The 57,671-nt window shown below is 26.3% G+C and carries 63 protein-coding genes and 5 pseudogenes (1 of these 68 running past the window's edge); 60 read left to right on the forward strand and 8 right to left on the reverse strand.

The window, feature by feature from the left end; all coding sequences use genetic code 11:
• Nucleotides 1-249: 249 nt before the first annotated feature.
• The 12 genes from NG918_RS14960 to NG918_RS15015 all read left to right on the forward strand — a co-directional run bounded on the left by NG918_RS14960 (nucleotide 250) and on the right by NG918_RS15015 (nucleotide 10,216).
• Nucleotides 250-471: a hypothetical protein gene (locus tag NG918_RS14960; protein ID WP_252226851.1), complete on the forward strand. Its 222-nt coding sequence runs from the start codon at nucleotides 250-252 to the stop codon at nucleotides 469-471.
• Between the two features lie 362 nt (nucleotides 472-833).
• Nucleotides 834-1,097: a DnaD domain protein gene (locus tag NG918_RS14965; protein ID WP_353735869.1), complete on the forward strand. Its 264-nt coding sequence runs from the start codon at nucleotides 834-836 to the stop codon at nucleotides 1,095-1,097.
• 54 nt (nucleotides 1,098-1,151) lie between these two features.
• Nucleotides 1,152-1,946 carry a dimethylarginine dimethylaminohydrolase family protein gene (locus tag NG918_RS14970; protein WP_252226855.1) on the forward strand — a complete coding sequence of 265 codons (795 nt, stop codon included), beginning with the start codon at nucleotides 1,152-1,154 and terminating at the stop codon, nucleotides 1,944-1,946.
• Between the two features lie 347 nt (nucleotides 1,947-2,293).
• Entirely contained in the window at nucleotides 2,294-3,112 is an 819-nt protein-coding gene (locus tag NG918_RS14975) for an MBL fold metallo-hydrolase (protein WP_252226857.1), read from the forward strand.
• A 194-nt stretch (nucleotides 3,113-3,306) separates the two neighbouring features.
• On the forward strand, nucleotides 3,307-4,104 hold the full coding sequence (locus NG918_RS14980) for a DUF4097 family beta strand repeat-containing protein (protein ID WP_252226859.1): 798 nt from the start codon (nucleotides 3,307-3,309) through the stop codon (nucleotides 4,102-4,104).
• A gap of 30 nt (nucleotides 4,105-4,134) precedes the next feature.
• Complete coding sequence (locus tag NG918_RS14985) at nucleotides 4,135-4,419, forward strand: hypothetical protein (RefSeq protein ID WP_252226861.1); 285 nt, start codon at nucleotides 4,135-4,137, stop codon at nucleotides 4,417-4,419.
• A 282-nt stretch (nucleotides 4,420-4,701) separates the two neighbouring features.
• Nucleotides 4,702-5,004, forward strand: coding sequence for a hypothetical protein (locus tag NG918_RS14990; protein ID WP_252213615.1), 303 nt, complete (start codon nucleotides 4,702-4,704; stop codon nucleotides 5,002-5,004).
• A gap of 132 nt (nucleotides 5,005-5,136) precedes the next feature.
• A complete protein-coding gene (locus NG918_RS14995) occupies nucleotides 5,137-5,547 on the forward strand; it encodes a peptide deformylase (RefSeq protein WP_252213613.1) in 411 nt (136 codons plus the stop codon).
• 67 nt (nucleotides 5,548-5,614) lie between these two features.
• Nucleotides 5,615-6,250, forward strand: coding sequence for a hypothetical protein (locus tag NG918_RS15000; protein WP_252213611.1), 636 nt, complete (start codon nucleotides 5,615-5,617; stop codon nucleotides 6,248-6,250).
• Nucleotides 6,251-6,491: 241 nt separating this feature from the next.
• A complete protein-coding gene (locus tag NG918_RS15005; protein ID WP_252213609.1) occupies nucleotides 6,492-7,385 on the forward strand; it encodes a DUF1266 domain-containing protein in 894 nt (297 codons plus the stop codon).
• A gap of 137 nt (nucleotides 7,386-7,522) precedes the next feature.
• Nucleotides 7,523-8,254, forward strand: coding sequence for a YwqG family protein (locus NG918_RS15010; RefSeq protein WP_252213607.1), 732 nt, complete (start codon nucleotides 7,523-7,525; stop codon nucleotides 8,252-8,254).
• Nucleotides 8,255-8,416: 162 nt separating this feature from the next.
• On the forward strand, nucleotides 8,417-10,216 hold the full coding sequence (locus NG918_RS15015; protein ID WP_252213605.1) for an AIPR family protein: 1,800 nt from the start codon (nucleotides 8,417-8,419) through the stop codon (nucleotides 10,214-10,216).
• Between the two features lie 450 nt (nucleotides 10,217-10,666).
• On the opposite strand, the pseudogene NG918_RS15020 reads toward NG918_RS15015, so the two are convergent.
• Nucleotides 10,667-10,782 (reverse strand): annotated as a pseudogene (locus NG918_RS15020) (winged helix-turn-helix transcriptional regulator); the annotation flags it as partial.
• A gap of 224 nt (nucleotides 10,783-11,006) precedes the next feature.
• On the opposite strand from NG918_RS15020, the pseudogene NG918_RS15025 reads away from it, so the two are divergent.
• Nucleotides 11,007-11,531, forward strand: a pseudogene (locus NG918_RS15025) (oxidoreductase).
• 361 nt (nucleotides 11,532-11,892) lie between these two features.
• Here the strand turns inward: NG918_RS15025 and NG918_RS15030 are convergent.
• A complete protein-coding gene (locus tag NG918_RS15030; protein WP_252213603.1) occupies nucleotides 11,893-12,570 on the reverse strand; it encodes a hypothetical protein in 678 nt (225 codons plus the stop codon).
• A 254-nt stretch (nucleotides 12,571-12,824) separates the two neighbouring features.
• Between NG918_RS15030 and NG918_RS15035 the strand changes: the two genes are divergently transcribed.
• On the forward strand, nucleotides 12,825-13,541 hold the full coding sequence (locus NG918_RS15035) for a hypothetical protein (RefSeq protein WP_252213601.1): 717 nt from the start codon (nucleotides 12,825-12,827) through the stop codon (nucleotides 13,539-13,541).
• Nucleotides 13,542-13,720: 179 nt separating this feature from the next.
• Here NG918_RS15035 and NG918_RS15040 read toward each other — a convergent pair whose 3' ends face one another.
• Nucleotides 13,721-14,962: a glycoside hydrolase family protein gene (locus tag NG918_RS15040; protein WP_252213599.1), complete on the reverse strand. Its 1,242-nt coding sequence runs from the start codon at nucleotides 14,960-14,962 to the stop codon at nucleotides 13,721-13,723.
• Nucleotides 14,963-15,119: 157 nt separating this feature from the next.
• On the opposite strand from NG918_RS15040, the gene NG918_RS15045 reads away from it, so the two are divergent.
• Together NG918_RS15045 and NG918_RS15050 are read left to right on the forward strand one after the other, a co-directional pair.
• A complete protein-coding gene (locus NG918_RS15045) occupies nucleotides 15,120-15,641 on the forward strand; it encodes a DUF6652 family protein (RefSeq protein ID WP_252213597.1) in 522 nt (173 codons plus the stop codon).
• 76 nt (nucleotides 15,642-15,717) lie between these two features.
• On the forward strand, nucleotides 15,718-16,032 hold the full coding sequence (locus NG918_RS15050) for a hypothetical protein (RefSeq protein WP_252226866.1): 315 nt from the start codon (nucleotides 15,718-15,720) through the stop codon (nucleotides 16,030-16,032).
• 639 nt (nucleotides 16,033-16,671) lie between these two features.
• Here NG918_RS15050 and NG918_RS15055 read toward each other — a convergent pair.
• Nucleotides 16,672-17,475 (reverse strand): CAP domain-containing protein, encoded by an 804-nt coding sequence (locus tag NG918_RS15055; protein WP_252226869.1) that lies wholly within the window; start codon nucleotides 17,473-17,475, stop codon nucleotides 16,672-16,674.
• Nucleotides 17,476-17,675: 200 nt separating this feature from the next.
• Here NG918_RS15055 and NG918_RS15060 point away from each other — a divergent pair, with 200 nt between their 5' ends.
• The 14 genes and pseudogenes from NG918_RS15060 to NG918_RS15125 all read left to right on the forward strand — a co-directional run bounded on the left by NG918_RS15060 (nucleotide 17,676) and on the right by NG918_RS15125 (nucleotide 29,054).
• Entirely contained in the window at nucleotides 17,676-17,837 is a 162-nt protein-coding gene (locus NG918_RS15060) for a hypothetical protein (protein WP_252226871.1), read from the forward strand.
• Nucleotides 17,838-17,871: 34 nt separating this feature from the next.
• Nucleotides 17,872-18,120 (forward strand): hypothetical protein, encoded by a 249-nt coding sequence (locus NG918_RS15065; RefSeq protein ID WP_252213589.1) that lies wholly within the window; start codon nucleotides 17,872-17,874, stop codon nucleotides 18,118-18,120.
• A 130-nt stretch (nucleotides 18,121-18,250) separates the two neighbouring features.
• Entirely contained in the window at nucleotides 18,251-18,775 is a 525-nt protein-coding gene (locus tag NG918_RS15070; RefSeq protein WP_252226873.1) for a hypothetical protein, read from the forward strand.
• A 58-nt stretch (nucleotides 18,776-18,833) separates the two neighbouring features.
• Entirely contained in the window at nucleotides 18,834-19,187 is a 354-nt protein-coding gene (locus NG918_RS15075; protein ID WP_252226875.1) for a DUF6547 family protein, read from the forward strand.
• A 103-nt stretch (nucleotides 19,188-19,290) separates the two neighbouring features.
• The gene (locus NG918_RS15080; RefSeq protein ID WP_252226877.1) at nucleotides 19,291-19,803 is read left to right on the forward strand and encodes an adenylate kinase; all 513 of its coding nucleotides are present in this window, start codon (nucleotides 19,291-19,293) and stop codon (nucleotides 19,801-19,803) included.
• A 208-nt stretch (nucleotides 19,804-20,011) separates the two neighbouring features.
• Entirely contained in the window at nucleotides 20,012-21,571 is a 1,560-nt protein-coding gene (locus tag NG918_RS15085; protein WP_434062232.1) for an AAA family ATPase, read from the forward strand.
• Between the two features lie 442 nt (nucleotides 21,572-22,013).
• Complete coding sequence (locus NG918_RS15090) at nucleotides 22,014-22,712, forward strand: class I SAM-dependent methyltransferase (protein WP_434062231.1); 699 nt, start codon at nucleotides 22,014-22,016, stop codon at nucleotides 22,710-22,712.
• A 26-nt stretch (nucleotides 22,713-22,738) separates the two neighbouring features.
• Nucleotides 22,739-22,906: pseudogene (locus tag NG918_RS15095) on the forward strand (GrpB family protein); the annotation flags it as partial.
• Between the two features lie 38 nt (nucleotides 22,907-22,944).
• On the forward strand, nucleotides 22,945-23,175 hold the full coding sequence (hepT, locus tag NG918_RS15100; protein ID WP_252213580.1) for a type VII toxin-antitoxin system HepT family RNase toxin: 231 nt from the start codon (nucleotides 22,945-22,947) through the stop codon (nucleotides 23,173-23,175).
• Between the two features lie 315 nt (nucleotides 23,176-23,490).
• On the forward strand, nucleotides 23,491-24,015 hold the full coding sequence (locus tag NG918_RS15105; protein WP_252213578.1) for an RNA polymerase sigma factor: 525 nt from the start codon (nucleotides 23,491-23,493) through the stop codon (nucleotides 24,013-24,015).
• An 11-nt stretch (nucleotides 24,016-24,026) separates the two neighbouring features.
• On the forward strand, nucleotides 24,027-24,452 hold the full coding sequence (locus NG918_RS15110) for a PadR family transcriptional regulator (protein WP_252213576.1): 426 nt from the start codon (nucleotides 24,027-24,029) through the stop codon (nucleotides 24,450-24,452).
• Nucleotides 24,453-24,551: 99 nt separating this feature from the next.
• The gene (locus tag NG918_RS15115; RefSeq protein ID WP_252213574.1) at nucleotides 24,552-25,847 is read left to right on the forward strand and encodes an FtsW/RodA/SpoVE family cell cycle protein; all 1,296 of its coding nucleotides are present in this window, start codon (nucleotides 24,552-24,554) and stop codon (nucleotides 25,845-25,847) included.
• 254 nt (nucleotides 25,848-26,101) lie between these two features.
• On the forward strand, nucleotides 26,102-26,731 hold the full coding sequence (locus tag NG918_RS15120) for a PilZ domain-containing protein (protein ID WP_252213572.1): 630 nt from the start codon (nucleotides 26,102-26,104) through the stop codon (nucleotides 26,729-26,731).
• Nucleotides 26,732-27,005: 274 nt separating this feature from the next.
• Nucleotides 27,006-29,054, forward strand: coding sequence for an N-acetylmuramoyl-L-alanine amidase (locus tag NG918_RS15125; RefSeq protein WP_252226881.1), 2,049 nt, complete (start codon nucleotides 27,006-27,008; stop codon nucleotides 29,052-29,054).
• 50 nt (nucleotides 29,055-29,104) lie between these two features.
• Here NG918_RS15125 and NG918_RS15130 read toward each other — a convergent pair whose 3' ends face one another.
• Nucleotides 29,105-30,343 carry a S41 family peptidase gene (locus tag NG918_RS15130; RefSeq protein ID WP_252213568.1) on the reverse strand — a complete coding sequence of 413 codons (1,239 nt, stop codon included), beginning with the start codon at nucleotides 30,341-30,343 and terminating at the stop codon, nucleotides 29,105-29,107.
• 267 nt (nucleotides 30,344-30,610) lie between these two features.
• Between NG918_RS15130 and NG918_RS15135 the strand changes: the two are divergent.
• A pseudogene (locus NG918_RS15135) lies at nucleotides 30,611-30,793 on the forward strand (DNA alkylation repair protein); the annotation flags it as partial.
• A gap of 14 nt (nucleotides 30,794-30,807) precedes the next feature.
• Nucleotides 30,808-31,692 (forward strand): potassium channel family protein, encoded by an 885-nt coding sequence (locus tag NG918_RS15140; RefSeq protein WP_252213566.1) that lies wholly within the window; start codon nucleotides 30,808-30,810, stop codon nucleotides 31,690-31,692.
• 147 nt (nucleotides 31,693-31,839) lie between these two features.
• On the opposite strand, the gene NG918_RS15145 is transcribed toward NG918_RS15140, so the two are convergent.
• The 3 genes from NG918_RS15145 to NG918_RS15155 form a co-directional block, all read right to left on the reverse strand.
• Entirely contained in the window at nucleotides 31,840-32,745 is a 906-nt protein-coding gene (locus NG918_RS15145; protein ID WP_252213564.1) for a carbohydrate ABC transporter permease, read from the reverse strand.
• A complete protein-coding gene (locus NG918_RS15150; RefSeq protein WP_252213562.1) occupies nucleotides 32,745-33,611 on the reverse strand; it encodes a carbohydrate ABC transporter permease in 867 nt (288 codons plus the stop codon). The genes NG918_RS15145 and NG918_RS15150 overlap by 1 nt, the downstream gene beginning before the upstream one ends.
• 229 nt (nucleotides 33,612-33,840) lie before the next feature.
• Nucleotides 33,841-35,133 (reverse strand): ABC transporter substrate-binding protein, encoded by a 1,293-nt coding sequence (locus NG918_RS15155; protein ID WP_252213560.1) that lies wholly within the window; start codon nucleotides 35,131-35,133, stop codon nucleotides 33,841-33,843.
• Between the two features lie 477 nt (nucleotides 35,134-35,610).
• Between NG918_RS15155 and NG918_RS15160 the strand changes: the two genes are divergently transcribed.
• The 28 genes and pseudogenes from NG918_RS15160 to NG918_RS15285 form a co-directional block, all read left to right on the forward strand.
• Nucleotides 35,611-37,380, forward strand: a complete 1,770-nt coding sequence (locus NG918_RS15160; protein WP_252226890.1) for a methyl-accepting chemotaxis protein — start codon at nucleotides 35,611-35,613, stop codon at nucleotides 37,378-37,380.
• Nucleotides 37,381-37,535: 155 nt separating this feature from the next.
• On the forward strand, nucleotides 37,536-39,092 hold the full coding sequence (locus NG918_RS15165) for a GxxExxY protein (RefSeq protein ID WP_252226892.1): 1,557 nt from the start codon (nucleotides 37,536-37,538) through the stop codon (nucleotides 39,090-39,092).
• An 87-nt stretch (nucleotides 39,093-39,179) separates the two neighbouring features.
• The gene (locus NG918_RS15170; protein WP_252226894.1) at nucleotides 39,180-40,055 is read left to right on the forward strand and encodes a LysR family transcriptional regulator; all 876 of its coding nucleotides are present in this window, start codon (nucleotides 39,180-39,182) and stop codon (nucleotides 40,053-40,055) included.
• Between the two features lie 125 nt (nucleotides 40,056-40,180).
• Nucleotides 40,181-41,191, forward strand: a complete 1,011-nt coding sequence (locus tag NG918_RS15175; protein WP_252226896.1) for a YeiH family protein — start codon at nucleotides 40,181-40,183, stop codon at nucleotides 41,189-41,191.
• Nucleotides 41,192-41,572: 381 nt separating this feature from the next.
• Nucleotides 41,573-42,781, forward strand: coding sequence for an NADP-dependent isocitrate dehydrogenase (locus NG918_RS15180; RefSeq protein ID WP_252213550.1), 1,209 nt, complete (start codon nucleotides 41,573-41,575; stop codon nucleotides 42,779-42,781).
• 87 nt (nucleotides 42,782-42,868) lie between these two features.
• Nucleotides 42,869-43,396, forward strand: coding sequence for an imm11 family protein (locus NG918_RS15185; protein WP_252214017.1), 528 nt, complete (start codon nucleotides 42,869-42,871; stop codon nucleotides 43,394-43,396).
• A 17-nt stretch (nucleotides 43,397-43,413) separates the two neighbouring features.
• A complete protein-coding gene (locus NG918_RS15190) occupies nucleotides 43,414-43,800 on the forward strand; it encodes a DUF4280 domain-containing protein (protein ID WP_252226898.1) in 387 nt (128 codons plus the stop codon).
• Between the two features lie 25 nt (nucleotides 43,801-43,825).
• On the forward strand, nucleotides 43,826-45,265 hold the full coding sequence (locus tag NG918_RS15195; RefSeq protein WP_252213546.1) for a late control protein D: 1,440 nt from the start codon (nucleotides 43,826-43,828) through the stop codon (nucleotides 45,263-45,265).
• Between the two features lie 80 nt (nucleotides 45,266-45,345).
• Complete coding sequence (locus NG918_RS15200) at nucleotides 45,346-46,710, forward strand: hypothetical protein (protein ID WP_252213544.1); 1,365 nt, start codon at nucleotides 45,346-45,348, stop codon at nucleotides 46,708-46,710.
• Nucleotides 46,711-46,722: 12 nt separating this feature from the next.
• The gene (locus tag NG918_RS15205; protein WP_252213542.1) at nucleotides 46,723-47,172 is read left to right on the forward strand and encodes an SUKH-3 domain-containing protein; all 450 of its coding nucleotides are present in this window, start codon (nucleotides 46,723-46,725) and stop codon (nucleotides 47,170-47,172) included.
• A 24-nt stretch (nucleotides 47,173-47,196) separates the two neighbouring features.
• A complete protein-coding gene (locus NG918_RS15210) occupies nucleotides 47,197-47,622 on the forward strand; it encodes a hypothetical protein (RefSeq protein ID WP_252213540.1) in 426 nt (141 codons plus the stop codon).
• Between the two features lie 65 nt (nucleotides 47,623-47,687).
• Nucleotides 47,688-48,116: an SUKH-3 domain-containing protein gene (locus NG918_RS15215; protein WP_353735870.1), complete on the forward strand. Its 429-nt coding sequence runs from the start codon at nucleotides 47,688-47,690 to the stop codon at nucleotides 48,114-48,116.
• Nucleotides 48,117-48,718: 602 nt separating this feature from the next.
• Nucleotides 48,719-50,008 (forward strand): hypothetical protein, encoded by a 1,290-nt coding sequence (locus NG918_RS15220; RefSeq protein WP_252226900.1) that lies wholly within the window; start codon nucleotides 48,719-48,721, stop codon nucleotides 50,006-50,008.
• A 12-nt stretch (nucleotides 50,009-50,020) separates the two neighbouring features.
• Nucleotides 50,021-50,266, forward strand: coding sequence for a hypothetical protein (locus tag NG918_RS15225; protein ID WP_252216850.1), 246 nt, complete (start codon nucleotides 50,021-50,023; stop codon nucleotides 50,264-50,266).
• Nucleotides 50,267-50,292: 26 nt separating this feature from the next.
• On the forward strand, nucleotides 50,293-50,592 hold the full coding sequence (locus NG918_RS15230; protein WP_353735871.1) for a DNA/RNA non-specific endonuclease: 300 nt from the start codon (nucleotides 50,293-50,295) through the stop codon (nucleotides 50,590-50,592).
• A 4-nt stretch (nucleotides 50,593-50,596) separates the two neighbouring features.
• Nucleotides 50,597-51,079 (forward strand): antitoxin YezG family protein, encoded by a 483-nt coding sequence (locus NG918_RS15235; protein WP_252216847.1) that lies wholly within the window; start codon nucleotides 50,597-50,599, stop codon nucleotides 51,077-51,079.
• A gap of 739 nt (nucleotides 51,080-51,818) precedes the next feature.
• Nucleotides 51,819-51,962 (forward strand): hypothetical protein, encoded by a 144-nt coding sequence (locus NG918_RS15240; protein ID WP_252216845.1) that lies wholly within the window; start codon nucleotides 51,819-51,821, stop codon nucleotides 51,960-51,962.
• 28 nt (nucleotides 51,963-51,990) lie between these two features.
• On the forward strand, nucleotides 51,991-52,767 hold the full coding sequence (locus tag NG918_RS15245) for a hypothetical protein (protein WP_252216842.1): 777 nt from the start codon (nucleotides 51,991-51,993) through the stop codon (nucleotides 52,765-52,767).
• An 11-nt stretch (nucleotides 52,768-52,778) separates the two neighbouring features.
• Nucleotides 52,779-53,372, forward strand: a complete 594-nt coding sequence (locus NG918_RS15250) for a pentapeptide repeat-containing protein (protein WP_252216839.1) — start codon at nucleotides 52,779-52,781, stop codon at nucleotides 53,370-53,372.
• 309 nt (nucleotides 53,373-53,681) lie between these two features.
• Nucleotides 53,682-54,446 (forward strand): hypothetical protein, encoded by a 765-nt coding sequence (locus tag NG918_RS15255; RefSeq protein ID WP_252216837.1) that lies wholly within the window; start codon nucleotides 53,682-53,684, stop codon nucleotides 54,444-54,446.
• Nucleotides 54,439-54,627 carry a hypothetical protein gene (locus NG918_RS15260; RefSeq protein ID WP_252216834.1) on the forward strand — a complete coding sequence of 63 codons (189 nt, stop codon included), beginning with the start codon at nucleotides 54,439-54,441 and terminating at the stop codon, nucleotides 54,625-54,627. The genes NG918_RS15255 and NG918_RS15260 overlap by 8 nt, the downstream gene beginning before the upstream one ends.
• Before the next feature lie 18 nt (nucleotides 54,628-54,645).
• A complete protein-coding gene (locus NG918_RS15265; RefSeq protein ID WP_252216832.1) occupies nucleotides 54,646-55,362 on the forward strand; it encodes a hypothetical protein in 717 nt (238 codons plus the stop codon).
• A 277-nt stretch (nucleotides 55,363-55,639) separates the two neighbouring features.
• A complete protein-coding gene (locus tag NG918_RS15270) occupies nucleotides 55,640-56,308 on the forward strand; it encodes a hypothetical protein (protein ID WP_252216817.1) in 669 nt (222 codons plus the stop codon).
• A gap of 228 nt (nucleotides 56,309-56,536) precedes the next feature.
• Nucleotides 56,537-56,758, forward strand: a pseudogene (locus tag NG918_RS17125) (hypothetical protein); the annotation flags it as partial.
• A gap of 92 nt (nucleotides 56,759-56,850) precedes the next feature.
• On the forward strand, nucleotides 56,851-57,066 hold the full coding sequence (locus NG918_RS15275) for a hypothetical protein (protein WP_252226901.1): 216 nt from the start codon (nucleotides 56,851-56,853) through the stop codon (nucleotides 57,064-57,066).
• A gap of 53 nt (nucleotides 57,067-57,119) precedes the next feature.
• Nucleotides 57,120-57,245 (forward strand): hypothetical protein, encoded by a 126-nt coding sequence (locus NG918_RS17025; RefSeq protein WP_286674018.1) that lies wholly within the window; start codon nucleotides 57,120-57,122, stop codon nucleotides 57,243-57,245.
• 39 nt (nucleotides 57,246-57,284) lie between these two features.
• Complete coding sequence (locus NG918_RS15280; RefSeq protein WP_252216811.1) at nucleotides 57,285-57,431, forward strand: hypothetical protein; 147 nt, start codon at nucleotides 57,285-57,287, stop codon at nucleotides 57,429-57,431.
• 11 nt (nucleotides 57,432-57,442) lie between these two features.
• Nucleotides 57,443-57,671, forward strand: the 5' portion of a protein-coding gene (locus NG918_RS15285) for a toxin-antitoxin system YwqK family antitoxin (RefSeq protein ID WP_252216808.1). Its footprint extends 206 nt past the window's final position; the window shows 229 of its 435 coding nt (coding positions 1-229); its start codon is at nucleotides 57,443-57,445; its stop codon lies off the right edge, out of view.

Genomic DNA, 57,671 nt, shown 5'->3' on the forward strand with positions numbered 1-57,671 from the left:
ACTTTATTATTAAGGAACATGTTGTTACAACAAAATATTAATTTGTCAACGGATTGTCAACGGATTTATATATGCATTAATAACTCATGTTGATATAGATGAAAAGAGTAACTTTTTAGTTGCTCTTTTTATAGAATGGTACCTATAGAGTGGACACTTAGAAAAAAGTATCTCCTCTATAGGTATTTTTTGTGTTCTTTACATGGAATGTTAATAATATCAATATCAATTATATTGGTATTATTGATATTGATAGCATTAAAACATAATTCTAAAAATTGTGAATTTAATCTTGAACTTAACATAAAGGGTTTTAAATTATTTTGGAATACGGGAGTTTATGTTGATGAATTTAATACATCTTTAGATGTTGTATTAGGTGGAGATTTAGCACTTATTATGGATTGGATAAGGCTTGGTATTTTATTACTAATAAGCATTTTATCTGGTATAAATATATTTAAGAAATAGTTGATAAATAAAAGTTAATTCTAGGGAGGCATTTGAAAATCCAAGAAGATAATCATTTATTGAAAGAATAAAGATAGTCTAGAAATAAGATTATTTTTTGCTTATATAATAAACGTTTTGAAGAAGATAAAACTTTAGATGAATTACGTGAAGTGGGAAATAAAGATAATAATTCATGTAGAATTGAAAATAATTATAAAAATAATAATGAGTCACATGTAATAGAAAATGGGGGAAATACTATTAGCAATGTGGTAAGTAATATAGACAGTCTTTAAGTTAATGCAGGAGAGTTACTTAAGTATTATGAAAGTATCACAGGAGTAAGTGGTGGACTTAACTTATGTTTTCTTAAGCTAGCTATTTCTAGTCATGGATATGATAATGTTAAGATGGCAATTAATAAGGCATTAGAGTTTACTAAGGAAAATATGAATTACATTAATGGCATACTAAAAAATTGGAGAAAAAAATGGTATCCAAGTAAATATGACAAGTTTAAAGGCAAGGATAAAAGAAGAGTTCATGATAAATTAAAAAGAAAAGGCACTAATTTGAAATTTGATAATTTTGAACCTAGGGAGTATGACTATGATGATTTGGAAAAGAAGCTATTAGGGTGGTAATGTAATTAATACCTGATGTTTTGGGTGTTAAGTATATAGAAGGAGAAATAAAATATGAATATAAACTTGAAAAATAGATATAACAAGCTACAAGAAGTAATATTGTGTTATCCAGTAAATTATAAGGTAGAAAAAAAGGAAATAAATAAAGAAATAATGTTTAAGCAGTACAATAACTTCATAAATATACTATCACAAGAGGGTATTGTAACTTATTTTTTAGATCCTAAGTATGGAATATCTCAAGTTTATACAAGGGATATAGCATTTGCTATAGATGAGATTTTATTTATAGGAAAAATGAAGGCTAAAAGTAGGACTGAAGAATATAAAGCCTTAGAAGAATTCTTTAAGGGGAATAATATAAAAGTAAAAAAGATAAATAATTTTATAGAAGGAGGAGATGTGGTGTTGCATGATAACACAGTATTTGTAGGACAAAGCAATGCAACATCAATAGAAGGGATAAATGAACTTGAGAAAATTTTAAAGGAAGAAAATAAAGATTATAAGGTTGTACCTATAAGATTTAATAAGGAGGAAATGCTGCATTTGGATTGTGTATTTAATGTAATATCACAAGATAGTTGTGTAATTAGTGATTATATATATGATATGGATATTATAGAAAAGAGTTTCAAGAAGTGTTATTATATAGAAAAAGAAGAAGCAAAGAATTTAGCAGCAAACTTTATAACAATAGGAAATAATACTGTAATTTCATCTAGCAAAAAACTATGTGAAATCCTTGCTAAAGATGGAATAAATGTGATTTATATAGATTACTCAGAAATAATAAAGGGAGGTGGAGCATTGACTTGCACAACACTTCCAATATCATCTAAATAAAACATGACGTTTGGACTATGAGAAAAGAAATTCAGTTGGAATTATATAAAAAATATTATAGTATTTAATTATACGTGACACTATTATTATATAAATAATTTAATGAAAGTAAAGGAAAGAAAATAATGAAAATATATTTAAAAATGCATCCAAAGAATCGAATTAACTCTGTGCACATAAAATGATGGGCGTTGTACAGAGAGAAAGATTCATCAAAAATAATGATATTGTAAATAAAGGAATATTTATTTTTAAACTTTTTTAAGTGCAGTATTGTTATTTTAATATAAAACTTTGTACATCGTTTTATCAAATAATATAATACGATTATCAAAGGAGAATTTTATATGTTAAGATTAGAAAAACCAATAATTACAATGGAAACAATAAAAGGAATGGAGGATATGTCTTATTTTACTCATTCACTTATATTTGACGATTTGCTTATTATTGCACAAAAAGAAACAAACTGTTTTGTTTTAAAAACTACTGAAGGATTAATTATTATAGATGCTATATGGCCATGTGAAGAGGCATTTGATGCAATTGTTTTTGCAATTAAAGATGTTGGTTGGAATCCAGAAGATATAAAAAAGTTGGTGTTAACTCATGGACATGTAGATCATACAGGCTGTGGAAAGTGGATTGTAAATGCATCTAATGCTAAAACATATCTATCAAAAATAGATGATATATTTTGGGAAGAAAAGCCAGCAAAAAAGAATAGACCTGAGACATGGAAGGACTATAAAATTGATGTTTATGTTAAGGATGGAGATAAAATTATTCTTGGAGATAAAATAATTTATGTTTATGATACTCCAGGACATACACCAGGTGGCCTTAGTTTTATATTTAATGTAACAGAAAATAATAAGACGTATCAAGCAGCTTTATGGGGAGGATCTAATCCACCTCAAAATATAGAAGGCATTGTGATTTACATGAAGTCATTAGATTACTTTATGGAACAAGCTGAAGATAAAAATGTAGAGATAGCACTTAGTAATCATACAGGACTAGATAATGGATTGGAACGTATTGCATATTCACAAAAAAGAATGAGTTATATGTCAAACATTTATTTAATTGGACAAAGTGGATTTCATAAATACTGTCAATTGTTTCGTAACTTATGCTATGAAAGATTGGAAATGATGAAATAGATTTTAGAAATAAAAGATAATTAACATATTTATTTTAAATATTACTGAAAAAAAATTTCAGTAATATTTTTTTATATTCTAAAACCCAAATATACAATTATTGAGCATTAAATTAAGTGAAAATTAATTATTATGGAAAAAATTATATAATATAATTAAGTAATAGGTAAATAAATTTTTAAGGGGTAATAATAATGAAAAAAATATTGATTTTAGCTATTGTAGGAATAGTATTAATTTCATCTGTAGGATGTAATACTAAAACTCAAACTACCATATCTAATAAAGAAAGTGAAACTTTAAATGAAAATAAAGTTATAGATGAAAAAATAAATCTTGATAATGCAACTGATATTAACGTAGAAATTTATGCAGCTCAGGTATCTATTAAGAGTTACGATGGGGAAGAAGTAAAGGTGACAGGTAAACTTTCTCAAAAAAGTGATGGTTTTGGCGTAAAAAGAACTGGTCATGAAATTCAAATAATTGAAAAAGAATATAAATCAAGTAGGTTGGATATGAATGGTGAAAAGAATATATCTAGATTAGATATTATGGTTCCTTCAAAATTTAAAGGGAATTTTAAATTCGATCAAGGAGCAGGAATATTAGATATAGAAGGAATAAAAGCTAAAAACATTGATATTAGCGGTGGCTCAGTAAAATCAAAATGTGAAGATATTAAATTTGATAAGTTAAATTTAGAGTCAGGAACTAGTGAATTTGATTTGAATTTAAAAGAAAAATGTGGAGATATTAAAATCAATGGAGGCGTGGGAAAACTAAAACTTAAAATGGCAGAAGTAGGTGGAAATCTTGAATATGAAGGGGGCGTTGGTGATATTGATATTATAATACCTAAAAATTCTCCAGTTAATATAGTAACAGAAAAAGGGGATGGACATTATAATATTAAGGCTCAAACATCAGGTGAGGAAAAGTATACTTTTGATTTATCAGTTGGAATAGGTTCAATAAATGTGGGAAATTAGATTTTTATAATAAAAAATGGGAGAAAAATTATGGTAATTTCATATGACTCAAACACACATTTTTTAATATTTGGACTTGTATACTTCATTATTCAAATTTTTATAATTTGTCTTATAATTATAAATAAAAAAAATAATAAGAAGGAAATAAAGAAAATAGTTCAAATATTAAATACATCATCTATTATCATTGCAATATTATTTGCTTTTGAAGCTATAGATGGTTTTAATAAAAAGTTAAAACTAATAGGTTTTATAATGATAATGTTTAGTGGATTTATGAAAGGAATTCTTAAAAAGTTAAAGATAAATTAATATAAAATATGAAGGGGAACATAGATAGATTTTATTTTTACACAAATCTATCTACAGTTCCACATACTTTTACCATATTTAAACAAATGTTAATGCATCTACATATTCTCGTATCTAGCCTTTAATAATCAAGGATAATAAATAAGCATACTTAATATTGGAAAGGGATATTTATATACTTAAGTATTGATATTACTAGGCTAAAGCTATTCTTATAAGTAAAAATACGGTATAATAAATAAAAATAGTAATATAAAAAATAATTAATAGTGGAGTGTAAAAATGGAAACTTTAGAGAAGAAACTTCAAGAGGAAGTTATAAAAAAATGTGAAATAGCAGAAAAAGAACATGATTGTAAAATGACAAAATTTCTAGAAACAATAGAGAGATTTGGAATAGTTAGAACTGCGCAAGAAATTTTAAGAAAAGGTAGAACATCTGATTGTTTTACTAAATTAGTAGAAGAAGGATGCATTAAATTAACAATGGAGGCGACTATTGTAGAACCTAAATATGCAAAATTATTTACTGATGAAGAAGTAAACAGTTGCTATGAACTATTATGTGAAAATGGATATTATTAAAATTATTATTTATCATATACAACATGAAAAAGTGGACTGATAACTATGGCAAAAAATTAAATAACAATATGTTGAATAAATTTTAAAGCAGATAATTTTAAAGCAGATAATGAAAGAAGAGGAAGATAAATTATGGTAAAACCAATTGTAAAAGATGTATTATTTTTAGGGGAGAAATCAGAAGAGGCAACAAAAAGAGATAAGGTTGTTATTGATGATTTAATAGATACTTTAAAAGTAAACATAGAACATTGTGTTGGCTTGGCTGGAAATATGATTGGAGTTAAAAAGCGTATATTAGTATTTGTAGCAGGAAAAGTTATTATACCTATGGTGAATCCAATTATATTAAAAAAAGAAAAGATTTATGAAACAGAAGAGAGCTGCTTATCTTTAACAGGATTTAGAAAAACAAAGAGATATGAAATAATAGAAGTTCAGTATCTTGATAAAAATTTCAAGAAAAAGAAGCAGGTGTTTACTGGATTTGTAGCACAAATTATTCAACATGAAATGGATCATTTTGAGGGAATTATAATTTAGTTGTAGACATGAAAATAGGACTTAGCATAATAAGGTAGTTAATTGCAAAATGAAAGTAGGTATGATTATGTTTCAAATTAAGATAGATGATAATAATAACTTATATTGTAATAATAGTATCGATTTAGGTTTTTTGGGTACTTACAATTCAGATATGATTAGTATTGAAGAAGAAGTATGTTTTTCTGAAATAGAAAAGACAGTGTCAAAGAGAGAAGAGGAAATGAAAATTTTAACAGAAAAATATAATACATTTATTTCTAATGTTAATGAAAATATTGATAAGATAAAAAATCAATTTATAATGTGGCTTTTTGAAGATTTAACGGATACTTATTTTGAATTTTGGGAATGTTCAAATGCTGAATTTCCTTCATTTATTATTAAAGATAAAATTCCAGAAATAATAAATGAAGAAACACTTTATGATAAAATTAGTGGCAAAAATTATGAAGAGGCTTGTAATGAAGTCTTTAATAAACCAGTAGATACTATATCTGGAATAGATGTGTTTAATAAATATTTACCAATGATTGATGTAGAAAAGCTTTTAAGTACTATTATGCCATCATTTATGGAATTATCAGAGTATGGTTTAGAATTTGAGATAAACAGTAATGAATGTGATGGTTATTTATTATTGGCTACAGTTGGTAGAATTGATAATGAATTTAATTTGGAAGTTTATGATAATAGGGGTTAAATATATTATTTTCATATAAACATAGTCATTTAAGTGGAAAATGACTATGTTTATAATAATAATTATTATTCATAGTTGGATGTGTACTTTTTCTCTTTGCCATTAAGTTCTATATGAATGTCCCAAACCTTAGTAGTAAGCTTATTACATTAGTTGCATATTTTAACTTGGTTATTATATATAATTATGTATAATAAATATAGAAACATAAAAATATTAATATGGAAGGAGATTTTTTAATATGTATGGGGGGACATTAAAAAAGCATATAGGGACAACATTGCTCTCGATTATTATTGTGGTTATTTTATTTTATTTCAAGGAATTAATATCAGTTTATATGGGTGATAAAATAGGTAAGCTTTTAATAGGCGTTTTTTTAGCCGCTGTTATTGTAAATATTATTAAATGGTTAGCTGTTTTTGTCGTAAGATTTATTTGGAAAACAAGTGTTATTTCATTTGAAAAGGCTATTAATAAAACTATTCATTTTAAATGCACAGATGAAGCATCTCAATTTTTAGTTAAAATAGGAGCATTATTTTCAATTACTGAAGCTACTTTAGATAAACATAATAAAGGTGAAAAAAATAAAAAGGGATTTATTAATTGTTTAGAAGTACGAGATTATAAAAGTAAAGATGAGAAAGAAATGATTCTTGCTTCACTTGGTGCTAGTTGGAACATTGAGAATAAAAATCAGCTTTATGCAAATTTGGAACAATTAATGGATAAAAATAATTTCTCAGATATAGACTTTGATATAAACAAGAATAAGTGGTTTGAAAAAATATTGAAAAAACATAATTTACAATTTGAAAATATTAAAAACAAAAAAAGTTCAAAACATATAGCTGCTTTTAATATTCAAAGAGCTGTCTTATTATTAAGAGAATCATTAACATGTGATTTAATAAATTTAGAAGAATTTGAAGAATTCAAACCAAAAGTACATAATCTAATTAATGAAGAATTTGCTTCAATGGAAGACTTTATAATAGACTATTTAATTGGTGTATGCTATTTCTATGAAGAGAAGATAGTCTTTGGACCTGTTATGATAAATGAGAGAGTTAACGGGGTAAAAACTTTACTTGAAAATGACTATTTTAATAAAGATTTAAACACTCTATAAATATAAATAGGACTTTATTTTATTTATTTAAATACAATTATTTACTTGAATTTGAAGGTGTGGAAATAATAATTTAATATTATTTCCACACTTTTAATATAATCAGAACAAACTATTATTAAGAGGTGATTAAAATAATGAAGTATGAAGTACCAGAATTATTTAAGGAATATGAAGAAATTATAAAAACAACTATTCGTAAAAGTAACGAAATTGCTTTTAAAGCAGGGAAAACAAAGCCATGGGAAAGTAAATTAGGGGGATGTCCTTATCTTGAAAATATTAATGATTATCCCTTAGATGAGGAAAACAATCCAATGATGTTTATTGCTCAAATTAATTTATCTGATTTAGTAGAATTAAAAAATATGCCACAAAATGGATTGCTTCAATTTTTTGTTCATAATGATGACTGTTATGGTTATGAGTATCCATGTAAAGTTAGATATATTGAAGAATATACAATGGATGAGAGTAAATTAATTAGTGAAAATCCATATGAGAAGGATTATGAGGATTTTTTACCATTTTATAAAGAAGGAAAAATGAACTTTCAAATAAATGAAATGCCAATGACTTGTCCTTGTGAAGATTTTAATAAATTATTTGATGGACTTAATGAAGAACAAGAAAATAAAAAGTGGGATGATTTTGATGGTGCAGGCAGTAGAATTGGAGGTTATCCATATTTTGTTCAATCAGAATCAGAGCATTATAAAGAACATAATATTTTATTATTACAACTAGATATAGAAGATGAATGTGGAATTATGTTTGGTGATTCTGGAAATTGCAATTTTTTTATTAGTGAAGAGGATTTAAAAAATAGAGACTTTTCAAATGTAAAATATGATTGGCAATGCTGCTAATGAAATTTAAGAGATTTTACAAAACTTGTAAATCGAAAAATAAGAGAGTATGGGATTTTTATTCTATGTATGAAGATATATTTAAGTATACTTAATATGGTATAATTTAGTTGTATAAGGTGTAATTTAGCAGAAAAAAGTTAAAATCAAAGGAGAACAATAATGTCGAAAATAACCAATGTTTCACATCCAGTTATACAATCATATATTGAGAATTTTATTGAGCAAAATGAAATTTCTAAAAATAAAGCAAAGGATCAACATACAGTATTTGAACAATTTATTAATTCACTTATATTATCAGTTTACTCTAATGATCCTAGTGTTACATATCAAGACATGGAGACTGGTACAGCTTTTGGGATAGATGGAATAGCAATTTTTGTAGCTGACAGAATTGTAACAAGTGTAGAAGATGTTGATTCTGTTATAGAAGGACTTAAAAAATTTGAAGTGAATTTCATGTTTACCCAAGTAAAAACTTCCGATAAGTTTGATCGTACAGAAATTGGAGATTTTTTAAATGGAATTAGAAGATTTTTTAATTTTTCAAAGTGTGAAATACCAGAACTTTTAAACCAATGGGAAATTACTAAGTATATATATTCAAAGAGTTCAAGATTTAAAAAAGCACCTAATTTAAGTATGAAGTTTATAACCTTATCATCAAAAGAGATAAATCTAAACGATGTTCATTTAGAATCAACGATATCAATGGGAGTTGCTGATTTAAGAGAAAAAAGTCTTTTTAGTGAAGTAAGGAAACCAGACTTTTTAGGAATAAAAGAGATAATGGAATTACATGAAAAAACTGTATCAGGACTAGAAGTTTGTGTAACATTATCGAAGCAACCGGTACCATATCCTAAGGATATGCACAATAAAATTAAAAATGGATATTATGGGCTAATGAAGCTGGAAGAATTCGAAAAGTTATTAACTGAAGATATCAATGGAGAAAAGGTTCTTAGAAAAGGAATCTTTAATGATAATATAAGATTTTATTTAGGTGCTTCTGAAAAACTTGAAGTTAATTCAAGTATGAAGAAACAATTATTAGGTGAAGAAAGTTATTTATTTGGCTTATTGAACAATGGAATTACAATAATTGCAGATTCCGTTGCAATAAATTCAGAGGAATTAACTCTTACAAACTATCAAATAGTTAATGGATGCCAAACTAGCAATGTAATATTTGAATGCCTAGAAAAAATTTCTGGTGTTAAGGATATTTATCTTCCAGTAAGACTAATTGGTACAGAAGATGAAGATACAAAACATTCAATTATAAAAGCAACAAATAGCCAAACGCCACTTAAAGCCGAGCAGTTAGTTGCATTATCGACTATTCAAAAAACTCTAGAACAATATTATATTACTAAGTCTAAAGGAAACAAATATCCACTATATTATGAACGTAGAACAGAACAATATAGAGATGAAAATATTCCCAAAGTTAAAATAGTTAATATACCATTTCAAATTAAAGCAACATCAGCATTATTTTTTGATATGCCACATGAAGTTTCAGGACAATATGGGAAGGTAGAGAAAAAAACTAGAGGATTATTATTTGAGGATTCACATATATCATTTCTTAATTCATATTATGTAAGTGGACTAGCATGGTATAAAGTAGAGAGATTTGTTCAAAATCAGGATGAGGGAAAAAGGTTTAGAAGAGCTAGATGGCATATAATAATGCTGTTAAAGTATTTATGTTGTCCTAAAGGAAAGTTTACTCTAACTATAGATAAAAAATCAGAAGAAAATAGCAGAATTATAGAAAAAGTTCTTTTAGATGATAATAAAACTAATGAAGTATTGAAGAAGGCTATTGAAGTTATAGAGGCTAGTCTTAGTAAAAAAGGAGATATAAATGAAATTCTTTCGGATAGAAAAACTTTTGAAAGAAAAGATACTACAACCTTAATATTAGACTACGTTGAAAATAATATGTAAATAGTAGCACGGTAATTTTAAATTTACTTAAGAGGATCATAGAAAAGTACATTATACTAAAGGTTACTCTAAAGTATAAATATTGAGGAAGTTTCTGTTAGAAATACTTCTTCTTTTCTTATGAAAAAATTAAAATTGGGGAGAATGAAATTAAATATAGCAATTTAGAAAAAACTTCACTTAATATAAATTACTTGGATAGGGCAGTTTGTATGTAAAAATAATGTATTACAATAAGTGGCAAATTAACAAAAAATGAAATGATAAAAGAAGAAGATAATGTTTGAGTGATAGATAAATAAGAAGTTATAGGGGAAATTATAACGAATTAAATACAAAACACTAAAAGGTAGTAAGCAAATATTTTACTACCTTTTATTCTTTAATACAAATGATTTAATTTCATCTTTATTTAAAGTTCCACTTGCAACACAAAGCCATAGAGTTATTAAATCTTTTAGGTTCATTAAGAAGGTGGCAAAGTATAACAGCCTTCCATTTACCACGGATAAAATCCATTGCTAAATCAAGCAAACAAACATATTTTTATTATTATATTTGATCAAATCAACATCTCCTTAAGTAATAGATTAATTATTTAAGATGATAGTAAAGAAAGTTTATTTAGTCAATACATTTGATTTTAATGATTAAATAATATCAAGTTACTAAAAGGTGCATACTTGTTAGACTTTCAATATGGCGTTATAGTATGTATGAACCGCGGATAACCTAATTCAAAGGAGAGATTTTAATGAAAAGTCTTTGGGATAAAACAAATATTTGTAAAATGGAATTAAAAAATAGATTTTTTAGAGGTGTACTTTGGGAAGAGTTAGCAGATGAAAAAGGACATTTAACACTTGAATTAAGTTCAATCTATGAAGAACTGACAAAGGGTGGAGTAGGTACAATAATAACAGGGTATGCCTTTGTAACAGAAGATGAGCAACCCAATCCAAGAATGATGGGAATATATAATGATTCGTTTATAAAGGAATATAAAGAATTTACAAATAAAATACATGATTTAGGTGCAAATATAATAATGTAAATAGTTTATGGTGAATTTATGACTACTTTTAATGTAGGAGAAAGAACTATCTGGGGTCCATCAACTATGCAGAATGAAGTTACTAAGACTTGGGCAAAGGAAATGACTAAAGATGAAATAAAATATTTAGTTAATGCATATTCAGAAGCAGCAAGAAGAGTTAAGGAATCAGGTTTTGATGGAGTTGAGATACATGGTGGACATGGATATGTACTAAATGGAAAAATGATAAACATTCAGCGATTTATCAGGAAGTTATAAATTAACAGCAGATGAATCAGGTGAATATTATATATATATGGTGAATTCTAGTTCCGAATATGTTGCTTTTAAGGAAGGTAGTATTGAAAAATAGTAAAATTTTTAATATGTAATAGTATAAAGCTTTTACTTAATATTTTAATAGAAAATATTAAGTAATTTAAAAAAAGAGATAAACTTAAAAATTTAAGATTATCATTTAAAATATATAAACAGTATAAATCTTGTTTTATATTAGGAAAGAGTCCATATTAACATAAATATGGACTCTTAAATATTTTTTATAAATTAAGTTTTATCATAGTTTCTTTTTATTCACTGGCTATAATAGCCAGTGAATTATGTTTATTTAATTTGTTTTTCATGCTGCTTTTTTAAGTTCAAAAAAAGTACCTCCACCATAAAGTATTAATGTGTTGTTATCTTTTATAAAAAAAGTACATGCTGGAAGATTTTTTAAATCATTTACCTCAATTTCTGTTACAGTATCGCTATTTATACTCAAAGTGCTTAAAGGTACAAGCCAATTGCTTAAAAATTCATCAGATGTAATAACTGATTTTTTGTAAGTAGGATTTTTAACTGTATCATTTAGGTAGCTTACATCATCTCCAAAGCAACTTGATTGCTCTTTTGAAAAACTTAGTTTTTTTCCTAATATTTTTTTTATATCGTCATCACTATAAGTTCCTACCTTACCAGATCCTACTACATTTTCTATAACCCATTGTCCATAAAATGATTCTTCATTTTGAACTTCTGTAGGGTTATTTTCAGAGTTTTTATTTATAGCAGTATTGTTATTACTATTATTTTTATTAGAATTTACTTTATTAGTAGTGCTTTCTTTTTTAGTATTATTATTTGTAATTTTTTCACTACTATTAGTATTGTTATTTGTAGTGTTGTCTTCAGTATCAGTAGCTTCAGTAGAAATATCATTATTTGTTTGGATATGATTATTTTGTGATTTTTCAGTCCCACAACCAGTTAGGGTTACTAGTAGTGCTACTAATATAAAAATTCTTAAAAACTTCAATTTTAAATCTCCTTCTAATGCTTTTGTTTTTATATATTACTTTATTTACATTTTAATCCATAATAATATTAGCATTAATTGTATTTTTTGTTAATATATTAATTAAATTTTCTCTATAATTTATTTAATGAAAAAAATATGGCTTATTTTAATAATTACGAATTTTTATTATTTTTTTGTTATTTTAAAGAATAATATGGTAAAATAAACATAAAATCCATAATATGTATCAAGATATAACAGGAGGTGTAATATTGAAACGTATATATGCAATAATATTAATTTTAGTTTTATCATTGGGATTGATTAGTTGTACTGATAAAAAAGTATCCAGTAATAATATAAAGGAAGATAATGAAGTTAGTAGTGAATCTGATAATGAATCTAATAGTGCTAATGAAAAAAATACTGATAAATTAAATAAAAATAAAAATGATGTAAAAGAAGCTAGTTCTAATTCTGATACAGCAAAGAATAGTACAAGCAATAATTCTAGTAGTAGTAATAACAATACTGTTAGTAATAGCAATAATAGTACAAGTACTAAGAGAGATTCACAAGATGTAACTAAAGAAGTAAGTAATGATAAAAATGAGGAATCATTTTATGGTAATTGGGTAATAAAAGAGGTAGTAGGATATAGTAAGGTACATGCAGGCAGGAACACATCATTAGTAATTAATACAAAGATAAGCTTGTCTAAGGATTTAGCTACTTTTGATAAAGATTCTTTTAAAAATCCTAAATATATAATTAAAAGTGAGAAAAAAGATGATTTAGAGTATGATTATCGTACTAACTTCTCAAAATTAGGTATTAATAAAGATTCTATTACTACTATAACTGTAAAAAGTGAAGATTCTTCTTTTCAAGATAAGCTTATTGTGAAGGATGATAATACTTTAATTTCTTGTGATGAAGGAATATTCTATGATGTTAAAAGAATTTCATCAACAGATAAAAATAAATAAAAAATTTATTACTTTATATATAATAAAGGGAAAGTGTACAAAAGACGGTAGAGTCTAATAAAAAAGAACTCTATTTAAAGGGGTACACTTTCCCTTAAATAATTTCTATAGATACTGCATTAGTTAAGTTTTATAGAAATTAATTTAATATATAAATATCTATAGAATTAATATATTTTTTAATGGGTAGAGTCATATATTCCATATAAGCACATATTAACTCTAGCTTTGCATCTTTTAGTTAATCCTTCGGAAACTGAATTATTAGCTTTATTCCAACTCATTAACGCAGATGTTATTCTATCAGGATTACCACTTATAACTGCGTTAAGTGTGACACATTTTCCGTAAAGTAAATCTCCTGTACCAGCATTGTATCCAATATCACAAATACAATCAAATGCTTGTTGTGATAGTGAAGCACCCTTTTCATTTAATACTGATTTAACTTCTTTTGCAACTTTATTTATTTCTTGTTTTAACCATGTTAATGCTTGAGATCTTGTACATGTACTAGATAAGCCATTTGGAAAAGCTGAAGAATTAACTTGGTAAGTAGTTCCATATCCTATAGTCCAACATGATTTATTACCAGGATAATAAGGATCTTCATAAGCATGATCATAAAAAGCTTCCCATCCCGCTATGAATTTAACTAAGTCATCTGAAATTAAACCATCTCCAGATACAGCAGAATTATTTGCAACACCATTTGAATCTATTGACCATCCATCAATTGTAGTATTGCAAGCCATTTTACCATCTGAATATAAGTAATACCATTTTTCATTTAATTTTATCCAACCAGTAGCCATTTCACCTGTATAATGAGTATTACCATCCTTTTCAGTCTTCTTTGTGTATAAGTAATACCATTTAGAATTAATCTCAGTCCAATCAGTAGCCATCTCCCCTTGAGGATGAGTAACCCCATATTTTTCAGTTTTATTAGGGTATAAAAAATACCATCTAGAATCAATTTCAATCCAACCAGTAGCCATTTCACCTTTAGGATAAGTGATACCATCTTTTTCAGTTCTCTTAGAATAGAAGTAGTACCATCTAGAATCAATTTCAGCCCAACCGGCAGCCATTTCACCTTTAGGATGAGTAATCCCATCCTTTTCAGTTCTCTTAGAATATAAGTAATACCATTTAGAATCAATTTCAATCCAACCAGTAGCCATTTCGCCTGTATAATGAGTATTACCATCTTTTTCAGTTTTTTTAGGATAGAAATAGTACCAGATTGAATCAATCTCAACCCAGTCAATATCCATTTTGCCATTACGTTCATTTAAATGAAACCATCTTCCATTTTCATCTTTTACCCAGCCTTTAACTAAAGTTCCAGCTTTGTAGCAATACCATTTTCCATTTTTTTCTTTCCAATCTAACATTTGTACATCATTTCCTTTCATATTTGAATTGCTAATCATATACTAAAAGGAGTTTTTTCTTAATTTTGTAAACTTTAATTTTAAAATAATATGTAAATTAAATATCTTAAGTGTGAATTTTTGACTTTTATATATAAATTAACTATTATTTATATATAAATGAAAAAGGAGTTAATTAATGAAAAAACGTATTTTACCAATAATGTTGATAATATTGACTTATTTAGTGATATTGATCACTTTTAAGGGGAATTATAAAGGGGTTTTAGCAAATCTTAATTTAATTTTTTTAGTTCTTTCAATTATATTTTTTATATCTAATATGATTTATCCATTTATACTAGCAAAGCATGGAGAGAACAGTACTACATTATTATTTTGGGACATGCTTCTTAAATTATGTAATATACCAATTTATATTGTAGTTTTTATGTTCGGAAGTATTATGATGATTTGGCCATTGGGATTTGGAGTAGTTATAGCACTCTTTTTGGCTATTTTTGATTTTATTATGTTACTTCCATCTTCTATGTATGGTATTAACGGAATAGTTCAAGCCTATAGAGAAAAGAAAATCACTAAATTAACAGCTGTAGTAAACTGTATTTTACATTTTCTTTTTTGTTTGGATGTTATAAGTGCTATAGTTATGTTTTGCATAGTAAAATCTAAAAGCAAAATCAATAAAAAAGTTCTTTAAAAATTAAATAATTTAATATTAAAAGATGCTTTATAAGCATAATAAGTGAATTTATTGTAAGGAGGGAGGTGAGAATTTGAAAAAATTAAAACACTCGAAGATAGGTATTATATCCTTCATTCTCACATTAGTAATAATAATTTATATGATTGTTGTGACAATATTAGATATTGTTTGTGTTCTGCATAATCCGATTAAAATAATTCCACGTCACATAGAAGTACCAACTTTAATTATAATCTTATTTATTAGCTTTATACTGGGAGTTATTGCTAGATTTGAAAAAGAGTCAAAAAAAACATTACCAACTATTGCGATTGTTATAAGTGGGTTACTTTTAATTCCAGCTATAATAGGACTAATTGAAGGTATATTGGCCTGCACAGTGTGATGATTATTATGAATTTTTAGGTGATACAGAATGGGGTAAGCTTGAAAAAATTAGCATACAGGATAACCTTGGAATTTTACTGAATTTAACATTTGAAGTCTGTAGATTAACGTAAAAGTATTAAGAAGCTATATCATATATTACATATTTTTGTTATGGAAAGTCTAGGTTTTTTTATTTGATATGGTTAGTTCTTTTACTACTTCTTATAATTGAAATTCTATATATAACTAATAACATTATACATAGAAAATTAAAAAAATTTAATGAAGATTATTTTTTTAACAATAGAAAATAATAAGAAAGGTTTTATTTAAAATATGATATTACTAATAATAAAATTATTTATGGGACTAATTTTATCTTTTGTAGGAATAAAATTATTGAGTTCTAGTATGAAAGATGAGTATATAAAAAAGTTTAAAGTAATTATAGATAAAGTAAAATAGAATTATATATCCCCCATGTATAAGAGTTAACCTTATACATGGGGGGCTTTATTGTACTACTAGAGAATCTTTAGAAATTTTTTTAAAACTAAAAGAAGAATGATTAATAAATAAAAATCAATATAATAGTGTATTAAACTGTGTTTGTATGGATTTAACAAAATACAGTAAATACATCTAGAATTATATATTAATTGTTATTTGGGTTTGGTACATAAATATATTCTTGTCCATTTTTGTCTATGTACATATGCATATTATGTTCATTTCCGATTCTATTTCCAACCTTAAACATCTGTGTTGCAAAGAACACATTAGATCCATTATAAACACCTTTTTCTATAGAAAAACCATATTCACTAAAATCTGAATTTAACATATTAGCATTATGTCCAGATGATTCCTTCCACCCATCAAATAATTTTTGTGCTAATTCTTTTGCGCTTCTTTTTGTGTATTTATTATTAAAACACTTGTATTCAATATTTTCTGCATTTATTTGAGAATTAAATAATTGACGAGAATCTTGTCCATTATAATAATGAGAAAAATATCCATAGTTAGACATATGTTTTGATTTTTCTTTAGCTGAATTTCTAAGTTGATTTGTTTCAATTAATACAAAAACACCATTGCTTTTTCTATGTTTATTTATTAAATTAAGCATTTGGCTATCTACATTATTACAAAATTCTTCATAGCTTATTTCAGAGTCATCTATCCATTCACCATCTGAATCTATATAGTATCCGTCAATTGTTGTATCATGTGCCATATAACCATTATTGTAAAAATAATACCATTTATCATCAATAGTATTCCATCCTTTTGCATATGAGCTATCAGACTCAAACCACCATCCAATATTGTCATTTTTCCATTGGCCATAAACAGCCTCTTCTGCATTAACTTTTTGATTTGGTAAAAATAATATAATTCCTGTAAGTATAGCTACTGTTCCTAATTTAATTGCTTTTTTTAAATATGTATTCATAGTCCTCCTCCTGAAAATAGAGATTTTCTTTTAATTTATTATCAATATACATTAATGTAATAAATTAGTCAATTAACTCTTTTTATATATTTTACAAAAGGGGGAAATTTTTCTTGGAATTGAACGAAATTAAATATATACAACTAAAAGCAAATTAATAAAAAAGACTTACTAAGTAGCAATTTGAGAGGACGATAATAATGAGATTGTTTTCAAAAACATTACCTGAACTTAAAGGAATTCTATTATTATGTGATGAAGAAGATGGGTTGTACTGTGAAAGCGATAGAGGTATTGATCTTATTTTATCTGAAAGTGGAAAAAGTACTGTATTTAATTATTTGCCTCAATTAGGAAAATAATTGTATAACATACTAGCAAATTAGGAGGAATATTATGGGGAAATTAAAAGTCTATTTATATAAATTATTTTGGTTAGATAAATTTGAAGGGAAAAGTAAAATTCTTAACTTTGGAGCAAAATTTTTTATGTATTGTTATATTATATTAATTCCTTTAAATTTATTATTAAACATTATATCTTTGGATTTAGAAAATATAATATTTGGGTGTTTCTTGTTTATAATATATCCTATTATGTACCGTATTGTAATGGGATTTCAAAGATTAATTCATGGAATATAAAATTTTTATTATTGTGTACATAAAAATAAGTAAGATAAAATAGTGAACTATTATTTATAATTAAACATTTTAATTTTATTTTACTAAGCAAAGGCAAGAATATAAATATAATAAAACAGGAGAAAGAAATATGGATATTAGGGAATTTAGTTTATTAGAACATAATAATGTATCAGTAAATTGGGAAAAAGTAGAGGCGGAACTTGGGTTTGTAATATGTCAGGATGTAAAAGATTTTTTTTCAAGAATAGCTGGAGGTTATATAAAGGAAATAGTAGATTTTAAAGAAAATTATTTTTTTAACACAACGGGAAATTATGAGTATGATCACTGGATTTCATTTAATGAGTGTGAAGGAGAAATTGAACTATTTTTAATCACTCCAAAAAGTGAAGATAATATTGAGAATTTTATAATAAATGCTTTTAGAGAGTGGACTGGTGGCAATGATTTTGGACATAGAGTTTTGCTGGGGGATTTTGAATTTAACATTGGTGGAGTACTAATTTTGCTTAATAACGATAGTGGTGAAGTTGAATGGATGGACTGTGAATATGGATATTTTGATATTTATGAAGAAAATCCTAATGGTGTTGTTGCAAATAGTTTACAAGAATTTTTAGATAAATGTGTAGATAAGAGGTTAGATGATTAATAGATAAATAGTAACTATAATTTAAAAATATTTATATTGTTTTTGAGGAAGGTATGAAATGAATAGAGGATTATTATTATACAAAAAATTTATTGATGGTTTGATTAAATATAAAGAATCAATAGAGGCAAAATGGGTAAGAAACAATGGATATCCAAACACAAAAGAAAATAAAAAAATAAATATATTATTAAATTCATTAACATATGAGCAAAAGGAAATCATTGCAGGGATGATACAAAAAGCACGAACAGGTGGAATTCATGACACTTTAGCATATATGGATGAAATGGCAGATTTAAAAAGTTTCACTTTGAATCAGTATGGAGAAATTTATCCAATTGATATTTTTGAAAGTATGCATTTTGACTTCATATGTAGATGCGAAGGTGATTCTTGGCTAGACGAATAACTTTTTATTTAGATAGTATTTATACTTATAGATTTAGATAAGTATGAATTCGAAGTATAGGTTATTTATATAACCTATATTAGTATTAGGGGGTGAATTTTTAATGATAATTCTAATTGCCGGTAGTTCACATACAGGAAAAACACTTTTAGCACAGAAGTTACTTAAAAAATACAGTTATCCATATCTATCTATAGACCATTTGAAGATGGGTTTAATTCGCAGTGGACAGACTAACCTTACGCCAGAAAAGGATGACCTATTAACAAATTACTTATGGCCTATTGTAAGGGAAATGGCAAAAACCGCAATAGAAAACAATCAAAATTTGGTTGTTGAAGGGTGCTATATTCCTTTCGACTGGAAGGATGATTTCAGCGATGAATATCTTGAGCACATTCAGTATTATTGTCTTGTAATGACAAAAAAATATATTGATAATCACTTTTCAGATATTAAAAGATATGCAAATGTAATAGAGGGTCGCATTGATGATTTATTTTTAAGTCCAGAAATGATGATAAAAGAAAATGATTTCAATTTAGAAATGTGTAAAAAATATAGATGTGATTATATTCTGATTGATGACGAATACAAGGTAGATGTTGAACTATAATTTCCGTTTACCATAGAGATTATGAGAATAACCTCAGCCAGACAAATTCTAAATTTGTGGAGCTAGCTGAAGCACATTTGTGGAAATTTAAAATTAAAAAGCAAGTTTAAAAGAATGAAATTAAGCCAATGATATTAACGTGTCATTGGCTTATGTTATAATAATGATAAGTATAATGAAGTGAAAAAATATGAAGGGAGATGATATTTTGAATTTGTATTTAAACACTGATAAACCTTTAAAAAATTATAATGAGCTCTTTAATGAGGAGTATTTTGTAGATAAATCATTGATTATAAAACTATTAAATAAAAAAATAAATACAAAGAGTAAATATGTGTGTGTTACGAGACCGAGAAGATTCGGAAAATCTAGTGTTGCAGATATGCTTGGAGCGTATTATTCTAAAGCAGTAGATTCTAAGAATATTTTTGATAAACTTAAAATAAGCAAGACTTATGGATATGAAGAGAATTTAAATAAATATAATGTAATAAATATAAGTTTTAATACAATACCAGATAAAAACAAAACATATGAGGAATATATTAGAGTAATTCAAGAGGGTATAGTATATGATATAAAAACAATGTATCCTAATCTTGAAATTAAAAGTTTTTATAATATTAGCAATATGTTTAATGCAACAAATGATAAATTTATCTTTATATTTGATGAATGGGATTATATTTTTAATAATAATTTATTTGAAGAAAATCAAAATGACTTTTTAGAATTTTTAAGAAATCTTCTAAAGGATCAACCATATGTTGCGCTTTGCTATATGACTGGAGTTTTACCAATTAAAAAATATTCAAGTGGTTCTGCACTTAATATGTTTGATGAGTTTACATTTTTAAGAGATAGAAAACTTGGAGAATATTTTGGATTTACAGAAGATGAAGTTATAGCATTATGTAATAAAAATGGTGAAATAAATTTTAGAGAATTGGAGAATTGGTATAACGGATATACTACAGCTAGTGGAATTAAAATTTATAATCCACGTTCTGTTATTAAGTCATTAGAAAATAATTATTGTGAAAGTTATTGGACTAATACAGGGGCTATGGATGAAGTGTGTGAGTATTTGAAATATAACATTTTAGAAATTCGTGACGATGTTATAAAAATGGTTTCAGGTGAAGAAATTGATATAATAATAAATGAAGAATTTAGAGCAGGGCAAGGGGTTCCAAGAAATAAAGAAGAAATTTATTCAGCTATGATAGTCCTTGGATTTTTATCTTATTATGATGGATACTTAAAAATTCCTAATAAGGAACTTATGCAAGAATTTGAGAAAGCTTTAAGAGATGAATCTTTTGGATATGTATCTGAAATAATTGAAAATTCTAAGAGCATGTTAAAAGCCACTGTAAATTGGGATATAAAAGTTGTGGAAGAAATTTTACATGATATTCACAACTCGGAGATTCCAATACTTCAATATAATGATGAAAATAGCCTTTCATGTGTTCTAACTTTAGCGTATCTTTCAGCTAGGGACACATATAGAGTTGAAAGAGAGGAAAAGACGGGAAAAGGATATGCTGATTTTACATTTCATCCAAGAAGAAAGAATGATATTCCTTTTATAGTTGAACTTAAGAAAGATGAATTGCCAGAAGTAGCAATAAATCAAATTAAACAAAAAGAATATATAGAAAAGTTTAGAAATGAAAATAAGAGAAAAAAAGTGTTGGCAGTAGCTATATGTTATGATTCTAAGAATAAAGAACATAAATGTAAAATTGAAGAAATCTAAAATTAGAGATAGGCTAAAAAGTCTATCTTATTTTTTGTGTAGAAATTTTATCTATAAGTAATGATAAGGTTTATTTATTTAAGATAAGTATAAATTTAAGCTTATAAATTCCAAGTTGTAGATCAGTTTAGCTTTATAAAATTTTATGTTTATTTTATATAAAAATTTGATATAATATAAATAAAAAATACAGATAATAAAAAAGTAGAGTGTTGGAACACTCTACTAGATATAATTCTAGTTGCTTATGCAACTGGTATGACTAAATTTTTAGTTTGTAAAAATAGTAGCTTCCAATTGCGAGTCTGGGCTACTATTTTTTTGATATTTTATCTATAAGTAACACTATAAATGTTAATAGTGCTAATAAAAATAATCTACCAGTAAATAAATAGTAATTCATAAGTTAGTTAAATAGTAATTTGAATGGGGGGAACCATTTGTGAGTAAACATTCAGTTGAAGACAGTTTAAAAGCTTGGGAATTTAATGCCCAGTTTTGGGATAACTGCATGGGTGATGAGTCAAATCAATTTCATAGAGAAGTTGTAAAACCAAGAGTAAGTGAATTGCTTGATATTAAAGAAAATGATTTTATACTTGATATTGCCTGTGGAAATGGAAATTACTCTGCCTATATTGCAGAAAAAGGAGCAGATGTTGTTGCTTTTGATTACAGCTCAAAAATGATAACATTGGCAGAGAAAAGACAGTATAAGTACAATAATAAAATTGAGTTTCATGTTATAGATGCAACAAATAGAGATGAACTTCTCTCGCTTAAAAAGGATAAACCATATAGTAAAGTGGTATCTAATATGGCTATTATGGATATTTCAGATATATCTATTTTATTTCAATGTGTAAATTGCCTTCTTAAAGAAGATGGTATATTCGTATTTTCCACACAACATCCTTGTTTTGTGACTCTAACAGAGAAATATTTGTCTGCTAATAGTTATACTGGTGAGGCTATTTCAGGTCAGCCAGTATTACAATGTTATTATCATCGTTCATTACAAGACATATTTAATCTATGTTTTCAAAGTGGTTTTGTAATTGATGGTTTTTATGAAGAAAGCTTTGGAGTTAAAGAAAAACCAGATGTAATAATTGTTCGTGCAAGGAAATGCAATAGATAAATTCCAATTTGGAAGGGAGATTTTTGATGATAACTAAACACGTAATAGTAGAAGATTATAATCCAAAATGGAAAGAGAGTCTTGAAAGTATAAAAGATGAATTATTAGCAGTTTTATCTGGAAAAATTATTTCAATTGAACATGTAGGAAGCACATCTGTTGAAGGATTATCAGCAAAGCCAATTATTGATATATAAGTGAGCATAGATGCAATGCTAGTATAGCTAGTCATTTGATTTCTAGGAACAGATGGGGAAGACCAAAGGATAATAAGGAACACTTTGAAATATTATTTGATAATGGGATAATAGCTGAAGAAGATGTATTAATATATTTTAATATGGCTAAATTCAGGAATAGAATAGTGCATATGTATTTTGATATTAGTGATGAGATGATATATGATATTGTTCAAAATGATTTTGAGCGATTTGTTGGTAATATTGTAAAGAATGTTATATAAAATGATTTATATATGGATTCTATAAAGAGCTAAACTGATTTTTAATGAAATGGAACCTAGATGATGGACATACATAAAAAGTGTCTATTCCTATAGGTTCTTTTTTATACAGAGAGTTAATTCCTAATTTACACAAAATTATTTATTGTCCCTAATTATATAATTTTTTTATCCATTTCATTCTCCTTTAATGTTTGTTTGAGTTTTTAAATTTATAAAATAATTTTATTATATATTATAAATTATAAAAAAATTATTTTTATTGAAACAAAATTTAATATATAGGTATCATTATTAGTGTAAGGAGTGTGAAATGTGCAAGAAACAAATATTGAAAAATTAATTACTGACATATACAACAATACTTATGATGATGTATTAAGATATGTAGTATCAAAATGTAGAAGTAGTGATGATATAGCAGATATAATGCAAAATATATATTTGAATTTTTATAAAGCTTTAAAAAATAAAAGAGAAATAAAAGAATATAAAAAGTATTTAATAAGAATTGCAAGAAATGAAGTATATAAGCATTATGGATTATTAAAAATGTTTCAAAATCATATTCCAATATTTTCACTAAATGATGAGAAACAATTTAAAAACATTCAGGAGAATTTAAATATTGAATATAACTATGAAGAAGAAGCATTATGTGAGGAAATATGGGGGTATATAAAGAAAAAGGATATGCTTACTTTTAAGATATTTGTTTTATATTTTCAAAGTGATTTGAAAATAAAAGATATAAGTAAGAGCCTTAATGTAAGCGAGTCCACTGTTAAAAATAGACTGTATCGAACAATGAATAAAATAAATGAAGAATTTGAAATATAGGAGGGTGTATTTTGAATAAAGAGGATATAGTTAAAAAAGCAATTCACAAAGGATTAGAATCTAAAGAAGAAATATTACAGAATATTTTAAATGTAGTGAGAGAAGAGGAAAAAATAGAAAATAAAAAAATTGATTTAGAAATATTAATACTAGAATTAATTCAAAGAAAGGATATGTATGGATATGCAATAATTAAAGAATTAGGAATTAAGTCTAAGGATACATTTCTAATGCAAGAAGGTGAAATATATCCAATTTTACATTACTTAGAAAGAAATGCTTTATTAGAATCATACTGGATTCGTGAAAGTGATAATATAGATAAAAAATATTATAGATTAACTAGAAAAGGAAGAGGATATTTAAAATTTAGGGCTGAGGATACTAAAAACATTAAAATGTTAGAAAATATGGGAAAATTACAAAAGATAACATAAGTATATTTTAAAATAAGATACTTAAATAATAAAAAGTAGTTAAAGTGTTAATGTTTAATAAGTTAAAAATGAATGATAATCTGGTGAGGTGATGGAAAGATGAATATAAAAGATAGTGATGATATAAAAAAATATATTAATGATGTGTGTTCACAAGTAAAGAATAAAAGAATGCATAATGAAATAAGAGATGAACTAAGTGCACATTTAGAGGAAAAGACAAATGAATATATAAAATCAGGAGAAAAAAAAGAGAAGGCTTTAAAGAAAGCAATTAACGAAATGGGCTCTTCTAAACATGTAGGAAGTGAACTTAATATGCTACATAAGTCTAAGCCAGAATGGAGCATAATAGCGTTAAGTATTGGATTGGTATTATTTAGTGCTGTAATAATAAGGTTTTTTGAGTGGAATGTAGAACTTGAAAATAATCATATATCAAAGAATAATATTATATTTAGCATACTGGCCATATTTGTATTTATAATGTCATGCTTCATTGATTATAGGCAAATTAAAAAGTATTCAAAATATATTTATGCTATTGGTTTATTCTCTTTAGCTTATACTGTATTTTCAGGAATTCAAGGTTTTAATGGAGTAAGACAATGGTTACCAATAGGTGGATTAACTATAAATATTGGATATTTTGCACCAATAATAATAGTAATTGCTTTAGCAGGAATATATGATAAGTATGATTGGACTAATAAAAGAAAAATTATAATAGCTTTATTTTTAGGCTTATTACCATTGGTATTACTTGTCAGAACAAATTCACTATTTAGTTTTATTATTTATGGAATTTCATTGATTATATTAGTATATTTATCAAAATCAAGCAAAAAGATATTAGGATTATTTATTAGTATTGAAACATTAATTATGATTTTAAGCAAAATAGGTTTTGATACTATTTCAAATTTCATTGATAGAAGTAATAATATTAATGGATATGGATATATTTATAATCAACTTAAAATAATTAGAGATTCGTCAGTATTAATTGGAAGAGCTACTAACTTTGATAAAAATATTATTCCAGAGTTTTATATTGATTATATTCTTTCATATATAATATATAATTTTGGTTGGATAGTTGGAATTGTAATTATTACTTTAATTGGAGTATTAATAATAAGAATGATTAAAGTAGCAGTATGTGTAAAAAATACTTATGCTAAATCTTTAGTTTTAGGAGTTGTATCCATAATAACAATTCAATTTATTTGCAATGTATTAATGACTTTTGGAATTACTATAAGTGTGCATTCCCCTATGCCACTACCTTTTATAAGTTATGGAGGAACAAGTACCATTATAAACATGTTTATAGTTGGAATTATAATCAATGTATACAAAGGGAAAAATATATCTAAAATTGAAAAAATATAATGTTAGAATATGGAGTGAAAAGTAAAGAGACATTTAAGTTTAATGTGAAAAAATTTTAATAATATTATTTTTAAATAGCTTATTTAATATATATTTGATATTTTAATGTTATATTTTTATAAATTTTATAATTTATAAAATTTACTATTAATATTAGCAAATTTTAGCACGAGTATATATATGGAAATATTAATATTATATAGAAAATTATATTTATAATATTAACTATATATATTAGAAGGAGTTTAATAAGTTTGGTAATAAAAAATAGTATTGAATATTCTTTAGCAAAATTAACTTCTATTGATGAAAAAATAATAACTATGGGAATAGTTCAAAAATTCCAGAAAGATATTTTAATTATATGTGCTAATGAAAAAACGAAGTTAAAAGTTGGGGAAGAAGTTTTTATAAATATTTTTAATAATAATCAAGGTATCTCCATATACAATGGTATCATAAATAATATATTAAAAAATACTATAGTGGTTAAAAATATAAAGTTTTTACTAGATAAAGAAAGAAGAAATAACAATAGAATTATTGTAAATATACCTTTAAAAGTAGCTAAGATACGTAACATATGTGAAAACGTAATGCAGCTATCTAAACCTATTTTTATGACAAGTAAAAATTTAAGTATTAGAGGAATACTATTAGAGTGTGTTTTAGACATTCCAGAAGATATTAACTTTTTCATTGAATTACCTATAGAAGATAAAAAAATATATATAGAAACTATTACTAAAAGAAAATATGAAAAGGATAATTTATATTATTATGGATGTGAATTCATACTAAAAAATGCATCAGAAAATTATTTGTTAGAAAATTTTATACTTAAAAATTATAATACCAAATTTTTCAAATATTATCCAAAATAATTTTGAAATATATAAGTAAAATAAAATTTTATTATGAAATTTAGGACTATAAATTAAATATTTATGGTCTTTTTTTGTGAATTTTTTGTATAAGTAAATAAATTTCAAATTAAGAATTCTTAAAGCCAAATTACAATACCACTTAATCTATTGCATATATCCACGCATATTTAAAACGTAGTCTTAATAAAAAATTAATATATTACAAGGGAATATTATGTAGTTAAAACATGTATTTAGTGTTAAAATATAACATAAAAGGGGATGAATAATATTGAATATTAAGAAGAAACTTACTATTGTTATATTTGCTGTTGCAATAATGTTTATTGGTATTCCAACAATGAATGTACAAGCTGCAAGTAATGATAATAAAATAATATCAGATAATGATGTAACAGTAAAAGAAGCTAAAAATTGGGCTAAATCTAAAGGTGCAACTAAGACCTTTATTGGTTTAGCAGATTTGTATTGGGAATATGCAGAGGATTGTGGTGATGTAAATCCAGCAATAGCATATGTACAATCAGCTAAAGAAACTGGATATGGTAATTTTACTGGTGTTTTAGATGAAAGTTATAATAATCCGTGTGGGCTTAAGACAGCAGCAGGTGGAGATGACAATGATAAAAATGCCCATGAAAAATTTGATAATTGGGATGAAGGAGTACAAGCTCACATGGATCACTTAGCATTATATGCAGGTGCCAAGGGATATCCTAAAAGTGACAGCTATGATCCAAGAAATTTTAGAACTATAAAAGGAAAAGCAAAAACAGTTAAAGAATTAAGTGGTGTTTGGGCTCCAAGTTCTACATATGGTAAAGAAGTAAATGCTCTTTATAATGATTTATTAAGATATTCTGGAGCGAAAGTAGAAGATAGTGATGATAAAGGTAATTCATCAAATGTATTACCTAATCCAGCAATTCCAGAGAATAAGCCTAGTTTACCCAATATAAATGAAGTTACTAATAATCAAAATAGTGATAATGTTAATATTTCATCTAATATTGGTTGGAAATATGCAAATGGATATTGGTTATATTATAAATCAGATAATACAAAGGCTAATGGATGGATAAATCCAGATGGAAATTGGTATTATTTAGATCAAAATGGATATATGAAAAATGGTTGGATAAACTTAAATAACACTTGGTATTACTTAAAAAGCTCAGGAGCTATGGCAAAAGGATGGCTTAACATTAATGGTACATGGTACTATTTAAAAGATAGTGGGGCTATGGTGAATGGACTTAATAAGATAAACAATAAAATATATTATTTTGATAATAGTGGTTCAATGAAAGTTGGTTGGGAAAAAGTCAATAATTATTGGTATTACTTCAGTTTAAGTGGAGATATGCAAATAGGTTGGTTAAATATTAATGGAACAAGTTATTATTTATATGACACTGGAGCCATGGCAAAAGGCTGGATTAATGTTGATAACAATTGGTATTTCTTAAATGATGATGGATCATTAGCAAAAGGTTGGATTTTAAGCAATGGAGATAATTATTATTTAGATGGAAATACAGGAAAAATGATAGTAGATAGTGTGATAGGTGGATATGTTATTGGTTTAGATGGTAAGAGATTGGGTTTATCTTCTGATAAAGAATCAAATAAGTATAATGATAAAAATAAAGACAAAGATATGAAGAAGGATAATGATAAAAATTCAGAAGAGAAAACAATAGTTATAGATGCAGGTCATGATTATGGAAAAGATTATGGATCTGAAAATAAAATCGATGGAACAACTTATAGTGAAACAGATTTAAATATACAAGTTGCATCTAAACTTAAAAGTGAATTAGAAGATAGAGGATTTAATGTAATAATGACAAGAAAAGCTAAAGAAAGACCATCTTATGGATCTTTAACAGCAAGTCTTTCTCATAAAACAGATACTGCTAATGATGAAAATGCCGATTTCTTTATAAGCATCCATCATAATTCAGCAGTAGAAACTGCTAAAGGGGTTGAGACTTATTATAGCACTGCACCTAAAGATGATAAGTATGGTGGGAATTTAGATTATAATAGACTTGAAAAAAGCAAAAAAATGGCTAAAGTTATAAATGATAGTATTGTAAAAGTCATAGATACTAAAAATCGTGGAGCTAAGAGTGATTCTGAACGTACATTATTTGTACTTAGAAATACTAATATGCCAGCAGTCTTAGTTGAAGTTGGATTTATAACCAATACTGAAGAAGCAGAGAGATGTGCAGATTCATATTATCAAAAGAAAGTTGCAAAGGCAATTGCAGAAGCAATTGATGAAAATTTTAATATAATATCAAATAAATAATATAACCTCATAAATAGTTTTAATCACAATAACTATTTATGAGGTTTTAATTAATTTATAAGTTCTATAGCTTTTTGAATTGAGTTATCATCTTTTAAATCTAAAGTTTTTGTAGCATCAATGATTATGTCTGGATCTGTTCTACATTCAAAATTGCAACTGCCATCAGCAGCTAATCCCATTTCTTTAGGAAACCTAAAGATATAACCACTATTAGGAAGAACTGCTATTGCAGGGTCAGAACCAATGCCATCTCCACCAGTTTTTTCACCTATTAATGTAGCAAACTTAGTATTTTTTGCAAAGCTTGCAAATGCTTCTGATGAAGAAAAAACATATTTATCTACTAGTAAATATATTTTACCTTTAAAATCAATAGGGTTTTTTGGTGAAATATTTATAGTGTCAGCAGAGTAATATTTAAAATCTTCTTTTAATTCTTTAGGAGGATTTGTTAGTTTTTCTTTATCTATATCAGAAATAGAATTAAAATTTTTATAGCCACCATTCCATCTACATTGAACAAATTCCTCAGTTAAATTTCCGCCTCTGTAAACTGTGTAATTTGAACTACTCAAAGGCTCATTTATTAAAGCAGGGACAAGATTGTCAGTCCAATAACGTGTATCTCCACCACCATTACCTCTTATATCTATAATTAATCCTTTATAGTCTTTTATTTCTTTTAAAAATGGAAGTATAATTTTAAAATCATTTTCTATATTAAAACTATTAAGTGATTTTATAGACAGATAAGCAGCTTTACCTTCTTCAAATATTTTAGTATTTATATTATCTTTTGTTATCTTATCTTTATTAGATGAAGATAAATCAGAATTTTTATCATTTGAATTAAAGGCATATCTTTGAAGCACTTTATGTTCATTTAATTTTTTTACCCATGCTTTATTAGATTTGCGATCTTGCTCATATAAAGCTTTAAGGCGAGAAAATCTTTCTTTGGAAATCATATCAGTATGTCCATTGTTAAGATCAGATAAAACTTTTTCTAATGTATTAAAAAAGTCTATATCATCAGTAGTATTTTTTATCATAGAAATATAATCATCCTTTTTGGATAACCAATCTAAATTATTCATTCTTTTGTTAACTTCAAAATAAGGATAGTTTTCTTCTAGAATTTTATACATATATTCAAAATCCTCTAATTTTTCTTCAGTACTTAATGGTTTTAAATTTTCAGTATTACTTAAAGTAGGAGTACTGGGACTACATCCTATTAAAAATAACATTAAGGTAGATAGAAGAATTGTAAATAGTCTTTTCATAAATTATTATCCTTTCAATAACTAAAATTAATATTTAAATAATATATAAATATTATACCTCTAAATTAAAATAATGTAAAAAATGGAATAAAATATAATATGTTGTCAATTTAAATGAATATGTTGACATTATCAATGTATATAAGCATTTAACAAAAATACAGTCTAAAATAAAGGAATATTTTCCTGTATAATATAATGTAGATAATTAAGGAAAAAATTTAGAAAGGAAATTTATATATTATGGATAAACAGTATATAAAAGAAAAAATATTTGAAGCTTGGGCTATTTCAATATGTTATATTAAATATCCTGAAAAAACTATGAAATATTTAAAGAGTAATGAATTAGATGATTTTACTTATAATAAAACTCTACAAAAAATTATAGAATCATATAGAGTTAATAAAGATGAAAAAAATATAATTAGAAATATGAAAAGAAGATAGAGTAGGAGAGTTTAATGATGGGTAGAATCTTTATGATACTAACTACAATAATAGCAATAATTATTATATTTTTAAGAAATCTTAATAGAAATGTTAGTATATATAAAAAAATCAAAAAAGTATTAAAGGAGACCAATAGAACGTACAGAAATTTATTTAAAGAAAAATCTTTATTACTTAGAAATGGTCAAATTATTATGTTAATAGGGGCAGAATTTTTTATAAGTATAACAGTATCAGTAGGTATAATTAAAAATTTTGACTTATTTTTAGCACATAGATTGGATTTATTAGTTAAATTGGTACTTATATTAGGAATAATAACTGTAATACATTATTCTGTTGGATATGTATTATTAATTATAAGTAGAATACATGCTATATTTCATAGAGTTGAAGACAAAACTACTAAGATAGACTTGCTTTTATCTTATTTTATATTAAGTTCATATTTTACTATATTAATATTGTTACCTGATGAATTTAAAAAGAATTACATAATAGGATTGTTAGGAGTTGTCATATGCTACATATTAAATTTAAAGGTACTTGTTAATGTTATAAGAAATCCAGCAACTCTTAAAATAAAGGAAGAAAATAGTTTTAATAGTATACTAGTGTCAGCTATATTAATAATTATACTTATAATAATAAATTTATTTTTAGGTGTTTGCTTTATAAATAGTATTTCACCAGATTCTTATACAAATGTAAGTGGTAATATTGATCTATTTTATTATACAATAATGACATTTACTACAATCGGTTATGGGGATATAGTGCCAGTTACAGTAGAAGCTAAACTTATGGCTGTGGTTATAGCTATAACGAGTGTAATATGTATAGGTATATTTTTAAGTACAATATTATCTTATACTAATAATAAAGGTGAGAATTGAGAGTGGAAAGTGGAGAGTAAATAAAAAAATTTTTTATTGGAATTTTAAAATATAATTTTTAAAGAAGATATTTAGGACTTTCAACCTGTAAATTCTCAACTCTCAACTAAAAAAAGGGCATAACGCCCTTTTTTTATACACATAATTTTATTTGATAGAGCCTTGAACGATTCCTTGAATAATTTGTCTTTGTACAAAGAAGTAAAAGATAATTATTGGGATAATAGCTAATATTAAAGCAGCCATTGCAAGTTCCCATTGTTTTGAGAAAGCACCAAAGAAATTATTCATAGCAAGTGGAATAGTGTTTATCTTACCATTGACAGTTAAGAATGGTAGCAAGAAGTCGTTCCATACCCATATTCCATTTAATACAGCTACAGTTACAGTAGTAGGTTTTAAAAGTGGAAGAATTACTTTAGTGAAAACTTTCCATTTACTACAACCATCTATGATAGCAGCCTCTTCAATTTCTTTAGGAATTCCTTTTATTACACCGTGGTACAAGAATATGCTCATACTTGATCCAAATCCAATATACATAAAGATTAATCCATAATGTGTACCTAACATGCTAAAATTAATGGAATCGATGCCTAAAATGCCCATCCATTTAACAAGTGGTAACATTACAGCTTGGAAAGGAACTACCATAGCAGCAACAAATAAGTAAAATATAATTTTACTGGCCTTAGATTCATTACGAACTAAAACCCAAGATGCCATTGAAGAAAATAAAATTATTAAAGCAACACTTATAACAGTTATTATGATAGAGTTGATGAAAGCACTAGTCATATGCATTCTATCAATAGCGTCTAAGTAATTGATAAAGTTCCATGTAGATGGTAAACCAGTTGTATTTACAAAGATTTCTCTTCTAGTTTTAAAAGAGTTTATAAACATTAAGTAAAAAGGAGTTAGATAAATTATTAATGCAATCCATGTTAGTATTTCTAATACGCCTAATTTACGGCTATATCCATTTAATGTTGATAATTTTTTGGCTTTTTTAGGTGAACTACTAGTGTTTTCTACAACATTTGTTTTCATTATGCTTCTACCTCCTTCTTTTTATTAAAGTACACTTGTGTTAATGAGACAGCAGTTACAAATATAAAGAAAATAATAGCCTTTGCTTGTCCTACGCCCATGTTGTTTACTAAAAAAGCTTCCCTATATATATTTAAAGATAACATTTCAGTTGTCTTTGCAGATGTTAAAGAGAAATTTAAATCAAACATTTTAAATGAATTAGCTAATGTTAAGAATAAACATACTGTAATTGCAGGTCTTACCATAGGAATTGTAATATGTTTGAAGGTTTGCAAGCCATTAGCTCCATCAATATGACTAGCCTCTAATAAATCAGTAGGTACATTTTCAAGGGAAGCAACATAAATAACCATTATATATCCAGCATATTGCCATGAAGCAACTATTAACATTGCAAACATTGCTGTACCAGGATTTTGTAATAGTGAAGTTCCTAAGAATGATGAACCTATGTTTTGGCCAATTGAAGTAAATACAGAGTTGAATAAAAATTGCCATATAAATCCTAAAATTAATCCACCTATTAAGTTTGGCATGAAGAAACCAGTTCTTAAAATATTCTTAGTTTTTAAATTTCTAGTAACTATATATGCTAGTCCAAACCCAATTAAATTAATAGTAATTACGCTTGCAATAGTATATAGAATTGTTATTTTAAATGAATAAAGAAATTGAGTATCTTTCCAAATACTTAAATAATTTTCAAATCCAACGAAACCATATTTTGGATTAGCACCATTCCAGTCTGTAAATGTGTAATAAATACCCATAAAGAAAGGGATTATTACTACCATGATAAGAGAGAACAAACATGGACCTATAAAAAGCCAAAAGTCTCTTTGTTCTTTACTATTCTTTTTCATATTTTCACTCCTTTGTAATAAAAATCACTATATATACAAATACAACTTATGTGTAATTAATGCTATATGTAATGATAAACATCCATAAGGTAAAGTAATCTCCTTATGAAGTTAATTTTTAGCTCTGTTTTAAATGTGTGTTAATATATGCAATAAGTTCAATTACTAAGTTCACTTTGCTTATGCATATATCAACACTCTGCTAAAACAGAGCTAAATTTAAAAAACATTATTTAGTAGCATCTTGTAATTGTTGAAGCATTTGATTTTTATCAATTTCTCCTCTGGCAAATTTAGAGAATACAGGTCCAATATTATTCATTGTGAATCCATCAGGAAGATTTGTGAATGCCCAAGGAATAGTCTTACCAGCTTTGTTGAATTCAACTATAGATTTAGCTAATTCATCTTCAGGTTCAACTGTGAAGTTTGTGAATGCAGGAATCATCTTCATATCTTTTACTAGAGAATTTTGTCCAGCTTCACTAGTTACCATCCAATTTAAGAAATCTTTAGCTTCTTTATTAACAGCTGAATCTTTATTAACAACCCAGTACATAGGTACTCCAACAGGAATACTTCCACTTATTTTTGGATCATTGTTAATTGCTAATGGAATAAAACCTTTAGGAAAGTTTGCGTCTAAGCCAGCTAAATCTTTACTAGTCCAGTTACCTTGATGTAAGAAAGCAGTTTTGTGTGATGCTCCAAAGTTACCAACTTGAGTAGTATAATCTATTGTATCTAGAGTAGCACCCCCGCCATATTTAACAAGTAATTCAACTAAGTTCATCCAATCTTTAAAATATTGATTATTAACAAAGTCAGCTTTTCCATCAATATAATCTTTAACAAATTGAGTAGGATTATCTTGTACTGCTAAAGGAATATTGAAAGTATGGTTACCAGTAACCCAAGTTTCTTTAGTTGTATAAGATACTACATTGTCTATTCCTAATTCAGCTTTCATAGAATCTAATTTTTCAAATGTAGCTTTTAATTTATCAAAAGTATCTATAGAAGCAGGATCTATTTCAGCTTTATCTAAGATATCTTTATTATACATTAATCCATAGCCTTCAGTTGCAGCAGGCATACCATAAACCTTACCATCAACTGTAACTGTATCTAATGTACCATGAACTGCATCTTTTACCCAAGGTTCAGTAGTTAATTCATCAATTTTATGTTGCCATACACCGTAATCTCCAGCACCTTGAATCATGAATATATCGGGTTCAGTACCTTTTTGGAATTCAGCTTTTAGTGCAGCACCATAATCAGCACCACCACCAACAGAAGTTATATCTACCTTAACACCTGTTTCATCTTCATATTTTTTAGCAAGTTCTTTTAATTGATCATTGATTTCAACTTTTAATTGAAACACTCTAACTGTTTTTCCTTTTCCATCCTTTTTAGCACTATTTCCAGCATTAGATGATGAACAACCAGCTACTGTACCTAATAGAAGTGAAGCTGCTAATACTGTTGATAATGTTTTTTTCATTCTTAATTTCATTTTGTACCCCTCCTATAAAATAGTTGACTATATAACCATATATGGAAACGATTCCGAAATATATGTTACTAAATTATATACGAATAATATTAAATATATGCCTATCTTTTTACCTTTAATTTATATTTAACATTTGAATTCGTTTACTATGATTAGAAAAATAAAAATATTAATAAAATATATCGGAAACGATTCCTAAAAACGATATAAGCTTGTACCAAAAAACAATATAAATCGTTTTCTTAAATTAAGTATATCATCACATATTTTAATTTTCAAGTATTATACAAGGGAAAAATTTATTTTATTATAAATAAATTGAATAATTAAGATAAAATTCACAATTTAGAAAATATTGAAAAATATTAATTGAAAAAGTGGAATTACAATGATAATATAATAATTGGAAACGGTTCTAATTATTATATTATTTAAAATTTGATAAATTATACTTAAATAATTAGAAGGGAATATTACATGAAGAAAAATATATTTTATACAAAGAGTAAAAAAGAGAATTATAAAAAGAATATTGGGTTTTTAAAAAGTTTAAGTGTGAAAGTTAAATTAAGAGCTTCATATATAATATTATCTTTATTAATATTTTTAATAGCATTAATCTCTATTAAAAGCATAGATACTGTGAGTAGAAACTCTAGTAGAATCTACAATATAAATTTTAAAGTTATACAAACTATAGATAATATTAATTCAAATATAAAAGAACTTGATTCATATTTTATGAATATATTTATGAGTTCTGACACTAATGAGAGTTATAAATATTCTAATAAAATTAAAATATTATTACAACAAACAAATACATTTCTAGAAAATTACGAAAATATAAATACTTCAGAAATTGAAACAAATAAATTTGTACAATTAAAAGATGACATAAATAATCTGGAAAAGTATTCTTTAGATATATTAAATTTAATAGATTCTGGAAAAATAAATGAAGCAAATGAAATATATAATAAAGATATGCTTAGAATGAAAAATAACGTTTATGATTTATTAAAAACACTCATTAATTTATCTGAAAGTAATGCTGAAAAATGTGATGTAGAAAATAATAAAATATTTAAATCAGTTTCAATAATGACTATAATAATAGCTTTAATAGGATTAGCTACTTCATTTATATTAATATTTCTAATAGGCAGACTTATAATAAATCCTTTAAAGGAAATAGAAAATTTAGCAGAGAGAATGTCTAAATATGATATTTCAGAAAATATAGATTTAAATAGTGAAGATGAATTTGGAAGAACTGGAAAATTATTAAATAGATCTCAAGAAAATATTAGAGCTTTGATATCATTAATAATTAGAGAATCATATGATTTAAGTTCATTAAGTGAAGAATTATCTGCTACTGTACAAGAAGTAAATTCAAAAGTAGAATTGGTAAATACATCTACAGAGGATATAAATAATTCAATGAAACAAACTAGTAAAACTTATAGTGAAATAAATAATTCTATTAGCAATGTTAATAATAATATGGAAAAATTATATCATAAAGCAGAAGATGGTAATATTAATTCAAATAAGATTAAAAGTAAAGCAATTACAATAAAAAAAGATAGTGAAAAAGCACTAAATAATATATCCAATATATATTCAAATAAAAAAGCAGAAATTTTAAGTGCAATTGAAGATGTAAAAGTAGTAAATGAAATTAAAAAAATGGCTGATATAATAGATAATATTTCAGAGCAAACTAATCTTTTAGCATTAAATGCTTCAATTGAAGCTGCAAGAGCAGGAGAAGCTGGAAAAGGATTTAGTGTTGTTGCAAATGAAGTAAAAAGATTAGCTGAAGAATCATCAAATGCAGTAAGTACGATTAAAAATACTATAAATAAAGTTGAATTATCAGTTAATAATTTATTAGAAAGTAGCAATGATATATTGAGTTTTATAGGAAGAGATATAAATAAGAATTTAAATGACTATTCAGAAATAAGTAGTAAATATATTGAGGATGGTAATTTCATGAGTGATATGTCAAATGAATTAGCAATATTATCAAAAGAAGTAGATTCAAATATGGGAGAAGTAGGCAAGTCTATATATAACATAGGAATAGATAGTGATAAATCAGCTAAAAATATTGATAATATTAAAAATAGTATAAATGATACATCACTTGCAATGAAACAAGTTTTAATGGCAGCAGAAGAACAAGCTAATATAGCATTAAAAATTGATGAGCTTATTAAAAATTTTGTGGTTTAAATAAATAAAAATAAGTAGTTGATGTTGTGTTTTAGAGTGATGATGAAAGTATTTTATTAGTATAAGAGTAAATAAAAAAATAAGAGCAGTAATTAAATTGTAATGTTATAATAATATTATAAATTCAATATTTAATTAAGATAGGAGGTAAGTATATGGAAGAATATTTAGAATTTTTTGATGAATATGAGTCTGATAAAAAAAAATTTAATACAGCAGGATTATGTATAGAAACCAAGCATTATATGGTTAATGTAGATAATAAAATTAAGAATATTATTAAATTAATTCAAAATGATTCTTATTTTGTAATCAATAGACCTAGACAGTATGGAAAAACAACAATACTTAGTAGACTTGAAAAAATATTAAAAACTAGATATAAGGTTGTTAGTTTAGATTTTGAAGGATTAGGAAATGTATTTGAATCAGAGCAAAGTTTTTGTAGATATTTTATAAATCATATAAATTCTTCTCTTGAATTGGACTTACCTATAGTTTTTGAATTTTTAGATTTAATTAATATTATAAAGGAAATTACAAATGATACAGATATTATATTAATTATTGATGAGGTGGATAAAGCTTCAAATAATAAGTTATTTTTAGATTTTTTAGGAATGCTTCGATCATTATACTTATCAAGAGCTAAAGGAGATAGTAATACATTTAAATCTGTAATATTAGCTGGAGTTCATGATATTAAGAATCTTAAAATAAAATTTAGAGATGCTACAGATATAAAGTATAATTCACCTTGGAATATTGCAGTAAAATTTGATGTGGATATGAGCTTTAATGAATATGAAATAGGAACTATGTTAAGTGAATATTCAGATGAAAATAAGCTAAATTTTCATATAGAAAATTTAAGTAAGGAAATATATAAATTCACAAGTGGATATCCATTTTTAGTAAGTAGAATCTGTCAAATAATTGATGAAAATATATTAATAAATAGAGATACTACATGGAATAAAATTCATATTCAAAAAGCTATAAAAATATTATTACAAGAAAATAATACATTGTTTGATGACTTAATAAAGAATATGGAAAATAACAATAATCTATATGAATATCTGTATAATTTACTTATTTTAAATGTAACATCTATTTTTAATATAGACAACCCAATTATAAATTTAGGGGTTATGTTTGGATATTTAAGTAAGGATGAAAATAATAATACTATTGTATCAAATAAGATAATAAGAGAAAGGATTTATAATTATTTAGTATCTAAAACTGATAGTAAGATAATGTCTAAGTACAATTTTAAAGATAACTTTATAACTGAAAATAATGGACTTCACATGGAAAAAATACTTTTAAGATTTCAACAGTTTATGAAAGAAAATTATAGCACAAGAGATACTGAATTTTTAGAAAGACAAGGAGTTTTACTATTTTTATCATTTATAAAACCAATAATAAATGGTGTGGGTTTTGACTATAAGGAAGTACAGATATCAGAAGAGAGAAGGCTAGATATAGTAATTGAATATAATCATAATAAATATGTTATAGAAACAAAAATATGGCATGGAGACATAGCACATCAAAAGGGATTAAAACAGCTTAAAAATTATTTAGATATAGAAGGTTTAGATAAAGGATATCTTTTAATATTTAATTTTAATAAAAATAAGGAATATATAAATGAAAAATATAGTATAGATAAAAAAGAAATATTTGAAGTTATAGTATAGAGATAGACTTGTTGAAGTCTATCTCTATTTTTTATAATATAAGGTTATAATAATAAAAAGAATATCAATTTAAATGGGGTGACAGTGATGAATTTTAGAAAATTAAAGATATTTTATGAAACAGCAACTGAATTAAATATGACTAATGTAGCTAAAAAATTATATATAAGTCAACCTTCAATAAGTCAGGCTATACATGAGATAGAAGATGAGTTAGAAGTTAAATTATTTGATAGAATAGGTAAAAAGCTATATTTAACACATGAGGGAGAAATTTATTTAAACTATACAAGAAGAATACTTAATTTATATGATGAATCTATAAGAAGTATTAATGACATAAATACAAATGAAAAGGGTAAGATAAAAATAGGTGCTAGTACAACTATTGGAATATACATATTACCGGATATAATAAAAGGATTTCTTAAAGAGCATAGTGGAATAGAAATTTCTCTAGCAATAGATAATACTTCCAATATAGAAAAAATGATATTAGAAAATAAAGTTGATTTTGCTTATATTGAAGGAACAACTAATTTAGATGAAATAGTTCAATCGAAAATATGGGAAGATGAACTTATATTTATATCTAGTTTAAATCATCCTTGGACTAAAAAAGAAATGTTAAGTAAAAAAGATATAATAAAAGAAAAACTTATAATGAGAGAACAAGGAAGTGGCACAAGAGAAATAATAGAATCATATTTAAAAAACAATAATATAGATTATAGGATTTTTATGGAACTTGGCAATACTGAAGCAATTAAAAAAAGTGTGGAAGCTAACTTAGGAGTTAGTTGTTTATCTTCTAGAAGTGTAGACGAAAAAATCAAAAGTGGATGTTTAAAAGGGTATAGGTTAAAAGAAGGAAAAATAAAGAGAGATTTAAGACTTATACATCATCGTGATAAATTCCTAAGTAAAAATATGAAGAATTTTATAAGTTATTCATTAAAATAATATATAAGTAAAAGCCTATTAATATCATATTATAATAAGTATTTCATTTTCAATCTCAAATTTATTATAATTAACTCGAGCAAAAGAAAGCTGTTGAAAAAACAGTGATTTAGAGGTGATTGTTAATGAAAGAAAAAATAATAGATATTATCCCAGGACTTTTAATATGCATAATTATAGCAATACTCGGAAAAATATTAGGTAGTTTTTTTCCTTCTATTGGCGGAGCGAGTTTTTCAATAATTTTAGGAATTATTTTAGGAAATACTATATTTAATAAACCTAAATATGATAAAGGTTCTCAGTTTTCAGAAAAAGACCTTTTATCATATTCAATAGTACTTATGGGAGCAACAATAAGCTTTATGGAAATAAAATCACTTGGATTTAGAGGGGTTTTATTTATAGCAATCCAAATGACTTTTACAATATTACTTACATATTTTGTTGGAAAAAAATTAGGATTTTCTAAAAAATACTCATTACTTATGGCATCTGGAAATGCGGTATGTGGATCATCTGCAATAGCAGCAGTAGCACCAACAATTAATGCAGATTCTAAAGATAAGGCAATTTCAGTAACTATTGTAAACTTAACTGGTACAATATTAATGTTTGTAATTCCACTAATTACAATGGCAATATATAAAAATAGTTTAACACAAACATCAGCAATGATTGGAGGAATTTTACAATCAGTTGGTCAAGTAATAGCATCAGCTAAATTTATAAACGAAGATATTGTTACGTTAGCAACCATATTTAAAATAATAAGAATAATATTTTTAGTTGTTGTAGTTATTGCATTCTCTAGAATTAAAGTTGATGAAAATGAGAATATGTCAGAAAAAGCAATAATTGAAAGAGAAAAGAAAGCTAAAGTTAGTGTGCCTTGGTATATAATAGGATTCTTCATCTTTTGCATAATAAATAGTTTAGGTTTTGTACCAACTTCAATTCAAAAAGTATTTAAATTAATAAGCAGTAATTTTGAAATCATTGCACTAGCTGCAATTGGTATGCGAGTTAAGTTTGAAGATTTAATAAAAGAAGGACCAAAATCAATGATGTATGGATTAATAGTTGGAAGTTTTCAAATAATAATTGCTCTTACATTAATAAGATTTGTACTTTAAAAATAATACATATGTGAATTTAATCAGTAAAAACAAATTAAGATATTTTATTAAAAATATAAAGCAAAAAAACTAATAATTTTTATTTAAAGTTATTAGCTATTTTACATTAATATGATAGACGACTTAAGAGAATGATATAAATTAAAATATATCAGAACTATATAAAGTTGTATATATAATATAAGTAATGTATAATATTTATAAAATTTATTTAGATAAAAGATTAAAAATCATAGTGTTTTTAATCTTAGTATTCCTAAGTTCAATTACTTAGTTCACTTTGCTTATGCATATATCAACACTTTCCTAAAATAGAGCTTAATTAAAAAAATGGTGTAAACAGCGTTACACTATCATCTAAAACAAGGGGGCAATTAAATGGAAAAAATAAAAATGTCTAATCCATTAGTTGAAATTGATGGAGATGAAATGACAAGAATAGTTTGGGGAATGATAAAGGATGAGTTATTAAATCCATTTATCGAATTAAATACAGAATATTATGATCTAGGTTTAGAAAATAGAAATGCAACAGATGATAATGTTACAGTACAAGCAGCAGAAGCAATAAAAAAACACAGAGTAGGAGTAAAATGTGCAACTATAACTCCAAATAGCGCAAGAGTGAAAGAATATAATCTTAAAGAAATGTGGAAAAGTCCAAATGGAACTATTAGAGCTATTTTAGATGGAACAGTATTTAGAGCACCTATTATAGTTGATGTAGTTAAACCTTACGTTAGAACTTGGAGTAAACCAATAACAATAGCTAGACATGCTTATGGTGATATATACAAAGCATCTGAAATGAAAATAGAAGGTAAAGGTAAATGCGAACTTGTATTTACAGCTGAAGATGGTGAGGAAAAGAGAGAGCTTATACATAACTTCAATGATGAGGGTATTGTTATGGGGATGCATAATATAAATAAATCAATTAAAAGCTTTGCAAGAAGTTGTTTTAATTATTCAATAGATTTAAAACAAGATTTATGGTTTGGAGCTAAAGATACAATCTCAAAAAAATATGACCATACTTTTAAAGATATATTTGAAGAGATTTATGAAAATGAATATAAAGAAAAGTTTGAAGCACTAGGTATAAAATATACTTATATGCTTATAGATTCAGCAGTGGCAAATGTAATAAAATCACATGGTGGAATGATTTGGGCTTGCAAAAATTATGATGGTGATGTTATGAGTGATATGATTGCAGCAGCATTTGGATCAATAGCTATGATGACATCAATACTAGTTTCACCAGATGGAAATTATGAATATGAAGCGGCTCATGGAACAGTTCAAGATCAGTATTATGATCACTTGAATGGGAAAGAAACTTCAACTAATTCTATAGCAACAATATTTGCATGGAGTGGTGCACTTAGAAAAAGAGGAGAGCTAGACAATAATAAAGCATTAATTGATTTTGCAAGTAAGCTTGAAGCTGCATCTTTAAAAACAATAGAGAACGGAATAATGACAGGTGATTTAGCAGCAATTGCAATTCATGATAATATAAAAAAGGTTAATACCTTTGAATTCATAAAAGAAATAAGAAAGAACTTAGAAATAAGTTTATAATAATGTGGGGATACATACCTTATAGAGGAATGTATCCCTTTATAGTTATATAAATAATATCTAAGGTGGTAAAACAGCACCTTAGATATTATTTTTTTATTAAAACAAGATAAAAGATACTCTAATACTCCACAAATTTTAAACTTATTTAAGAATTTTAATACTAAAGATTTGAATTTAGTAAGAGCAGATAATATTGAAGATAATAACCTTCTTTATGTTAAATCAGCACAAGGAATTGAGTATTTGGATATTCTTTATACCCCAATGTTTTTAGTTTCAGAAGACTTGCAAAAGATATTATCAAAATATAATTCTAATATAATTTTTAAAATGATTGCATTAACTGATTATAAAAAATTAGAGCAACATATTTATTATTTGCCTATATTTGAAGAAGTACAAGCTTTGAGCGAAGAATCAGAATTCAATTTAAATAAAAGTGTAGTTAAAAAAATAGTGTTAGATGAAAATAAAATTAAAAATAAGAAAATATTTAAAGTTAAAGAAAGTGAGCAAACTTTAATCGTTGTTAGATTAGATGTAGCAGAGAGTATATTAAGACGTAATTTTAATGGAATTTTATTAGAAAAATTAGAAGTGAAAAATAAATAATTAATGGAGGTGAGAGCATGGCAGTTTACTATGTAGTAAGAGGAGCAAAAATGAAGTGCAATAAAGGAAGTAATGAAAGAAAGATAAACATTCCTGTAAGTCATGGAAGTTATGCAAATGGTAATCCAATATTAAATAAAAAGGACAATACAGAACAAAATATAAGTTATTTTGGAGTATGCGAAGAAAAGGGATGCTTTGTAGAAAAAACTGAAATAACAGTAATAGATAAAGATGGAAATATAAAAACTGGGATAAAGTGTGTACCACAAATAGTTCATGATTGGATAAAAACTAAAGGTGATACTATAGTAGAAGGCGAACCAGCACTTACAACAGATTCAGTAATATATTGCTGTCGTGGCGGTAATATAACTTTTGTAACTAGTGGACAAGAAGGTTAATAGCAAGGAGGTGACTTGAGTTATTATGGAAGCAACAAAAAAACTAAAAGTAGAATGTCCATATGAAATACTTAAAATAGAAGATATTAAAATTTTCTGCAAACCTAATGAACATGGAAAAGTATATTTAAAATGCTTAATAGATGATAGCGTAAATTTTAAGTATTCTATAGAAGCTTCCACAAATGATAAAATATGTGTTTATGAAGAAATAGAAAACACAGACTTAAATAATAATGAAAATACATCAAATGAAGAAAAAAGAACAATAATATTTAATGGAATAATAGAGAATATTAAAACAACTAATATTAATGGAATATATTATTTAGAATTAGAAGGTTCATCTAGTAGCTCATTACTTGATATTGAAAAAAGGACAAGATCTTTTCAAGATATAAATATGAGTTATGATGAATTAATAAATGAAATCCTAAAAAATTATGAAGGATATGGATTTGCTCAATGCATGAATAGACCTATGAGTATTGAAAAGCCACTCTTTCAATATAAAGAAACAGATTATGAATTTTTAAAAAGAATAGGAAGTTATCTAGGTTTAGAACTAATCTGCGATGTAGTAAATACAAATAATATAATTTATTTTGGAAAGCCTAGCTTAAAATTTTATGCTTTAAATAATGAAATTAATTATAAGGCAAGTAAAGATTTAGAAAAATATTATAAAGTCTTAACTTTAGGAATTGATTTCCATGATACAGATTTCTTTTATTATGAAGTAATGCTTAGAGAAAAAATGGACATTGGAGATTTAATAAAATTTAAAGAAAGAGATTTTTATATAAACCAATATTATGGACAAATGCATAATAGGGAATTAATATATAAATATAGGTTTTGTAGAAAAAATGGAATTTGGCAAGAAAAAATATATAATGAAAAATTAAGTGGTATATCCATAGAAGGAAAAGTTCTTGCAGTAGATGGAGAAAGGGTAAAGCTTCATTTAAATATAGATGAAACCCAAGATATAAGCAAGGCATCATGGTTTAAGTATGCTCCACCAACAGGAAACATAATGTATGCAATGCCAAACATAGGAGAAAGCGTAATGCTCTATTTTCCTAACAGATATGATGAACCTATTGTAACTGGATGTGTAAGAAAAAATGGAAGTAGCTGCTCTAAAATATCAAATACAAATAATAGATACTTTTCAACTGAAAGTGGAAATAATTTAGACATATTACCAGGAGCTATTAATTTCTATACAGGTGGAATGAATGTCAACTTAAATGATGAAAATGGAATTAATATAAGCAGTTCAGGAAATTTAAGCTTAGGAGCATCAGGTGGAATAAGCTTAAGTGGAGGAAGTGTATCCATAAGTGGAAGTAATAAAGTATTAGTTCAAAAAAACAAATCAAGCTATATTTCACTTGAAGGAGAATGCTATAATCAAAGTAATGCAGTATACGAAAATGGAAGCTGTAGAGACACATAAATGGAAGCTGTAGAGACACATATGAAGCATTTACAGATGATGATCCACAAAATGGAGTAGCTGAGGCATTAGAAGAACAAATGAAAATGAATGAAGCTGCTTTATTAGCAGCGGCTGATGGAGCTAATGCAGTTGTGAATAGCACAGGTGATAGTAAAACAGAAGGAGATTTACCACAATATAATAAAGAGAAAAATTATAATGAAGGTGACAGGGTAAAAGTAAATTTAAATGGTAAAGATTTTCCGGCAACTATGAAACCTAAAAAAGACGGATCACTATATGCAGCAGTAGATGATTATGGTGAGTTTATAAAAGCTGGAGAAGAATCATATGAAAAAGCGAAGCCAACAGAACAGTTGGTAGGAGCTGCTGTTACAGATGTACATGCAGAATTGCTAATTGAACCATTAAAATGGTTACCTATGGGTGCTAGATGGTTTGGAGAGAAAACAGGACTTGGAGACGAAAATACCTATAAGGAAAATACTGAAAGTATAGAACGTATAACTGAACTTCAAAAAGGAGTACATAAGTTTTTTAAGAATCTTTCAGGTGATGAAAGAGCATTTGAAGGATTTACAAATATTTATGAAAATACATTAATATTGTCAGGAGGCATTTCTTTACTAATTGGAGCAGCTAAAGGATCAATTGCATTATCAAAAAGTAAAAAAGTAAAAGAACTTATAGATAAATTAAAAGGCACTAAAGTATGTAGTAAAACTGCAAATAAAATTGATGATTTTGAAAATGAATTAAATAGGATAATAAAACCAAATGAAGGTGGAAGTGTAAATAATGGGGTGGCTGAAGCTGAAAATGTAGTTACTGAAGCTGATAGAATAAAGCAATTTAATTTAAATAATTGTAGAGAACAAATAACGAATACTTTAAAAAAATATAGAAAAGAATTAATAAATAATGAAGATGTACAGGATATAAGTAAAATTTGTTCGACTGTGGATTTGGGAGATTTAAACTTAAAAGGTGAAGCTGGAAGTGGTATCTGGAAATATAACCCAACAATAAAAGATTATACAGGAGTTGATCCTAGAGAATTTTGTAAAACAACTGAGGATTATACTAAATATTATAGAAGTTTATTATCAGATGAGTATTTAGAAAGTTTACCTGATAGCTTTTGGATTGGAAAAAATAAAGAGTTTGTTAAAGAAGATATGGCTAAATTAAGAGCTGATATTGAAAGAGTTAAAAGTGAAGCTGCAGATAAAGGTAAATTTAATGTATATGGCGAACCGAGTTTTAAATCTGACTGGAATGTTGATAATTGTGCAGAGATTTGGAGTTCAAGAGATGCAATTTTAAAAGGTGCAAGATATGATGATTTGGTTTATCGTACAGAAAATTTAAGTGGTGGATTTGCGGAACCTTGTAAAAATTGCAGGAAAACATTTAAAGGAACTTACAACATTGATTATTAGGAGGTATTTAAGATGGAAATATCAAATAAAACAATAGAAGTATTAAAGAATTCAGGATGGTATGAGGGAAGAAAAATAGATATATCAGAAAATGTAAAATTTCTTCAAGAAAGAGGATTTGAAGTGTTAGAGAGTGCTAAAAGGTTTATGGAGGAATTTGGCGAATTAAAAATAAATGTTGAAGAGATTGATGAGGATGGAACTACAGATGTATCTAAGCATAGTACTTGTATTAAGGAAACAATAGGAGTGTTAAATAGCTTACACTTTAGTTTGGAGGAATATGTAAATGAGAAAGTTATGCTTATAGGTTCGCTTTATGATTTTGAGATAAATTTATATATATCTGAGTCTGGAAGAATATTCAAATCGATAGGTTGGGTAGGAGATAGTGTTTGGGAAGCATTAGATAATATTGTTAATGAAAAAGGAACAATAATTTGGGATAAATTCAATGAGTAACAATGTTTTACTCAATACAAAATTATGTATAATAAAATACTTGAAGAGTGTGGAGACGAATCAGTTGCTTATTCAAAATATTATGAAAATACATTAACTGAAAGTTATATAAAAAATACATTAACAGATGAGTATTTCACAAGTAAAGGTCTTAGAAAAGATGATGTCATTTCTGAAATGAAGAAATTGACAGATGCCATTGAAAATACTAAGAATGAGGCTAGAATATCTGGAAAATTTAGTGAAATTACTGGGCAACCTTCTTTTCAAGATTGGAATGTAGAGAATTGTGCAGAAGTATGGAGTATTAGAAAAGCAATATTAAATGGTGCTAAATTTAATGATATTAGCTTTAAATGTTTAGAAACTACTTGGGGAAATTATGCTAAACCATGCGAAAATTGCAAAAGAACATTTGGAAAATTAAATAATGTAGGAAAGGTGAAATAATATGTTGGAAGAAAAAGTAAAAAATATTAACAAGAGCAGGTTGGATTGAAAATCAAAAAGCAAATATAACAAATAGAGTTAAAATACTTGAAAGTGAAGGATATGAGGTATTTGAGGCTGCAAGAAAATTCATGGAAGAGTTTGATGAATTGCAAATTATAGCTAAATATATAGATTCTTTTGGAGAAGAAGATTATGATGTACATTCAACATGTTATGAATATATGAAGTATTATTATGAACATAATGCAAATTATAATGAAAAAGTTGGAGAACAAACAATTCCTGTATGTAGATTACATAGTGGGGAATATGTTGTATGTATATCTGAGTCTGGCAAGTTCTTTGTCAGTGAGGGAATGTGGGCAAAGGATACTGATAATTTTTGGAATGGGCTTTTGGGTGAATATAAGGGTGGTTTTTTAAATTGGAAAGATTATAAGGCAGGTAAAGAATTTCAACGTTCAAAATATAAAAATGAGGAATATTTCTAAAATACAACAAATAGAATAATCATTGGATTAAGTTTTAATGATTATTTATGAAAAGTTACAGGCTACCTTATATGAGAATGATAACACAACATAATGTATAACTTACTATACAAGAGGTATTAATAAATACTATAGATAAATGACTGAATAATATTAATAATATAGTGAAAAATGAATCAGCTGAAAATTAAGTAGGTTGGTTCATTATTTTTTTAGCAATTAAATAAATATCTGCGATTGATAAAGAAACTCTGAGGAAATTAACACTAGTACCTTTAGGAGTCAGTAAAATAAATTATGGAATTAATATAAGTAGCTCAGGAAATTTAAGCTTAGGAGCATCAGGTGGAATAAGCTTAAGTGGAGGAAGTGTATCCATAAGTGGAAGTAATAAAGTATTAGTTCAAAAAAACAAATCAAGCTATATTTCACTTGAAGGAGAATGCTATAATCAAAGTAATGCAGTATACGAAAATGGGAGCTGTAGAGAAACATATGAGAAATTTACAGATGATGAACCAACAGCTGGAGTTCAAGAAGCATTAGCAGAACTTGAATATAAAAATGAATTATTATCGCTAAGTATTCTTGGAAGTAATGTAATGCTAAATGTTGTTATGCAATCTAATATGTATAATGGTATACCTAAATCAGGAGTAGCATTAAAAAATAGAAGTGATATTGAAGTATTTGATTCAAAAAAAGTATATAAGGGGACACTAGTAAAGACTCAAGCAGGTGATGATGAATTTATTTTAGGACATGCATATCCTACATGCAATGGGAGTGTTTTTATACCTGTAGATGTTAATCTTGCTAGTAAGCATACAGGAACATTCAAGAAGCATTTACAATCATTTGGTAATGCATTTATGGGAGTAGCAACAAAAGGATACTATGATACTTTAGCTTTAGGTGCTTCATTGGATGGAATACTTAGTTTTGATCAGGACAAAAGACTTAATGCTATGAGTGCAAGTGCTGAATATACAGAAGAAGGAAAAAAAGCAAATGAATATTATAAAAATAAGTCTCAGTATAAGCAGGCATATGATGCATATAGCATAGATATAAATTTATTCATGGCAGTAAAAGGTATAGGTAACATATGTAAATCACCTGGGAATATATCTAACATGGGCAGTGGTTCATTACCAATATTAAATGGTACAAAAGGTACATTGGCAATATCTAGCTCTGTTAAAATAGCTGATATAGGTGTAGTAGTAAGAACTGGAATTGGTGGAGCAGAATTAGGACTTGGAGCTTATAATTTTTCAAAAGGTTCAAATAACGGAAGTAGTAAAGAAACAGATAAAAATAATAATGCTACCAATAAGAAAAATTATGAGAAAGAAAGTAGTTCAAATAATAAAGGTAAAAATATAGAAAATAAAGTTCAGGGGAATGAAACTAAGGGGGCAGGTAAAGCTCTTGATGATGTAGTTAAGAAATATTCTGACGACATTTATAAATATAATTATAAAGAAGGTGTATATAAACCTACAGAGGTTACAACTAGGAATTATGATAAACTAGATGAAATAGCTGAAGAAATGTATGATTCATTCAGAGGAATAAGTGATGATGTTGAAAAAATAGCAAATAATACTGGATGGGATATTAAAGATATAAATCAAATTAAGGAACATGTATTTTTAGATGAAGTATTGAAAGATTCTGGCATGGAAAGGTTAGACCCAGATTATGAAATGGCAATGGCGTGGGAAAGACTATGTAAAGGAGAATTTCATGATAATGATATATTATTACTTAAGCATGAGTTATATGAATCAACATATTATAGAATCAATAAATCCACTCAGAGGCAGGCACATGATATAACTACTGAAATTTTTGATTGGAATGGTTATGTAGAATCATTAAGGTAAGGAGAGAATAATATGGCTATAAATGTTTATGGAAGAAAAGAATTAGAAGATAAAGAAAGTGTAATATATAAGGCAGGTAGTGATTATGAAGAACCTACAGGTAAAATTAAGTTTGACAAGGGAACTATGGAATTAAGTATACTAAAGAGTGAGGAAGGAAGCCTTTCTGATAGAGGATTGTTTAAAGTTGCATCAAAGATAAAAAAAGTTTATAAAGAAACAGGAGAATTTCCTTCTAAAGTTGAGAGTGCATCATAAAATTGTAATAAGAGGACTATCTAATTATAAGCTATTTATGTAAGCTAGATGATGACGGTGGTCATTTAATTGGTTCACAATTTTTAGGCTCAGGAAAGATAGATAATCTAGTACCTATGAATTCTCAAATTAATAGAGCAGGTGGGAAATGGTACAATATGGAGACGGAGTGGGCTAATGCATTAAAGCAAGGAAAAGATGTACAAGTAAAAATACAGAGTATTTATGAACCTAATAATTTACGCCCAGTAAGCTTTAAAATAAAGTATACTATAGAAGGAGAAAGAACTAAAATAATAAAAATTTTAAATAAATCTGGAGGTTAACAAAATGGAAACAAAGAAAATGGGTGAAATATATGGGAAAATTGCTAATATGGTAATAGAAATGATACCAGACAAGTGGAATGAGATTTATTTATACGGAGAAGTACTCGAGGATTCAAGTGAAGTATATTTTTATTTTAATTCATTGACAAGTAATAATATTATATATGGACATGATATCCCTACTATATATAGTATTGATGAGAATATATATGAGAATTTATTGATGGAATTAACTGATATTGTTGAAGAATTATATAAAGAGTATAAAGAAAATAATGAGGATGTATGGACTAATTTTACGTTTAGATTAAATAATACTGGAAAATTTAATATTAAATTTAATTATGATGATATATTAAAATCTCCATTTTTATCAGGAGAAAGACAAATAATATGGGAGTATGAAATTCTAGGTATTGAACCTACTAATGAAAATCATAAAGAAATAATAGATAGATACTTGAATAGTAAGGATGATGAGTAGTAGATATATAAATTAACTGCAAAATAAAATATAAGAATTATATAACTTAAATAAAAGTATTAATAATAAAATATTTGAAGAGTGTGGAGACGAATCAGTTGCTTACTCAAAATATAAAAATAAAAATTATTTTTAAAATACAACAAATAAAATAATCATTGGATTAAGTTTTAATGATTATTTATGACAAGTTACAGGCTGTTTTATATGAGAATGATAACAAAACATAATGTATAAACTCACTATACAAGAGGGATTAATAAATACTATAGATAAATGACTGAATAATATTAATAATGTAGTGAAAAATGAATCAGCTGAAATTTAAGTAGGTTGGTTCATTATTTTTTTAGCAGTTCTGAAGATATAAGTGTCTGATAAATAATGTTATTGTAAATCGATACTAGTACCTTTAGGAGTCAGTAAAATAAATGATAGAATTAATATAAGTAGCTCAAGAAATTTAAACTTAGGAGTATCAGGTGGAATAAGCTTAAGTGGAGGAAGTGTATCCATAAGTGGAAGCAATAAAGTATTAGTTCAAAAAAGTAAATCAAGCTATATTTCACTTGAAGGAGAATGCTATAATCAAAGTAATGCAGTATATGAAAATGGAAGCTGTAGAGAATCATTTGAGAAATTTACAGATGATGATCCACAAAATTGAGTAGCTGAGGCATTAGCAGAACTTGAATACAAAAATGAATTATTATCGCTAAGTATTCTTGGAAGTAATGTAATGCTAAATGTTGTTATGCAATCTAATATGTATAATGGTGTACCCAAATCAGGAGTAGCATTAAAAAATAGAAGTGATATTGAAGTATTTGATTCAAAAAAAGTATATAAAGGGATACTAGTAAAGACTCAAGCAGGCATATGATGCATATAGCATAGATATAAATTTATTCATGGCAGTAAAAGGTGCAGGTAACATATGTAAATCACCTGGAAATATATCTAACATGGGTAGTGGTTCATTACCAATATTAAATGGTACAAAAGGTACATTAGCAATATCTAGCTCCGTTGAAATAGTTAATATAGGTTCAGCAGTAAGAATTGGAATTGGTGGAGCAGAATTAGGGCTTGGAGCTTATAATTTTTCAAAAGGTTCAAATAACGGAAGTAGTAAAGAAACAGATAAAAATAATAATGCTACCAATAAGAAAAATTATGAGAAAGAAAGTAGTTCAAATAATAAGGGGAAAGAAAATAAAGCTCAAGGGAATGAAACTAAGGCGGCAGGTAAAACTTATACAGGTGGAAGAACTCAAACAGAGTTAGAGGATTTAGCAAGAGACCCTTCTCATGAATTTAAAATAGAAGAACAAGGATTAAAAGAAAGAGAAGTAGGTCTTGCATTAGAAGAAAGAGGAGATTTAGGAAACATTGTTCGTGATACTCAAATAGATAAGGGTGCAGAATTTATTGATACAATAACTGGTTTTAAATGGGATGTAAAAAGCTTTGAATCATATCCAAGTGGGGATAATGGAATACCAATAACAAATCCCAAAAGAGGTGCATTTACAATAAAAAACGGTATGAAGAAGATACAAAAAGAGTTTAAGAATGGGAATAATGTGATTATTGATGCACGAAAATTGGTGCCTGAACATATTGAACAATTGAAAAAAGCAATTGATGAAGCAGGAATAGCAGATAGAATAATATGGTATCCTTAAGGAGGAAGCAGATGGAAGATAATATTATTAGTAAATTTGAATTGCATAAAAAATGGGTTGAAACAAGTGGTAAAGAAGGCAAAAAGTTATGTTTGGAGGAGGTAGACTTTAGTAATTTTGATTTTTCTGACAAATTGTTAGAACAAGCGAACATAGTAGAATGCACTTTTGATAATCTTAACTTGAAAAGCATGGATTTTCATGCATCGCTTTTATGTTCGTCAACTTATAAAAATACTAATTTGGATGCTTGTGATTTTTATAAATCAGATTTATCATATACTAATTTTTCTAATGCAAATTTAAAAAGAGTTAGATTTAGTAAAAGTGATTGCTTGGAAGCAATATTTAGAAATACTGATTTAGTAGATTGCAATTTAATAAATGCTTATTTTTACTTAACGGATTTTAGTAATGCAAGACTAGATAATGTAGATATAAGCGTGGCGACATTTGAAGAAACGATATTAAACGGAGTGACATTAACAAATATTAAAGGTATAGAAGAAGCTCACTTTGAAAGTATTAATATTGGTACACTTGAAGAACCAATTTTGTTGGAAGAAGAGCAGGCAAAGAAATGGATAATAGAAAATTGTTCATAAAAAATAATAAGAAACTAGATTAATAAAAAAATTGGTATTTGGTATATAGTAACTACAAAATTTAGATGATACTAGCTAAAAATAATAAATATATCCTAATACAATTCATAATATACCTAAATTAGTATATTTATGTTAAAATGGAATAATCTATATGAATAATTGTAACAATGCAGTGAAAAATGAAATGAATCAGCTGAAATTTAAGTAGGCTGATTCATTTCATTTTTTTTAGCAGTTCTGAAGATATAAGTGTCTGATAAATAATGTTATTGTAAATCGACACTAGTACCTTTATGAGTTATTAAAATGCCTAAAACTTATAAGGGAATTCCAATATCAGGATCAGAGCTAGAAAAAAGAATGGATATAGCAACTTTTGATGCAACTAAGAAATATAAAGAAGGCACAATGGTAAAATTTAAATCATTAGATGGTGAATACATTCTAGGGGAAGTAGGCAAATCAGCACCGTGTGCTGGAGGAGTAAGTGCATTTAAAGCATATGATAAAAGTAGTTATAAAGGGCATAATTCTGTAATAGATGGATTAGAAAATATGGGACGTGAAAGTAAGGCCACGTTAACAAGTACTTTTTATGCACTAGGTGGGGGAATATCAAAATTCAGTACATTCACAAGAGATACTAGTTTAGAGTTTGGAGAAAAGGTTTTAGGATTAAACTATGATCAATGTGCAGTTGATTCTAAATCTAACAGAAAATTAAGGGATATGTATGCAGAAGATGATAGAAGAGATGCTGAAGACTATGATAAATTAAGAGAAAAAGCACCTAACAAAGATGTATTTGATAATGTAAGCAAAGCTACTAGTGTAGGCTTAATTTTGATTGATACTGTAATAGCAGGACATGGGCTAATAAACATTGCTAAATCCGGAATATCACTAGCTAAATTTTCAGGTAAAGCACAGAATATATTAAAATTTGGTGATAAAATTGCTAATAAGACTAAAAATACAGTAAATAAAATAGGTGAATTAAATAGATTAAAGAATACTAAGGGAGCAACTGAGGCTAATAAATCACTTCCAACTAAAATACCGTATGAATGATACAGTTGACCATATATTTAAAGGTGTTGTAAAGAATGTCGGAACTGCAAATGGGTGGCATTATATTGGGGTGGCTGATAATGGAATAACAATTGAAATGTATTTATATAGGAATGCTGAAAAATGTAATATTTCAGATATTATTACTGCATATCCAGTTCATGTTGATACATTAAAATAAATTTAAGAGAAAGCAGAGATGAAAATGAAAAAAATAGATTTTGATAATATTATATTAGTAAATGAAATCAACAACATACAGACTCAATATATTAAATGTATTAGTGAGTGTAATTTTTTAAATCCAGCAAATTACAAGTGCATAAATTTAAAAGTAAATTACAATATGTATAATTTGGGGATTAGAATATTCATACAAGAAAATGATAAGAACATAACTATTGATTTATTAGCTGAGAATATTTGTAAAAATACAGATGTAGATGATGATGCTATGGAAATTATACTAAATGAAATATCTATAATAACTAAGTTTGTAAAATACAAGTTAGAGGAGTATATGAGTACAACTAGTGAGTTACAACGAAATATTAAAACAATAGAACTTGATACTATGATTACAAATAATAATATTCAAGTTGATAAGTTTAAGTTAGAAGAATTTAAAGGTAAAATAAATAATTTATATAATAATTTGAAGCCTGATAAAGTAGAATACAATAATGAGACTAATAAACTATTTGTTTTTACTAACAGAGGAGAATATCTAGCAGAAATATTAACTGAACTAAATATTTCTAGCTTTGTTAGAACGAGAAGTGGATATTCAATTAAATTTTTAGAAAAGCCATCAAGATGTACTAATAGTTTCATTGATAAATTCGCAAAGGAATTATCAAATATTGGTATTCCGTCAATGTCAGTACCAGATTTGTATCTAGATTATTCATGGTAAGATATAATGACAGTATGTATTAATTTAGAAACAATTTAATGAGTATTTAACTGTATAAATAGAAGGTATTTCTAGATAATTTAAAAATCAATATATGGGTTAAATGAACTTACTGTATAATTGTAATAATGTATTCAGGAAATTAAATGAATCAGCTGAAATTAAGTAGGATGGTTCATTATTTTTTTATAGTTAACATATTTAAGTAATTGATAAAGGAGATTTACCACAATATAATAAAGAGATTAAAGAGTACCGTAACAGATAAGGATGGTTTTTGGATTGTAGATTTGGACGAGAATTTGATTCCGATAGGAGTGAGAAAATGATTTTAAAATCTAAAAGAAACATAGAAAAAGAAGGAATAAGTGTTAATCAGTTATATCCTGTTGTTGAATGCGAAGAGAATATTCAAACTGGAATAATGAAATTTAGAATTTATGATGATTGTAGAAGTTTGTTATGGAAAACAATTGATAACTTTTCTACTGAGAGTGTTTTGTTGGAAAATTACAGTAAAGATATAGATGCAGATACTATACATTATACGTATAATGGCTTAGATAAAGAATTTTTTTATCGATTTTATCTTGAAAATGAGGATTCAAGAATTGCTATAGTTCAGTTAGAAAAAGTAATGGTAGATGTTATTTCAGATGAATTATCAATAGAAGATATTATGATTAATATTAATGAATTAGGATTTAATAATGAAAATATTGAGATGCAATTAAAAGCGTTTTTTAAAGAAGCTTCAAAACAAGATATTATCAAATTTTCAAATAACATGTACAATAAAGTAATGGATGTTAATAAGTACTTATTAGAGGTAATAGTTGACAATATAAAGTTGTATAAAGAACCAGAAGTTGAAAATTTATTAATGGAAATATATATGAGTGGATCTTGTAGTAAAGAGATACTAAATACTATAGATAATTACTAGAGTTAAATGATATTTATGAGAGATTAAATGCAGGATTAAGAAATAGTGAGGTTGATGATGATTTAATAAAAACAATTAAGAATCTTGATAGTTCAATAGCAAAAAGGAAAGATAAATAGTGAAATTGAGCTATATAGAGGATTTACAAAAGAAGATATAATAGAAAATTGGGATAAAATAATTAAAAATCAAGAATATATATTTAGAGATAAATGATATGTTTCAACAAGCTTAAAACCATCAGTAGCAGATAATTTTGCAATACTAAATGATGAAGATGGAATATTTGAATATGTAAAAGTATCTAATACTAATGGTGAAAGTATAAGTTCTATTAGTTCTATAGATGAAGCTGAAATACTTTTAGAGAGAGGATTGAAATACAGAATTACAAAAGCGTGGGAAGAAGATGTATATAAATATATAATAATGGAGGTAAGTAAACAATGAGTGATAAACCAGCATCAGTAATAGAAAGATGAGCTTTAGATAAAGGCGTAAAAAATAAAGATATATCTCAATATTTTTTCTGTAAACATAATTTGCCGAAAGGTAAATGTATTGCATTTCCAAATGGAATACCAAAAGAAATAAAAGAAAAATTTTTCATTCATACTAAATCATATGAAGGTGATAATGGCATATTATTTGAAGCAGAAAAAGATGAGTATAACAATATAAATTTTCAGCCAATAAAAAAGGAATCATTAGATGAAAAAATAAATAAATACATAATAAAGAATAGATTAACTGCATAAAAAGCAATAACAGCAGAGTATAGTTAAATCAATAAGAGTAAGAGGATTTGATAATGCATAATCTAAATAATGCAGTGAAAGAAGTTAAAAAGGTTAATGTTTCAGTAATTGGAGCATTAATCTTTTTTTATTGTACTGAAATACTTTTAAAAACCAAAATAACTAGGATTAAAAGATAACGTAAGCTAAAAGAACAAAAAGGAAAACCTTTAGATTTATTGCATGAACATTTAAAAAATGAATCACCGCATAAAGAAACGTTTGAGGCTACTAAAATAGGATTAGAAATGTTAACATTATTAGACAGTGGTATTGGAGCAGAGCTGTACAGTAAAAAGTATCCAAATTTAAAATTTGATAAGTAGAGGTGAAATTATTGAATATATTATCAAAGAAAGAAATTTTAAGTAAAGGTAAGGAGTTATATACCGAAATAGGATATGACCTTTTGACAGGCCTTAATGTAGAAATGGATACTGAAATACCATACAATGGAATAGGTTATACATTATTTGATAACGGGGAAGTTGAGTCGTATTCATTCTACGTTGATGGTATAGAAGATATCCAAACTATAGAATTTTATTTTAATGGAAAACTAAAGA

This window comes from Clostridium sp. ZBS2 (assembly GCF_023845855.1).
GTDB classification, from domain to species: Bacteria; Bacillota; Clostridia; order Clostridiales; family Clostridiaceae; genus Clostridium; species Clostridium aquiflavi.

Coding starts and splice junctions, on each gene's coding strand:
- NG918_RS15220 (WP_252226900.1), top strand. CDS start 48,719: ATGCTAAATGTTGTTATGCAATCTAATATGTATAATGGTATACCTAAA.
- NG918_RS15265 (WP_252216832.1), top strand. CDS start 54,646: ATGAAAATGAAAAAAATAGATTTTGATAATATTATATTAGTAAATGAA.
- NG918_RS15245 (WP_252216842.1), top strand. CDS start 51,991: ATGGCAGTAAAAGGTGCAGGTAACATATGTAAATCACCTGGAAATATA.
- NG918_RS15175 (WP_252226896.1), top strand. CDS start 40,181: ATGAAAGAAAAAATAATAGATATTATCCCAGGACTTTTAATATGCATA.
- NG918_RS15040 (WP_252213599.1), bottom strand. CDS start 14,962: ATGAAAGGAAATGATGTACAAATGTTAGATTGGAAAGAAAAAAATGGA.
- NG918_RS15255 (WP_252216837.1), top strand. CDS start 53,682: ATGCCTAAAACTTATAAGGGAATTCCAATATCAGGATCAGAGCTAGAA.
- NG918_RS15165 (WP_252226892.1), top strand. CDS start 37,536: ATGGAAGAATATTTAGAATTTTTTGATGAATATGAGTCTGATAAAAAA.
- NG918_RS15195 (WP_252213546.1), top strand. CDS start 43,826: ATGGAAGCAACAAAAAAACTAAAAGTAGAATGTCCATATGAAATACTT.
- NG918_RS15160 (WP_252226890.1), top strand. CDS start 35,611: ATGAAGAAAAATATATTTTATACAAAGAGTAAAAAAGAGAATTATAAA.
- NG918_RS15200 (WP_252213544.1), top strand. CDS start 45,346: ATGAAAATGAATGAAGCTGCTTTATTAGCAGCGGCTGATGGAGCTAAT.
- NG918_RS15180 (WP_252213550.1), top strand. CDS start 41,573: ATGGAAAAAATAAAAATGTCTAATCCATTAGTTGAAATTGATGGAGAT.
- NG918_RS15065 (WP_252213589.1), top strand. CDS start 17,872: ATGGGGAAATTAAAAGTCTATTTATATAAATTATTTTGGTTAGATAAA.
- NG918_RS15260 (WP_252216834.1), top strand. CDS start 54,439: ATGAATGATACAGTTGACCATATATTTAAAGGTGTTGTAAAGAATGTC.
- NG918_RS15145 (WP_252213564.1), bottom strand. CDS start 32,745: ATGAAAACAAATGTTGTAGAAAACACTAGTAGTTCACCTAAAAAAGCC.
- NG918_RS15000 (WP_252213611.1), top strand. CDS start 5,615: ATGTTTCAAATTAAGATAGATGATAATAATAACTTATATTGTAATAAT.
- NG918_RS14970 (WP_252226855.1), top strand. CDS start 1,152: ATGAATATAAACTTGAAAAATAGATATAACAAGCTACAAGAAGTAATA.
- NG918_RS15240 (WP_252216845.1), top strand. CDS start 51,819: ATGCTAAATGTTGTTATGCAATCTAATATGTATAATGGTGTACCCAAA.
- NG918_RS15225 (WP_252216850.1), top strand. CDS start 50,021: ATGGCTATAAATGTTTATGGAAGAAAAGAATTAGAAGATAAAGAAAGT.
- NG918_RS15015 (WP_252213605.1), top strand. CDS start 8,417: ATGTCGAAAATAACCAATGTTTCACATCCAGTTATACAATCATATATT.
- NG918_RS15060 (WP_252226871.1), top strand. CDS start 17,676: ATGAGATTGTTTTCAAAAACATTACCTGAACTTAAAGGAATTCTATTA.
- NG918_RS15190 (WP_252226898.1), top strand. CDS start 43,414: ATGGCAGTTTACTATGTAGTAAGAGGAGCAAAAATGAAGTGCAATAAA.
- NG918_RS15140 (WP_252213566.1), top strand. CDS start 30,808: ATGATGGGTAGAATCTTTATGATACTAACTACAATAATAGCAATAATT.
- NG918_RS15045 (WP_252213597.1), top strand. CDS start 15,120: ATGAAAAAACGTATTTTACCAATAATGTTGATAATATTGACTTATTTA.
- NG918_RS14985 (WP_252226861.1), top strand. CDS start 4,135: ATGGTAATTTCATATGACTCAAACACACATTTTTTAATATTTGGACTT.
- NG918_RS14975 (WP_252226857.1), top strand. CDS start 2,294: ATGTTAAGATTAGAAAAACCAATAATTACAATGGAAACAATAAAAGGA.
- NG918_RS15130 (WP_252213568.1), bottom strand. CDS start 30,343: ATGAAAAGACTATTTACAATTCTTCTATCTACCTTAATGTTATTTTTA.
- NG918_RS14995 (WP_252213613.1), top strand. CDS start 5,137: ATGGTAAAACCAATTGTAAAAGATGTATTATTTTTAGGGGAGAAATCA.
- NG918_RS15155 (WP_252213560.1), bottom strand. CDS start 35,133: ATGAAATTAAGAATGAAAAAAACATTATCAACAGTATTAGCAGCTTCA.
- NG918_RS15205 (WP_252213542.1), top strand. CDS start 46,723: ATGGAAATATCAAATAAAACAATAGAAGTATTAAAGAATTCAGGATGG.
- NG918_RS15250 (WP_252216839.1), top strand. CDS start 52,779: ATGGAAGATAATATTATTAGTAAATTTGAATTGCATAAAAAATGGGTT.
- NG918_RS15055 (WP_252226869.1), bottom strand. CDS start 17,475: ATGAATACATATTTAAAAAAAGCAATTAAATTAGGAACAGTAGCTATA.
- NG918_RS15070 (WP_252226873.1), top strand. CDS start 18,251: ATGGATATTAGGGAATTTAGTTTATTAGAACATAATAATGTATCAGTA.
- NG918_RS17025 (WP_286674018.1), top strand. CDS start 57,120: ATGCATAATCTAAATAATGCAGTGAAAGAAGTTAAAAAGGTTAATGTT.
- NG918_RS15170 (WP_252226894.1), top strand. CDS start 39,180: ATGAATTTTAGAAAATTAAAGATATTTTATGAAACAGCAACTGAATTA.
- NG918_RS14980 (WP_252226859.1), top strand. CDS start 3,307: ATGAAAAAAATATTGATTTTAGCTATTGTAGGAATAGTATTAATTTCA.
- NG918_RS15080 (WP_252226877.1), top strand. CDS start 19,291: ATGATAATTCTAATTGCCGGTAGTTCACATACAGGAAAAACACTTTTA.
- NG918_RS15235 (WP_252216847.1), top strand. CDS start 50,597: ATGGAAACAAAGAAAATGGGTGAAATATATGGGAAAATTGCTAATATG.
- NG918_RS15005 (WP_252213609.1), top strand. CDS start 6,492: ATGTATGGGGGGACATTAAAAAAGCATATAGGGACAACATTGCTCTCG.
- NG918_RS15075 (WP_252226875.1), top strand. CDS start 18,834: ATGAATAGAGGATTATTATTATACAAAAAATTTATTGATGGTTTGATT.
- NG918_RS15010 (WP_252213607.1), top strand. CDS start 7,523: ATGAAGTATGAAGTACCAGAATTATTTAAGGAATATGAAGAAATTATA.
- NG918_RS15115 (WP_252213574.1), top strand. CDS start 24,552: ATGAATATAAAAGATAGTGATGATATAAAAAAATATATTAATGATGTG.
- NG918_RS14990 (WP_252213615.1), top strand. CDS start 4,702: ATGGAAACTTTAGAGAAGAAACTTCAAGAGGAAGTTATAAAAAAATGT.
- NG918_RS15210 (WP_252213540.1), top strand. CDS start 47,197: ATGTATAATAAAATACTTGAAGAGTGTGGAGACGAATCAGTTGCTTAT.
- NG918_RS15150 (WP_252213562.1), bottom strand. CDS start 33,611: ATGAAAAAGAATAGTAAAGAACAAAGAGACTTTTGGCTTTTTATAGGT.